This window comes from Paenibacillus sp. FSL R7-269 (genome assembly GCF_000517865.1).
Taxonomy (GTDB): Bacteria; Bacillota; Bacilli; order Paenibacillales; family Paenibacillaceae; genus Paenibacillus_AQ.
Genome location: NZ_ASPS01000033.1, coordinates 1 through 42079 on the forward strand (window position 1 = coordinate 1; position 42079 = coordinate 42079).

The window sequence follows — 42079 nt, forward strand, 5'->3', positions numbered from 1 at the left end:
CGGGCGCCGCGCTGCAAGGCTGCGGGCCGCGAAGTTGCGGCGCGGCAGGCTGCGCCGCGCCAAGTCCCGGAGCGGCGCAGCGGGAAAGAGCCCGCGCCGTAAGAGCCGTAAGAAGCGTGCGGCAGGCTCCGCGCGCAGGCGGGCCAGCGGCGGCGGCAAGAAGCGCCGCGCGGGCCATGCCGGAAGCCGCCGGAGCAAGCGGCGGCGTAAGGCATCCTGAGCAGCCTGCCCGGTTCCTAAGGGCAGGCCATAATCAAAGGGGAGTGAACCCATGAAGATCATGACGATTTTGGGCACACGGCCCGAGATCATCCGCCTTAGCGTCATCATTCCGCTGCTGGACCGGTATGCGGATCGGCATGTACTGGTGCATACGGGACAGAATTTCACGGCCAGCCTCAGCGGGGTATTCTTCGCCGAGCTGGGACTCCGCGCACCGGACTATGTGCTACAGGATAAGCAGGCCGGACTCGGGGGCCAGCTGGCCGCCATGTTCGGCAGCCTGGAGAGCATTCTGCTCCAGGAGCAGCCGGACCGCGTGCTGCTGCTGGGTGATACCAACAGTGCGCTGTGTGCCATTCTGGCCGAGCGGATGGGCATCCCTGTGGTGCATATGGAAGCAGGCAACCGCTGTTACGATCTGAAAGTGCCGGAGGAGAAAAACCGCCGTGTCATAGATGCCGTCTCCACCATAAATATGCCGTATACCCAGCAGAGTAAAAGACATCTGCTCAGCGAAGGGTTCCCCAGCCAGCGTATCGTGCTAACCGGTAATCCCATCCATGAGGTGATCACGCATTACGAAGAGCAGATCGCAGCCAGTGACATCCTGTCCCGGCTGAAGCTTGAAGCCGGCCGGTATCTGCTGGTGACCGCGCACCGGGCCGAGAATGTCGATGATCCGGAGTCGCTGCTCCAGATTATGACCGGGCTGAACCTGGTGGCTGAGCAGTTGGAGCTCCGCCTGATCTGCAGCATCCATCCCCGTACACGCTCCAAGCTTACGGAGCAGTTCCCGCTGACTATGAACCCGCTGGTGGAGTTTCACGAGCCCTTCGGATTTTTTGACTTTGTTCATCTGGAACGTTATGCCCTGTGCGCCATTACCGACAGCGGCACCGTTCAAGAAGAATGTTGCCTGATGGGAGTACCTACGGTGACCATACGCCGGACAACAGAACGTCCGGAGACCGTCGATTGCGGAAGTAATGTAGTGTCCGGGGTAGAACAGAACAGCATTCTGCGCTGCACCGTGCTGATGACGTCGCTTAAGCCCGATTGGGAGGCGCCGGAAGGGTATCTTGCCCAAGGTGTCTCGGTAAAGGTAGTTAAATTTCTGCTTGGAGGGAACCTGCATGTTCAATAATAAACGGATTCTGGTTACAGGCGGTACCGGTTCCTGGGGGCATGAGCTGATCCGGCAGCTGCTGCCGCAGCATCCCAAAGAAATCATCGTATTCTCCCGCAGTGAGTCTGCACAGGTAGCCATGAGCCGTGAATTTGAAGATCAGCGTCTCAGCTTCATCATCGGCGATATCCGTGACAAGGATGCGCTGGTGGCAGCCTGCCGGGGGGTGGATTATGTCTTCCATCTGGCCGCACTTAAGCATGTACCCGTCTGCGAAGACCAGCCGTACGAGGCACTCAAGACGAATGTGGTCGGTACACAGAATGTCATTGAAGCGGCGATTGCCAACAATGTGGAGAAGGCGATCTACATCTCTACCGACAAGGCAGCTAATCCGTCGAACTTCTACGGCATGACCAAGGCCATCGGCGAGAAGCTATTCGTCTATGCCAATCTGATCGGCTCAGGCACCAAGTTTGTTACCGTGCGCGGAGGCAATGTGCTGGGGACGAACGGCAGCGTGGTCCATCTGTTCATGAAGCAGATCAAGGACAAGGGACAGGTAAAGATTACGGATATGAACATGACCCGGTTCTTTTTCACCCTGCGCGATGCCATTACCCTGTTGTTCAAGGCTTCCGATGTCAGTATCGGCGGCGAGATCTTCGTCATGACCATGCCGACCTGCCGGATCGTGGATTTGGCGGATGTGCTGATCGAAGCTTCCGGGCGGACGGATGTCAGTATGATTGAGACCGGCATCCGCCCGGGTGAGAAAATCCATGAGATCCTGATGAGCGATTTCGAGAGCCTGACTACGGTGGTCTACGATGAGCAGTACCTGGTTATTCTGCCTACGCTAGATATGCCGGAGCTGAAGGAGCATTACCGTCATTTCCCCCATGTGTCCTTCAGCAGCTTCAGCTCCGAGAATCATCTGATGGAGCAGGCTGAAATCAAGGCTATCCTGATCCGGGGAGGGTTCCTCCAGTGAAGCTCCTTATTCTCGGCGGAAATGGTATGGCAGGTCATATGCTGGCGGAGTATTTTCGCCGCCAGGGCAAGCACCACATCTTCCATACAACCCGGGATAAGAAGGATCTTGGAGGGTTGTATCTGGACGCCGACGACATCGCCGGTGTAGAAAAGCTGGTTGAAATCGTCTCCCCCCATTGCATTATTAATGCGATGGGGGTACTCAATCAATTCGCCGAACGGGACCGGATCGGCGCGTACCATGTCAACGGATTCCTGCCCCACCGCCTGCGGAGGGCAGCGGACCAGATTCATGCCCGGCTCATCCACATCAGCTCCGACTGCGTGTTCAAAGGAACACGCGGTGGATACACAGAGGATGATGCCGCGGATGGAACCTCGGTCTACGCCCTTACCAAGAGTCTTGGAGAAGTGCGTGATCCCGGACATCTTACGATCCGCACCTCCATTATCGGGCCTGAGATCCGTTCTGGCGGAATCGGCCTCATGGAATGGTTCCTGGCCCAGAAGGGCCGGGTAACCGGATATGAATGCGTGATGTGGAATGGAGTCACTACCCTGGAGCTGGCCAAAGCCGTCGACTCCTTACTGGACTCGGATCTCTCCGGGCTGATTCATCTGGCCCACCCGCAGCCCGTAAGCAAATATCAGCTGCTGCAGATGATGCAGGCGGCATTTCATAAAGAGGATGTTGAGATCATCCCGCAGCAGACACCAGTTCAGGACCGGACGCTGATCAGCACGAGAAGCGATGTTACGATTGAGCTGCCGTCCTATCCCCGGATGCTTAGCGAGCTTGAGGGCTTTATGCGCAGCTCAGAGCTGCCGACATGAGCGGGCGGCGGCGTCTCCTTATTACCGGAGCTTCCGGCTTTACCGGCAGGCATGCCGTGGCCTATTTTGCCGCCGGAGGAGCGGAGGTGACTGCTGTAGTCCGCCGCGAGCCAGAAGCAGGGCTGTTCCCGGAGGGTGTTCAGCAGGTTGTCTGTGACCTGGGGGACCGCAGGGCTGTAGCGGCAATGATTGGAGCGGTGAAGCCGGATCAGGTGCTGCACCTGGCAGGCAAGAATTCGGTCCCGGAGTCCTGGCAGGACCCGCTGCTCTACATGGAAACCAATGTAATGGCTACTCTATATTTGCTTGAGGCGCTGCGTGTCCAGCCGGCCAGCCGTATTCTGGTGGCCGGCTCCCGGCTTAAGTACAGACCGGGTGCGACAGACCCGCCTCACCCCTACAGCCTCAGTAAGACGCTGGAAGAGCTGGTATCGCTGGCCTGGGGAACACTGTTTGCACAGCCGGTGCTGATGGCGGAGCCCTCGAACCTGATTGGGCCTGGTCCGTCCACCGGCTTCTGTTCCCTGCTGGCACAGCATATTGTACGCAGTGAAGCAGCTGCCGTAGCCGGATCGGCTGCTCCTGCTGCCTTTCGGCTCTCCTCGCGCCATGCGCTGCGTGATTTTCTGGATGTACGTGATGCGGTCAGGGCGTATGGCTTCATTCTGGATTCGGGAGAGACCGGCAGGATCTACCGCATCGATTCCGGGACAGAGCGGGAACTGGGAGAGATTGCAGCGAAGCTGCTGGCTCATGCTGCGGCTCCGGTAAGGATGGACTGGGGGCCGCAGGAGGAGCACAGCCGGGGCAATCCTTCCCTGTCATCTGCCGTTCCGGCGAAGCCTCCATTTGAATCTGCTGATACTAAGGGAACGCCTGAAGCATCGGGGGACTATGCTGCTATGTCCGGCTGGAAGCCGGAGATTGCGCTGGACCGTTCACTGGCAGATATAATCCGCTATACAAGAGCCGGTAAGGAAGGAAGGTTGTTATGAAGCCCAGAGTATCCGTAGTTATTCCTTTTTACAATTGCCCTTATATTGAGCAGGCGCTGCAGAGCGCTATGAGCCAATCCTGGCAGCCTTATGAGATTATCGTAGTGGATGACGGTTCTACTCTGCATGCAGAGCGGATTACCCCTTATCTGCCCTACATTCACTATCTGGGCAAGGCCAACGGCGGCACCGCTTCGGCACTTAACCATGGTATTAGGCATGCCACGGGAGATTATGTAGTCTGGCTCAGCTCGGATGATATGTTCTATCGTGACAAGATCAATAATCAGGTTCTGTTCATGGAACAGAACCGTTTGCTGATCTCGTACACCAACTTCAACTACATTAACGCAAACTCGCAGGCGATGGAGCTGAATGCTGCGGCCGTATTCCCGAACCAGCTTGAATATCTGCGCTGCTTCCTGTACGGCAATCCCATCAACGGCTGTACGGTAATGTTCAAGCGGGAGATCTTCGGAGCCATCGGGATGTTCGATGAAGCGCTGCCGTATACCCATGATTATGATCTGTGGTACCGGGCGATTCTGAATGGTTATGCACCGGTGATGCTGAACCAGTCCTTGACGGCTTACCGCCGGCATGAGGGAATGGGCACGCTCAGACACTACGATGTCATTATGGCTGAAGCTGCAGCAACCAGTGCCCGTTATCACGCTCCGTTAAGCGCCCTGATTGCCTCCATGGGCGGCTAGCTGCCGGAGCGGACAGCCGGCACTGCAGCACAGCCCAAGGTAAGGCAATTAACGCTTAGGAGGGAGAGCATATGTACCGGGAAATCGAAGTGAAAGACTTCCTGCCGGTCCTGCTGGAGCAGTTGAAATTCTCCGAGAGTATACTGGATATCGGCAGCGGTACCGGTACGCTGCTGGAGCGGTATGAAGCCGCAGTGGTGCTGGGGCTGGATATCCACAGGCCTTATCTGCTGCACCGCAAATACAAGGCTCCCCATATCATTCCGGTTCATGCCGATGCCGGTCATATCGATAAGCTGTTCCTGCCGGGAACCTTCTCAGCGGTCACTCTGATTGATTCGCTGGAGCATTTCTCGATGAGTGAAGGCAAGGAGCTGCTGCGTAAGGCGGAGCTCATCGCTGCGAACCGTGTCGTCGTATTTACACCGCGGGGCTTCTTCCCGCAGGAGGGGAAGGACCATTTCAATCTGCATGGAGAGTACTACCAGAAGCACTGGAGCGGATGGGAGCCTGAGGACTTTCTGAAGCTGGGCTACGCTGTAACTGTACTGAAGGGCTTTCACCATGCGGAGAATCCTTCATTCCGGGAAGCCTTCGGTGAGAATCACGCGCCGCTGGACGCCCTGCTCGCCTGCAAGACTGTATAAATGACTCAGGGAGGAGGCCGGGGCATGAATCAGAAGACCAAGGTCTCGGTGGTAATTCCGTTCTATAATTGTCCTTACGTACATCTGGCGGTCGAAAGCGTGCTGGCCCAGAGCTACACGGATATTGAGCTGATCGTGGTGGATGACGGTTCAACGCTCCATACAGAGAAGCTAGACGCCTATAGAAGCCGGATTGTGTATGTCCGCAAGACCAATGGAGGGACCGGCTCGGCCCTCAATAAGGGAATCGAGGTGGCAAGCGGAGCTTATTTTGCCTGGTTAAGCGCGGACGATCTGTTTCATCCCGATAAAATCAGACGGCAGATAGAAGCTATCCGCAATTCGGGCACCTCCTTCAATCATACGGCTTACTACTATATTAATGAGCACGGGCAGCGGTTCTCCGATATAGTCCGAATGCCGTCCTTGCGCAGGCCGGCCCTCATACAGACCATGATGTCCGGCTGTCCGGTGAACGGCAGCACGGTGCTGTTAGATATGGAGGTTCTCTCCAGGGTTGGTATGTTTAATGAGAAGCTCCTGTATACACAGGATTATGATATGTGGCTGCGGATTCTGCCTCATTATGAGTGGTCTTATATAGAAGAGCCGCTGCTGGATTACCGCGTCCATAATGAGATGGGCTCGGTCCTGCACAGCGAGGCGCAGAACCGGGAAATTGCCATGGTTCAGTCCATGCACAGGGGGAAATTGACGAAGCTGCTGAGAAAGGAGAGAAGGAATTGAGACTGACCTTTCCGGTTCTGACCTTATCCAGAGGCGGTGCGCAGCGGATGATAGCGGAGCTTGCGAACGCCCTGACTTTAATAGGCCATGAGGTCGTTGTTCTTATGCCCAGCTTAGGTGTTGTGGAATATGAGATGAAATGTCCGATTATCCCTGTGCCCGCCCCGGTCCTTACAGAAGACCATTTCCCTTACGGGGATGTCATTATCTCCAATTATTATACAACCGTTCCGGTTGCCGAACGGGCCAGCCTTCAGGGCAAAGGGCTGCATATCCGGCTGGCCTTATGCTATGAGCCGAATTTCCTGCCGGATAATAATCAGTCGTTCGCCTCCTACGGCATTACCCGCAACCTGCTTGTACTGTCGCGCTGGCAGCAGGAGGTCATACGGATCAATCACGGCATTAAGGGGATGATTGTTCCGGTCGGTGTTGATCCGCATTTCCATAATACGCATTTTCGCGACAATCCGGGCAAGCCGCTGATCGTCTCGGCTATTATGCGGCGTCCAGAAGGCGGATTCTCCGGCCACCGTGAACAGGAATACCTGATTCAGCAGCTCGATATGGTCAAGCGGCTTCATCCTGAGGTGGAGATCTATATCATGACTCCCCCTGCTGAATATGCCACTTCCGGGAGGTTGCAGGCCTTACTTAATACAGGGCGCTATCAGCTGCGGACACCCGGGAATGACGATGAATTGGCTTATCATTACAATGAGACGGATATTTTTGTCAGCGCAAGTACCAATGATGCCGGTTCACTGCCGGGGCTGGAAGCGATGCGCTGCGGTGCTGCTCTGGCTACCGTATATTCAGGAGGAAATCTCGAATACTGTGCACACGGGCAGAACTGCCTGATGTCGTATCGTCATGAGAACCGTCTTGCTGCAGATATTGTAACGCTCATTAACGACGGGGAGCTTCGCCGGCATCTGGCTGCCAGGGGAGAGCAGGATTCCCTGAGTTTCACCTGGGAGAGAAGCGTACAGGTCTTCCAGGCTGAGCTGTTTGAGATGGTGTCCAGACAAGGCACGTAATGCGTCAGGGCAGAATGCCATACACAGAGAAACCTTCAACCCCGGCTGGCGCTGGGGTTGAAGGTTTTTTTGCCGGAAGACTGGGAGATGAGAAGCTTGTAGTAGTTAGAAGATAGAGAAGGAATTCATCATCTCGCGGAAGGAATGCGCATACTGATCGAAGCCGAAATGCGTAACCATATGCTGACGGCCCTGATAGCAGATAGCTTCGCGCAGCGGGATGTTATTCATCAGTTCCAGTCCTTCGTTCACGGCAGCCTCCACATTGCCAAGCGGATAGAATTTGCCCGTAATATTATGGGTGATGAAGGATCTGACCCCGTCGGAATCCGTGCTGAGTACAGGACAGGAGCAGCAGACAGCCTCAGCTACGGCATATCCGAAGCCTTCTGTGACAGAGCTGGACAGCAGGAAGCCTCCTGAAGCGGCAATCGATGAATAGTAGACAGGCATCATCTGGTTAGGCATATTCGTGAACACATTCAGCCGGTCATTCAGACCAAGAGCATGCAGTTCTTCATTGAATGCCGCCTTCTGGTCATCGGAGGCCAAGCCCGGATCATGGAACATCCAGAGATGCAGGTTAGGTTTTGCTTTGCGGATATGGTGGGCAATCTTCAGGTACTCGCTCCAGTTCTTGTTGGGTTCCAGCCGACCTACCCAGGCAATGACAGGATCAACGGGCGCCTCAGCGGGGATATACCGGAATCCTTGTACATCCACAAGGTTCGGAATGACATAGCGCTGGAGCCAGGGGCAGATCTCGATAAACAGCTCCAGTAAATGATCGGTGGGGGGAATCAGCACGGCATTGCAGAAGGATTGCAGATAAGGCACAGAATCTATAATCACATTACGGGCTTCACTTCGTGTTCCCAGACCCTGGGACTCGTAGATCAGGAGGCCTCCATACCCCAGCCGGCGCAGACGTTCCAGCAGCAGATAATCTGAGGTTACAATGATGGCGTCATAATGATGGGCATTCAGTATAGCCCTGATATCTTCATCCTGCGAAGTGATAAATACCGGGAAGCTTACACTATTGTGGGTGCCGGACCCCGGCATGAGATAGAGCACATGGCATTCGATGCCGTTCTTTTGAAGACTCTCACACCGCAGCCTGTTCAGGGTCTCCACCCCGCCGCTAGGTACATAAAACGTAAATAGAATTCTCAAGCTTACCCCTCCTGATCTGGACTGCCTGCGGAGAAACACAGTCTGCTGTTATATAAGATACGCCGGATTTCTCTTACACGTGACTGTGGGGGGCGGCATTGCCAAATCCTTTCTGGATAGCCCGGCAGCGGAGGAGCCATGCTAAGTCTTGTGACGCTGCACTACATTATTCTGTGATGGGAGATGAAGGAATGTTGCGATCGAAATTCGGCTTGTCCGTGTCTGCTGCCTTGCTGGCCGGCGCCTTAAGTATGACCGGCTGCAGTGCCGGCCATTCGGCAGATAATGGCAATATGCAGACGAAAAGTGTAAGGGGGACTGACGGGCGAATCCACGTGAACTCCGCACGGGACGGAATGCGTGACGATGACTTCGGCAGCATGGAGGTAAGCAAGGAATTGGCTGACCGTGTAGCGGCCATGCCGGAAGTTCGTTCGGCTAACGTTATCATGGTCGGCCGAAGCGCTTATGTCGCTGTAATGCTGGAGCATGCTTCGGGCGGTATCCACACCCGGAATACCACCCGCGAGGCGGCTACCGGAAGAGGGACAGCTGCCGGTGTTCCCGGAATGACGGGGACAGGCGGCTCCATGGCGGGCATTCCAGGGAGTCTGACAGGCACCGGAACCGTTGGCGGTACAGGTATGGCGACTCCCGGAGATTATCCGGGGAACGGCAATAACGGGATTATGTCCAGAAGCAATATGGGGGAGGATAAAGACAATCTTCCCGGGGAGATCAAGAATAAAATCGCTGCAGAGGTTAAAAAAGGCAACACATACGTCAGCAATGTGTATGTCTCGGCGAACCCGGATTTCGTGGAACGGGCCGATTATTATGCCCGGGAATTCCGTGCCGGACATCCGCTCAGAGGCTTCGCGAATGAATTCCGTATCATGGCGGAACGGATTTTCCCTGCGCGCAGCGGAAAGTGAGCAGCCTACTGCATAGTGCCTTGAATGAAGATAGTATTCCAGAGGGATATGAGGCTTATTCAAATGACGGGCACAGATGGGCATAGACGGGCACAAGTGAATGAAGACAAACGCAAACAATGCAGCCCTCTTACCCGGAAAGCCGGGTGAGAGGGCTGCATTGCCTGCGTTTATAGGAATACGAAGCTGCGTCTTACTGCCTGTATTTAGGCCTTCAGCTTGCGTCCGCCGATCCATACGCCGCGCAGGTTCAGGTCTTGGTTCAGCTGCAGAATATCGCCGCGCTTCCCTGCCTCAAGCGTTCCGATAGACCGCTGCAGGCCTAGTGACAGCGCCGGATTAAGGCTGGCAGCCTGTGAGGCTTCGAGCAGGCTGAGACCGACCTCCTGAACCAGATAACGGAACCCGCTAATCATGGTCAGTGTGCTGCCGGCCAGAGCTTCAGGATGCTCCTTCAGCGTGGCTATGCCGTCTTTGACGATCACAGGCAGATCACCGATGGCATATTCTCCGTCGCTGAGTCCCGTCGCTGACATGGCATCTGTGATCAGCAGCAGATTATGATTGTTCTTGAGCCGGGTAATGAGGCTGATGGCTGCCGGATGAACATGGATTCCGTCGGCAATGACCTCGGCTCTGATCCGGGGATCGAACAGGACGGCACCGGCCGTTCCCGGCTTGCGGTGATGCAGCGGCGTCATGGCATTGAACATGTGCACCGCCTGGTTCAGTCCCGCATCGGCAGCGGTAATCACCTGCTCGAATGTAGCATCTGTGTGGCCGAGTGCAGCCGTAATGCCATGCTTGCGCAGCCACTGGATAGCTTCCAGAGCAGCTTCGCGCTCGGGAGCCAGGGTGACCTGACGGATCATTCCCGGATACTTGTCCTCCCATTCCTCCAGCCATTCTATATTAGCCGGAACAATGTGCTCAGGATTCTGCGCTCCAGGCCATCTTACGCTAATGAAAGGTCCCTCCAGATGTACACCTGCCAGCCTTGCAAAGGGCATGCCGCCTTCACGCGTGCGATAAGCATCTACCTCTGCCAGCACCTGATCGATGTCTGCCTTGGCAGCTGTCATGGTTGTAGCAAGCATCGAGGTCGTCCCGTGTGAGGCATGGAACCGTGTGATGGTGTCAAGAGCATCTGCATCGCTGTACATGAAGTCATGTCCGGCTCCGCCGTGTACATGCACATCGACGAATCCGGGGATCAGCAGACCTTGCGGCTCACGGGTGACTGTCTGCCAGCCCTCATAAGCTGCGGGCAGCCAAGCGGCTTCTCCTACATATTGAATCAAGCCTTCTGCTACGGCAATTACACCCTGCTCGATGATTCCATCAGGAGTCAACACCTTACCGTACAACAGTTCTCCGCTCATACCGTTTATTTCAGCCATTTGGCAGCACCTTCATCCAGCAGGACGACCACATTCGGATGGCTCTGCAGCAGCGAAGCGGGGCACTGGGTAGTGATAGGGCCCTCCAGCGCATTTTTAACCGCTTCCGCCTTCTCTTCCCCGCGGACAAGCAGTACAATCTGCTTCGCCTTGAGAATACCGCCGATGCCCATCGTTACCGCCTGACGCGGTACATCCTCTACACGGTCGAAGAAGCGGGCATTGGCTTCCAGGGTCTCTTCCAGCAGATCGACCACATGCGTTCCGCTGCTCAGGCTGGCATCCGGCTCGTTGAAGCCGATATGGCCGTTGCTGCCGATGCCGAGGATCTGCAGATCCGCCGGACCGTTATCCTCCAGCAACTTGTCATACGCACGGCATTCGGCCGCAAGGTCTGGAGCATTTCCGTTAGGCACATGAGTGCGGGCCGGGTCGATATCAACGTGATTGAACAGATGCTCATTCATGAAGCTCCGGTAGCTCTGCGGATGATCCACAGGCAGTCCGACATATTCGTCCAGGTTGTAGGATGAGGCTTTGGCGAAGCTGACATTGCCCTTGCGGTGCATTTCTACCAGCTTCTCATATACCCCGACAGGGGAGCTTCCGGTAGCCAGCCCGAGAACGGCTCTGGGATTGCTCTGCAGCAGACTGGCGATCAGGTTAGCTCCTGTGGCTGCGAAATCTTCTTCATGCTGAAATTTCAAAATATTCATTAGATTTGACCTCCCCGTTTATGACGGTAATGTTGGACGTTCCGGTAAGATTGCTCAAGCCTTGGGATGAAATCTCCAAACCGGGTACTGACCATGCCGGTGAACAGAATATCGATAATATGCAGCTGTGCGATCCGTGAAGCCATATCGCCGCGCCGCATGCCCTGCTCAAGAGACGAGGAGAACAGCGGAATGTCAGCGAGTGTAGCCAGAGTACTGCTTCCGTAGGAGGTTAACGACACCGTAGCTGCGCCGCTTGCGGCTGCACAGGTTAAGGCATCCACCGTCTCCGGGGTCTCCCCCGAATAAGAGACTGCGAAGGCCACATCGCCGGAAGAGAGTGAGGAAGCGGAAGTAATCTGCATATGGGAATCGGCAAAAGCGGTGCAGTTCACGCCGATGCGGATCAGCTTCTGATAGAAATCCTGGGCTACGATGGATGAGGTCGCCATCCCGTACAGATCGACCCGCCGCGCCCGGCACAGCAGATCAATGACCTGCTGCAGCCGGCCCAGATCCAGCAGCGAGGTGGTGTCCCGGATCGAGGCCAGGTGGTTGGCCTGCATGGCCTCTACAATGAATTGCAGCGGATTGCCGGCCACGATGTCCTGATAAGAGGAGCTGCCGGTCTCCGGCGAGCCGTCGCTATGCGCCAGCTCAGCTGCCAGCTTGAGCTTGAAATCAGGGTAACCCTTGAAGTGCAGCGCTTTGCAGAACCGCGTAATCGTCGCCGTGCTGATGCCGCATTCCTCCGCCAGCTCCGTGATGCCCATATGGACAATTTCCCCGGGCGAGGCCAGAATGCGCTCAGCCAGCTTGCGTTCCATTTGCGACAGCTTGGAATTGTCATGCTCCAGAGCATGCAGAATGGGAGACAAGCGCTCACCTTCTTTTCTATAGAATCAGATTCATGTAGCTTTCTCTACTTACCCGAATGAAAATGTAGAAATGGACATGCGGAAATGGACAGGTTAAGTTTTGACCTAAGTTGCATTTGAAATTATTTTACATAATATTTGTGTTTATTAAGAAAATTATTTTCATAATCAGGATAAAACAAATTGCGGAAGGTTGCAATAGGCAGTTTGGTTTAAGGCTGGTCTGGGGCAGAATTAAGGAGATGGAGGTGGTGGATTTGTGGTAGGGGGGAGGATGGAAGGATTATTGTAAGAGGAAACAGTTGGATTTTCGTTACTTATTAACTCGTAATTCAGTTTGTTGTGGAAAATAATTGGATTTTGCTGCTTAATTTTGCTCATATTCCACTTTAAGCTCATTGAGTAAAAATTAAATGCTGTTTTTCCATCTATTCATTTCTGCTTCATGCATTGGCGGAGGGGAATATAGCCAACCAAGTGGCAGGAGATACAAAAAGCTGCAATCTGCATGTTTGAAGGCACACGCACTGATTGCAGCTTTTACATAATTAGTATGTTTACTTAGTGATCCCGTTTGCAGCCTTTGTCCTGTTGGCAGTACGTCTGCCGCGCAGCAGCTCCCATAAGATGAAGACGAGTATCAGCAGCTGTGGGATGGTAGTCTCCCAGGTCGGATACATGCCAAGCCAGCCGATGGAAGGCAGACTGTGCCCGTTATGGGCGGGCAGCTTGCCAGCGATCTGTAAGGCATGAAGGCTCTCACCGAGGAAGCGGAACACCAAATAGTAGATCAGTGCTGTAGCGACGCGGAAGAAGGCAACAACCGGCAATCTGGCGCTCAGTGCAATCATGGCATAGCCGAGAATGATCAGGACTATAAGAGCACTGCCAATCCCGAGCAGCAGCTGAGAGGTATCGATGGCCGGGGCCATCCCTGCGTAAAAAATCGTAGTCTCCGCCCCTTCGCGCAAAATGGCCAGCGCAGCGATGAAGAACAGGTACCACAGATTGCCCTTGGCCAGGGCACCCTGCATCTGGCGGTCTACATATTTATTCCAGGCCGCCGTGCTGGATTTGCCGTGCAGCCAACGGCCGACGGTGAGCATCATGATCACGGCCACGAGGCCGGCGATCCCTTCGATCAGCTCGCGTGCGCCGCCAGAGGCGGCTTGAGAGAGGGAATAGGTCAGCAATACGGCGAGGCCGATACTTGCAGCGAGACCTGCCGCCGCACCAGACCATACCCAGCGGCGTGCCGCCGGTACTGCTTCACGGCGCAGATAGGCAAGTAGGGCGGCGAGTACTAGAATCGCCTCCAGCCCCTCGCGCAGCAGAATGAGTGCCGCATCCCATGCGGTATAAGTCTGTTCCCCGGCCAGCGGCGTCAGCTCAGAAAGCATCGTGCCCATTAGCGATAGCGCTTGGTCCAGCTTCGGAGGGCTGGAGAGCAGATAACCGGTGACGGCGGTGCTCTCGTTCTCGATGCTGGCATAGACCTTGGGGGAGGCCAGCTGGACCTGGCCTTCGGCCGAAGGCCAGGCAGTGATGAACTGTTCCATGATATCAGCGGCTGCTGCGCTGTCGCCGGCCTGGGCGGCGGCGGAAGCTTGCTTCAGATAGCGGATCAGCCCTTCAATGGAAGCTGGCTCCGCTGGCGCGCCACCGGTATCGGCGGCTTTACCTTCGCTGTAGCCGGACAGGAGCGTCACCAGCGCTTCCGCTTCCGCCTGCGCGGCCTCTCCGCGGACCGGCTCTGCCTGCAGCGCAATGCGCAGCAGGCTCATCTTCGTCTCCAGCAAGCCGTAGACGGCGGGATTGTCCGCCCGGATGCCGCGTTCCGCCGGCGTCCAGCCGCTCACCACGGCGCGGTAGGCTTCCGCCGCCGCGGCCCAGTCGGCGCTGCGCGCCGCATCCCGCGTGCGCTCCGCCGCGGGCAGCAGCTTCGCCGCCGCTGCGCGTCCGGCGGCGCCCGTGTCACCGCCGCCTTCGCCTGCGGCGGCGGTGACGAACGCGTCCACGCTGCGGGCGAGCGTGGACAAGGCTGCCTTGGCGGGCGCTCCGCCGCCGCCCGCCAAAGCTTCCGCCGCAGCGGCCAGCGCGGCGTCCACCTCAGCAGCCGGACCGGCGAGTGCCGGGTCCGGCGTGCTCCCGTTCGCGCTGCGCCACAGCACCGCGAACGAATCGACATCGGCCGCCGCCGCTTCCCAGCGGCTCTGGCCGGCCTCGACCAGCGCGCTGCCTACAGGCGGCAGCAGCTCATCCAGCGGCGCGCCTGACGCAGAAGCCGGCGCGCCGGGCAGCAGCACAAGCAGGCAGAGGAGCAGCAGCGCTGCCCTGATCTGCCGCCAAGGACCATGTATAACTGTGATCTTCATCGGGATCATTCCTCTCAGGCATTCAGTCATCCCAGCAGCATCTCCCCGATATAGCCGCCTTCGTGTACACCCGGGAAGCAGGCGAAGACAGCACTGCCGGTGTGAACCATATATTCATTCAGCCGGTCATTTTTAGCGAGGCGCTGCTGGATGCTGACGAACTGCTTCATCAGATCCTTTTGGAAGCTGATGAATACCAGACCGGCATCAAGCTGTCCGGTCTTGAGATCCATGCCGCTGGAATAGGAATAGGAGCGGCGCAGCATTTGGACCGAGCCGTCTCCATGGGCGAGAGCGGAATGGGAGTCCGGCGGGATGAGCGGCTTGCCGGCAGCATCCGCTGCTGCCAGATTTAGCTCAGCGAATTCATCTCCGGCTCCAATAGGTGCGCCGCTCTGCCGGTGCCGCCCGAAGGTGGCCTCCTGATCGCTCAGCGAGGAGCGGTCCCAGACCTCAATACGGAACCGTACGCGGCGCACCGCAAGATACGTGCCCCCATTCATCCAGGCCGGGCCATCGGCGTTGCCGCTCCAGACGATATTTCGCATCAGCGTCTCATCGGTGACGTCCGGATTCCCCGTACCGTCCTTGAAGCCGAGCAGATTACGCGGGGTGCCGCCTGACGGATCGGCGCTGCCGCTGCGCTGGAAGCCTTCCTGGGTCCAGCGCAGCACCGCTGTGCCCCGGGCGATGCGGGCCAGATTGCGGATGGCATGGAACGCCACCTGCATATCATCCGCGCAGGCCTGCACACAGAGATCGCCGCCGCACCACTGCGGCTCCAGGCTATCCCCTGGGAATGCCGGGAGCTCAATGAAGGAGGCGGGCCGCTTCCCGGCCAGCCCGAACCGGCTGTCAAACAGGGCCGGGCCTGCCCCGAAGGTAAGTGTGCACTTGGAAGGGGTGAGACCATCCGCCTCGCCGGTATCGGTAGGCGGAAGATTGGGCTTGTCGTTCGCCGTGCCGATCATCGTACCGGAAGTAAGCGCGGCAGCAGCTGTAGTCCAAGCCTGCATAAGTTTCTGTACATCACCGACGCTGGTAGTCGTCACATCAAATGAAGCGAAGCACAGAAAATTCTGCGCAGGGGTAAGAATCCCCGCCTGGTGCTTGCCGTAGAAGGGGATCGTATCCGCCTGTTCTTCATTCTGCCCGAAGGCTGCGGCGGCCGGGACCGCCCGTCCTGCTGCCTGGCGTGCCGCCATAATGCCGCCCACACCGCCTCCGCCCAGCAGCAGCCCGATACCCGAGGCACCGGTCAGCCGCAGCATATCGCGGCGGCTGAATTTGGTATTGAACAGCTTAGTCTCCGCTGCAGGAATTCCGTGATCCGCGTCAGCCGCATTCCGGGCATTCTTATCTTTCTTGTTCATATCGTCACACTCCCAGAATCGTTCCCATGTTGGATAGCGGCTCAGCCAAGGCGTCGAGGTTCTGGCTTAACCTGCGGACCTCCTCCGGTTTGAGCGTTTCGTAAGAGACGTACCCCTCCCCCGATTTGAACGGCGCCAGCTCATTCATTAAGGCGGTGAACCGCTCGCCGATGGTTTGCTCAAGGGCCGGGTCTTTTTTGGCCAGCTCCGGCTTTAGCAGCTCATAGATCTTCTGGGCCCCCTCCACATTCGCCACAAAATCATACAAATCCGTATGGGAATAACGCTCCTCTTCCCCCGTAACTTTGGAGGAGGAGACCTCATTCAGCAGCTCTACCGCCCCGGTAACGAGCAGATTGGCATCGATTCCGGCCGTCTCCACCTTGGCACGCAGCAGCTGCGCATCCTTCAGCAGGCGGTCCGCGACATCCGTCATGCCCTCCGTTGTATGATTCTGCCAGAGTGCCTGTTCAATCTTATGGAAACCGCGCCACTGCGCGGCATCCACATCATTCTCACGGGCATCTATATTCGGGTCCAGATCTCCGAGCGCTTCCGCGATCGGCTCGATCCGCTCATAGTGCATACGCGCCGGAGCATACAGCGCTTTGGCTTCTTCCAGCTTGCCCGCCTTGACGGCATCCGTGAAGCCTTCGGTCTGCTTGACGAACGCATCGCATTGTTCAATGACGTATTTGCGGTATTCGTCGATGGCAGTGGTGAAATCTGCGTTGGTCTCACCTCCGGCCTTCGCTACACTTTCTGTCCCGCTACCTGCCTGGGCTGCGGCATTATTTCCCGAATCATTGCTGTTATTACCATTGTTATTACTGTTGTCCTTGCCCGCACATCCGGCGAACAGGAGGGACGCTGCAAGCAGACCCGCAGGTACTGCATAACCTATTTTCATCCGGTGGATACCCCTTTTCGATTATGAAAATGATAATCGTTATCAATTATGGACTTATCATAATTCCACAGCTAATAGCTGTCAATAAAAATGTGATAATTATCATATCCATGCAGGAACGCACAAAAAAGCCTTCCGACAGGCGGAAGACGCAGATCATATCTGTATTCCTGCACAAAATGCAGCTATGTACTCATAACAACGGCCCAAAATCATAGCTCAACCGCCTGATCTGTGACTACACCGTGGACCGCTCAATAATCCGGTAGTCCAGCTTGCGGTAGACCGGCCCCAGGTGCTCCGAGTGGATCTGCTCATGGATAATGCGGAAGGCGGCGGCCCCCATCTCATACAGGTGGTTATCCATGGTGGTGATCTGAAGCAGCCGTCCGATTGGCTGGTTGTCGAAGCCCATAACTGCGAGGTCATGAGGGATGCTAAGGCCGGCTCTGCGCGCTTCAATAATCAGCCCGGCAGCAACATGGTCTCCCGTAATAATCATGGCTTCCGGCCGCTGTGGCATCTTCAGCAGGGACTGTGCAACGGCTGCGCCGTCTTCCTCCGTTGTACAGTCATAGATCATCCATTCCTCTTCAAAAGCCAGCTTATGCTCAGCAATGAATTCGCGGTAAGCAGCCTGACGGATCACGGCGCTGCTGCCATTACTCCGTCCTTCACAATATCCGATGGAGCGGTAACCTTTGCCGGTCAAGTACTCCAGACCTTCCTTGAAAGCCGCATAATGCTCAATATAGACAGAAGAGTATCGCCGCGCTCCGTTGTCTTGGCAAGTGACAACCGGACCGTAGGCCGTATACTCCTCAATGATGTCCGGCTTCAGCGCAGTAGATACAATCACGACACCGTCAATTTCTTTATGGCGCAGCATCTCCAGCACTTTGATTTCTTCTTCCTCCAGATAATTGCTCTGGCACAGAATCAGCCGGTATTGCGAGAGCAGCGCCTCGCGGGCAATGCCATTCATAATAATAGAGAAATAAAAAGCATGAATATACGGCAGAATCACCGCCACCGCACCGGTACGTCCGGTAATCAGATGAACGGCGTTCATATTGCGGGTATAGTCGAGCTGCTCAATCGTCTGCAGTACAGCGTCTCTTTTGTCCTTACTGACATACGGATGATTATTCAGCACCCGTGAGACGGTCGTTACAGATACTCCGGCCATCCGGGCGATTTCTTTAATATTAGCCACGTTCGTCTGGGCCTCCTGTGTGAGACTGGTATGACCTTATTCTAACATAGAAATGAACCGCTTTTCGGCCGATAAAAAGCTTGCTATGGAATCCATTTCATACATTACACTGGGGGTGCAACAACAGCTCTACCGGAGAAACCGGCGTGACCGCAAGGGCGTGACGGACCGGTACAGCTTGCTGCTGTAACGCGTATTCTATAGCATTTGCCCGCCGGCTGCAGCCCTTAACGCGTAAGGAGCTGCGGCCGGTTTTGCTGCGGCCTGGCTGCGATGTTCCGGGATTGTCCAGACTCTGCGCCTGCCCCCGCCCAATTTAATGCTGCGACAGCACCATTACTTGCCCCTCCACATAGTATGTTTTGACTGTATCCCTTTACCTTGTTATACCAAACAAACCCAGGGCAAGGAGGGGTGACACCATTGAAGGGCAACGAACATCATAGCAAATTCTTGTTGACGCATCGTGAACGCGAAGTATTCGAGCTTCTTGTGCAGGACAAAACTACACGGGATATTGCCGGACTGTTATTCATCAGCGAAAAAACCGTCCGCAACCACATCTCCAACGTAATGCAAAAATTAAACGTAAAAGGCCGTTCGCAAGCGGTTGTCGAGCTGATCAAGCTTGGGGAGCTGAAAATATAGCTGCCATGCTTCAGAGGTGATGCGTTTAAGCCTTCCGTTATCCTTCGGGATGAGGGGAGGTTTTTTGTTTGGAGGAAAAGACCGGCAGGTGATGTCGATTTTCTATTCCTTTTTATTTATGCCTCTGTACATATCAAATGAAATAAGTAACGCTCAACTCGTTCACATTTAATCACATTTAATCACGTTCATTAACGAAATTGTATTCACAGATGGTAAATTACGTTATATAATGTGAGTAACAGTGAATGTGGTGCGCAACTCCTTTACTGAATAATACTTATGAAAGGTAAGTGATTGTATGTTTATGGAGGAACGACATCAAGAAATTCTAAAGATATTGGAAAAGGAAGGAAGAATTAGGGCAAGTGAAATTGAAACGCTATTTAATATCGGCTTTGATACGGCAAGACGTGATTTACGTATTCTTGAAGAAAAAGGACTCCTAAGACGAACACATGGTGGAGCGATTCCTGCCTTGCAAATAGGTTATACTACACCACCCAAATATACACCACGAGACATAACGGAAATAAAAGATAATTATTTAGCTATCGCGAGAAAAGCAGTTAGTTACATCAAGGCTAATGATGTAATTTTTCTGAATGCCGCTTCAGTAGGTTATTTTATGGCACAAAATTTGCCTGAAAACATCCCTTTTACGGCTGTAACTAATTCAATTGTTATTGCAGGTGAACTTAGAAATTATGATAATATCAATACCATTATGGTCGGTGGCGAGATGAGTCAGAAAGGTCAGTTTAGTGACTACTATGCTATCGAATTTGTTAAAAACATTCGTTTTGATATCAGCTTCTTAACAAGCGCTGGTCTTTCTGCTGCTTTTGGGATGTCCATTCAAAAATCCAAAGGTGTCGGTTTTACACAAGCAGTTGTTGAAAGTTCTAAATGTAATATAGCTTTATATCCGTCTGAGAAAATTGGAGTAGAATCCATATTAAAAATTTGTTCTGCAGATAAAATTGATAAGCTAATCACTGATTGGGATGCTGCTGAAGATCAGTTGGTCGAAATTGAAGAGTTGGGTGTAGAAGTAATTGTTGTAGAACAAGGAACGATAGTTGAATAACACATAATGATAAATGAATTCATTAGAACCACTTTTTTATCGATGGCTACCCGGGAGGTGTGAAAGAATGAAATGGCAGCAAGTAGGAGAATTGTTTCCTGACCAATTTGTTTTGCTTTCCATTCTTGACTATCGCGAGGAAGATGATAAGAAAATTATAACGGAAGTAGCTCCTGTTCGTGCAGTATCTGAGAAGAACGCCAACCAGGAATTTTTCAGCGCCGGACCTGGCAATCTTGTCTATCACACTGCCAATGAGGAGTGCGTTATTCATCTGCGCAGAGACCCATTGATGAGAGTGAGGCCCATGGTTTTATCGTAGATATGCAAAAGATGGAGTTGCGTTCGCTTTAATGATATCGCTTCCATGCTTCAAAAGTGAATAAACCAAGTGACTGCCGCCGGGAAAGGGGGCCTCATTTGGTCTTTTTTTCAAGCTGGACAGTCATCGCTGCAAAAATAGCTTTGCATTTGTAAAGATAGTGATTATAATCACAAACTAATTCGAATCACATGATAAATTTATAGGATCAAGGGACGCCAGGAGGATTTATAATGACAAGATACGAACAACAGAGACAACTGCTGAAATCGAATTTTCAAGAATTCAAGCATATCCGAACAGACAAGATTAAGGGCATCGCGCAGCCGCCGATTGTGAAGTCCTATGATGAAGAGGCGCAGATCATTGATTTGCCTGAGGTCAGCCGGGACGTTGTGAGTCAGAACAATATTGTGGATTGCATCGGCCAGAGAAGGAGTACAAGATTCTATTCAGCCGACACGCTAAGTCTGGAGGAGCTATCCTATTTACTATGGGCCACCCAGGGCATTACCGGGATGAGCAAGAACGGACTGACTCTGCGGACGGTACCGTGTAGCGGGGCGACCCATACGTTTGAGACCTATCTGATGATTATGCGGGTAGAAGGAATACAGCAGGGCATTTACCGATACCTTCCTGTGGAGCACAAGCTGTTGTTTATGTTTGAATTAGACCAGCTGGAACAGAAGATTGATGCGATCACGCTGGAGCAGCCCTTTGTCCCCAACTTCGCCAAGAAGGCTGCCGTTCTGTTCGCCTGGAGCACTACGCCGTACCGGTCTGAATGGAAATATGATATCTCCGCGCACAAAAAAATTCTCATTGATGCCGGGCATGTCTGCCAGAATCTGTACCTGGCCAGTGAATCCATCGGGGCCGGAGCTTGTGCCATCGGAATCTATGATCAGCAGCTGATTGATGAGGTGCTCGAACTGGATGGCGAAGAAGAATTTGTAATCTACATGGGCGCGGTCGGGAAGAAGCGGGAATAGCGGCATATTACCGGTTCCGAAGGATATACTCCCAATAATCCAACGCACTCTGATTAATAACATCGTCACTCGCCTGGAAGGAAGCGCCGAACACGGCCAAGTAAGGCAGGGCGGTTGCGCCGACATGGATGGCACTGGCCTGGAACGGGGCGATGATCTCATCTACTGTAAAAGAAACAGACCCGGCCGGCTGGTAGTTTTCCTTTTTATCGCCGATGGTCATAGCTATGCCCAGCTTCTTACCCTTCAGCTTGTTGCCGCTTGAGCCGTAAGCCCAGCCGTGAGTGAACACATCGTCCAGCCATTTTTTCAGCAGCGGGGGGTAGCTATACCAATATAAGGGGAATTGGAAAATAATCAGCTCGTGCCCCTCCAATAAACGCTGCTCCCGCGGAACATCGATGCTCCAGTCCGGGTACTCCTTGTAAAGCTCATGGACCATAACGTCCTCCGGATGCAACAGCAGCTCTTGTCTCCATCTCCGGTTCACTCTTGAAGCCTCTATATCAGGGTGTGCCAGGATTACCAGGGTTGTCATTAGGGATCACCTTTCCGGTGTATAATTTGTGTTGTGCAGCTGCTTCTATTATTTTGTAAGTTCCTGAAAATGTAAATACACACAATGAAGTAACCTAGTTACCTCCAGGTATGCATGGAAATCGGGTGCCGGATGTGGCAGAATAGAGATCATTAGATCAGCGCGTTGTTATGACTGCTGGGGAGGTGCCGGGATGAAGCAATATCATTTAGGGATCGAGGCGACGCTTGAGATTATTGGCGGGAAGTGGAAGTCGCTGATCATATGTATACTGATGTCGGGAACGAAGAGGACGAGTGAACTGCAGCGCAGTATTCCGGGTATCTCGCAAAAGGTTCTGATTCAGCAGCTTCGCGAGCTGGAACGGGACGGGATCATCGGCAGAGTGGTTTATAGCCAAATGCCGCCCAAAGTGGAATATTACATCACCGAGTATGGGATTACTGCTAATGAGATCATTGACCTGATGTGCTCCTGGGGGAGAACCAATATTGCGATCCGGCAACAGCGGGGCGAGGAAGTCATGCTGTTTGATAAGGACCCCGAATAGGAGCACACGGAAATATTGATCTATTGACATTAGTTTGATATCAAACTATAATTCGTTTATGGAAACCAGAGATGCTATTTCACTTATATCCAAGATCCGCGAGAAGGTTAACCGGTTCATCGTACAAGAGCTGGCGAAGCAGGGAGTAAACGGCATTGCCACCTCACACGGGGATATTCTGTATGCGCTGCTGGCGAAGCACAGACTCACCATGGCCGAGATCTCGGCACATATTCATAAGGACAAATCTACAGTTACAGCACTTGTGGATAAGCTGGTCCGGCTGGGACTGGTTATGAAGGAGAGGGATCAGGAGGACACCCGGTACGTATATGTTACTCTAACCGGGAAGGGGAAGGAGCTGGAGCCGGTATTTGAATCGGTCTCTTCTGCCATACTGAAGCAGTTCTACCGCGATATCACGGAAGAAGAGCAGAAGATTTTGCTGACGATTTTAATGAAAATCAATCATAATTTCTAAAAAAATTTGTATGATAGTTTGATATAAAACTATAAATGGAAAGGACATTACAATGAGAGACTACATTGATGAATTACCGCCGCATACAGAGAAATATGTCGGTGAGCATGATGTTTACCTGGAGATTTATAAGGGAGAGGAGGCGCGGGAAGGCCAGGAACAGGAGAATAAGGTACCCCTGCTGTTTGTGCATGGTGCGTATACCGGAAGCTGGATGTGGAGCAAGTACATTCCCCATTTCATTAGCGAAGGCTGGACCTGTTATGTGATGAATCTGAGAAGTCATTACCGGAGCCGGGTGCTGGATATGACGCAGATTGCCTTTGAAAATTATTTGGAGGATATCCATGAAGTAGTGCAGGTGATCCAGGCTGAATGCGGAGTTACTCCTGCCCTGATCGGGTTCAGCATGGGCGGGATTCTTAGCCAGAAGGTGGCGGAGACAGCCGGTCTGGCCGGACTTGTGTTGATTGATTCAAGTCTATGCAGAGAGGTACATGAGGAGGTTCCTTATACGGATATCGTTAAGATAATGCCGGGTAACGTAGTACCCGCTCCGGTTCGCGAAGAGGAGACCAGCCTGGATGAGACGGCAGAAGACATAGCGTTTCAGCGCAAATACCTGACGATGGAGTCCGCCAAGGCATTTCGGACTTTTTCTTATCATTTCGGGGCAGCTGGGGTATCCGTAGACAGCGGGTCCATTACTTGCCCTTGTCTGGTGATCCATGCCGTTAACAGTGATGAAGATGAGCGCCGGGGCAGAGCCAATGCAGCGTATTTCCGCGCAGCCTACGCAGGTCTTTGGGGCACCACCCATACCGGCCTGCTCGTAGGACAGCGCTATCTGGAAGCAGCAGAGACGATCCTGCGGTGGTTAGCAAGATAATGTAGTGCAGCAAATAAAAGGCCGCCTGAACCGGGATGCTCCCGTTCCTTAGCGGCCTTAACCTGATAGGTGAATGGTATTCTATATATACATCTAATTGAAAATTAGTGAAATTTGACGGTCTTGATGCGTGATTCCTGTTCGTAAGTAAGCGGACTTGGGGTTGGCGGTGTGTGCAGATGACGATGTGCGCTATATTCCATCTTCCGGTAATCTTCTTCTCCGGAAGCCATGCCCGGCTGCCACATCCCGGTTACCCAATTCTTCAGTTCCTTAATTCCTGCCAGCATTGCATTCATCCTCCTTGGCGATGAAATACGGTAATGAACCTCTGGTACATCTATTTTGGTTACGCTTTCATTATAGCATACATAATCCAAAAAGCAATGAAATGTCCGCCTGATAAAGACAAATAAATAAGGAATAATGTTGTGATAACTGGGTTTGTATTTGTATAAGAGAATAATGTCCTTGTGTGATGGACTATATGAGGGCAACAAAAAAGCGGCAGCCGGGAGGGCGGTCGCTTCGGGGCAGGATGTTATGCAGAAGCAGCTAAACGTTTCAATTCAGCTTCCTGATCTATAGAACGCCGGGCCAGTATATCGAGCGTGGCGTCGTGTCCTCTTAGACTTCGGTCGATCCGCTCCAGAGAATCCCGGCCAGCAACGACTTCAGCGTTGACTTCGGACACCGCTTGTTGAATCAGTGGAATTAGCTTCGTATCTTCCTTGATGCTTTCGATATCAGCCTTGACGGTAACGATATCATCCTTGATGGTAACGATGTCGGCCTTAATGTTAACAATTTCATCCTTGATGATCACAAGCTCGGCCGTAATTTCAGACTTGAATGTAGCGAATTCTGACTGAAGATTTTTAATATCGGACTTCAATCCAGAAATCTCGGACTTCATTCCGTTAATTTCGGATTTTACGCCTTGCAGCTCGGTAAGAATCTGCTGGAGAATTACATCGCTCATAGGGCACAGCTCCTTAGATAGGGTAGGAATAGGACTGCTGCTTGAAGGGGGGATACCTGGGGAATAGGTACAGGTCATTATAGCATATTTGCGTCATTATTGGGTGCTGCTGTAAAAAGAATTCCATGAACCTATTGGACATTAGAGAACTGATACTTAAATTTATAAATATACAAAATAGGACAATGGGTGTACTATGTATGTGAATAAATTCGCATGAAGCGTAACCGATAAGAGATGGGGGAATTAAGATTCATGAAGACAAGAAACTGGAAACACCTTATGAAGCTGGTCGTGCTGACTGCGGCTGTCAGCGTGACAGCTGCCGGATGCGGTAGCGCAAATCAGGCAGGAAATGCCAAGAATGCAAATACAGGAGCTGCTGCAGCTGCACCTGCTGAGGCTGTTACGATATCGCTGGGACTGCTGCCATCCATCGATGCGATTCCTTTTATTATTGCCCATGAGCAGGGATTTGATCAGAAGCATCATGTGAACCTGGATATCCAGACCTTCAAGAGCGCGAAGGATCGAGATGTGGCTTTTCAGGCGGGTAAGGTAGATGGCCTCAGTGCGGATCTGGTGGCGATCTCGATCTATAATGAAGCAGGACTCGATGTGAAAATCACCAGCACGACCACAGGTGAATTCGACCTGCTGACCGGAAATGATGAAGTGAAAGAGGTAAAGGATCTGAAGGGGAAAACCGTAATCCTGTCCAAGAATACCTCGACCCAATATACCGCCGCCATGATGCTTAAGCAGGCAGGCCTGACAGAAGCCGATATTACCGTAACGGAAGTGCCGCAGATTCCAACGCGTCTGGAGCTGCTTAAGAATAATAAGGCGGATGCGGCAGTTTTGCCGGAGCCTTTTGTAACCATGGGCCGTACTGCCGGTCTGCGCGTTCTCAGCTCCACCCATAGTGCGGGGATCAATCCGTTTGTGCTGGCTTTTCCGCAGAGTGCCATTGATGCCAAGGGTCAGGGAATTCGCGATATGTACGCTGCTTATGATGAAGCAGTCGATTATATGAAGACACATGATCAATCGGAATATATCGACCTGATTATTAAGGAAGTGGGCTATCCCGATACGCTGAAGAATGAGATTAAGGTGCCGGAGTATCTGCCTGCGAACCAGGTGGATGTGAAGGAAGTGGAGGCTGCTTTTGCCTGGGCCCGTGAAAAAGGACTGCTGACCAAAACGCTATCGGCTGAAGATGTGATCTCCGATGTCCAGTTTAAAAAATAGCGGTCTCCGCATTCATCAGCTGCATGTAGCTTATCAGAACGGGCAGCTGGCTCTGGGTGAGATGAGCCTGACCCTGCCGGAGCACGGGATTTATACGGTGATCGGCCCCTCGGGCAGCGGCAAATCCACGCTGCTGCGGGCGATTGCCGGCCTGCTGCCCGGTTATGAGGGAGAGCTGCTCTTCAATGGCAGATCTGTCCATGAGAAGGAGACGCTGATCGGACTCGTGCCGCAGAATTATGGCCTGCTGCCCTGGAAGACGGTCAAGGGCAATATCCGGATTGCAATGCGGATTGCCCGTCCCGGCGGGGCGGGCCAGGATCGACGGGAGCAGGACCGGCAAATTATGCATTGGCTCGAAGCCATGGGGATCGCCCAGCTCGCCGGCCGGTTTCCGCTCTCGCTGAGCGGTGGTCAGCAGCAGCGCGTGGCCATTGCCCGTGCCTTTGCCATTCTGCCGACCCTTCTGCTGCTGGATGAGCCGTTCTCGGCGCTGGATGCCATTACGCGGGAAGGGCTGCAGCAGATTTTTATCGACAACTGGCAGGCGCATCCGGCGACCACACTGTTTGTTACCCACGATGTGGAGGAGGCGATTCTCCTGGGACAGAAGATTATCATCATGCTGCCCGGGCAGCATGAGCCGCCGGAGATTCTTGATAACGCCGCTATATTTGCCATGAAGCATTCCGAGAAGCGGGAGAGCGATGAATACTTCATGCAGTTCAAGAGAATCCGAAAGGTAATGATAGAGAAATGGTAAAACGACGGCATTTTATTCACCTGCTGCGCCTGCTGCTCGTTTTTGCCGGAATGAATGTTGTCTGGTATGTCGCTTATCTGCTCATGAATCACGCGATTCTGCCTAGCCCGTGTGCGGTCTATAAGGCAATGTTTCAGCTGGGGGCCCATGATGTGGCGCTGAATGTCGGCTACAGTCTGCTGCGGATCTTTGAAGGTGTGCTGCTGGCTCTGCTGCTAGGTCTGCTGGCCGGTCTGCTAATGGGCCGTTCTCCCTTCTGGAACCGGGTACTGGACCCGGTCGTCTATCTGACCTATCCGATTCCCAAAATTGCGCTCTTGCCGGTAGTCATGCTCTTCTTCGGCCTTGGAGAAACCTCCAAGGTGCTGATGATTATGCTGATTCTACTGTTCCAGGTCATTATCTCGGTACGTGATGGTGTGAAGGCTATCCCTGAGAGTACTTATGATGTCCTGACGAGTATTGGTGCCAGCACGATGCAGAAATTCTGGAATGTGACGCTTCCCGGCGCTTTATCGGTGATCCTCAGCACAATTCGCATATCGTTGGGTACAGCGATTTCCATACTCTTTTTCACTGAAATCTACGGTACGGAGCATGGCATGGGCTTCTTTATCATGGATGCCTGGCTGCGGCTGGACTACCCTGAGATGTACGCCGGAATTATGCTGTTCAGTCTGGTGGGGTTCGTGCTATTTCTGCTGGTGGATGTGCTGGATTACAGATTCATGAAGTGGCGGAGATAGCTGTTTAAGCGGGATGTGATACACCTAAGTTTCAAAAACTCAAAAAGAAATCGCCCTTTGGTAAGATGGAAAATCATCATCCATCCCAAGGGGCGATTTCTTTTATTTTATGGACCATATTTTCTTTCTAATAAAGATTATTTACCGAGCTGCTTGTCGACTTCCTTGACCGGATTCTCGCCGACATTCTCTTCGGTCTTGACACTGCTCAAGAACCAGCCTGTAGCCGCAATGATGATCAGAACTACATAGAAGGTCAGTTTCCACCAGGTGCTGTGTGCGAAGTCTTCGGACAATACACCCAGAGCAGGGTGGGCCAAGGTGATAACAGCGAGCTTAACCCCTACCCAGCCGACGATGAAGAAGGCAGCAACCTCAAGACCCGGACGGGTGTGAAGCAGCTTAACGAAGAAGGAAGCAGCGAACCGCATAATAACGAGACCAATGAAGCCGCCCGCGAAGATTACAAGGAACTGTCCGCCGTCGAGGCCGCCGATGTTGCGGATACCACTGGCAGGAAGAGCAACGGCCAAGGCTACGGCTGCGAGGATGGAGTCTACGGCAAAGGCAATATCTGCTACTTCGACCTTAAGTACGGTGAACCAGAAGCTGGCTTTCTTCTTATTTACAGCACCAGGGCTTCCGCTTTCAGCGGCGTCTTCCGTGACCGGCTTAGCGAATAACACTTTTCGGAAAATGTGATTCCCCGCGATAAATAACAGATATAGCGCACCGATGGCTTGTACCTGCCAGATGTCCACCAGGTAGGAGATGACGAACAGCGACCCGAACCGGAACACAAACGCTCCGGCCAATCCGTAGAATAACGCCTTCTTACGTTCCTCATCAGGAAGATGTTTAACCATAATCGCTAGTACAAGTGCGTTGTCTGCGGCAAGCAGCCCTTCCAGTGCTACGAGAACGAGCAATACCCATCCGTATTCTAATAATAATCCCCAATCCATTGCTGTTTCCTCCTCATGTGGTTTAGCTGCTTTTTTGAGTAAAAATACCCATGATACAACTATTGTAACCAAAACTATATAAAAAAGACCTTTACCAAACAGATTAGCCTTTGGAATAAAGGTAACCTGGTTGGTAAAGGTCTCGCTAACAAAAATTTATTGCCGATAAAACCGGAGAATATCCTCATATTCTCGTATTGACGATTTTATCTAACAGCTACTCCCCTTTACGGGATTATATGAAATTTTAGGTGATTCGTTTCTGGCTAAAAGTATCATATCCGAGTTGAGAGGCGTTGTCAATGCCTTTTGAGAACAAATATCAATAGAAAATGACAGGCCTGAAAACGGAAACATGATAAGTGTGAGTCATATAAGTTGACATATCATATGGCGAAACTGCAAACAAAAGGAAATAAAGGGCGAAATAAACGTTGGACTAATTGACGATCCCCGGTAATGAAAATATGATGAGACTAATTAAAGCGGCCAAGTAAAGGAAGTGTTAGTTAAAATGACATTAACCATACCAAAGGCCATTTGAACCGTCGCATAGGAAAAAAAGTAGATAGGCTTCGCTTACAAAACTTAAGCAGATGCTTCCGAAGCGAGTTTTACTGCGAAGTGGTTTCAAGGAGCAAATGCTCCGTAAAACTTTTAGGAGGTGGGAAATGATGCAGCCGTCATGTCTATCAAGTGAAGCGGAGGAGGAGATTAGCCGCCACCCTTGCTACAGCGAGGAGGCTCACCGGTTTTATGCCCGGATGCACATCCCGGTTGCTCCCGCCTGTAACATCCAGTGCAATTACTGTAACCGCAAGTTCGACTGTGTGAATGAGAGCAGGCCGGGCGTGGTTAGTGAGGTGCTTACTCCGGAGCAGGCGGAACGCAAGGTACGGGGAGTTGCGGCCCAACTGATGCAGCTCTCGGTAGTGGGTGTAGCCGGACCGGGAGATCCGTTGGCGAACCCGGAGCAGACCTTCGATACCTTCGCCCGGGTCAGGAAGCATGTGCCTGATGTCTCCCTCTGTCTCAGCACTAACGGACTCACGCTGTACCGGCATGTGGATGAGATTATGGAGCTGGGCATCCGCCATGTCACGATCACCATCAATGCTATCGACCCTGATGTCGGCCAGGCGATTTATCCCTGGGTGTTCGATGAAGGGGTCCGGTACGAAGGCAGAGAGGCAGCCGAGCTGCTGATCAGCCGTCAATTACTGGGACTTGAAATGCTGGCGAAGCTGGGGATTCTGGTTAAAGTGAATTCCATTATGATTCCGGGGGTTAACGATCATCATCTGACTGCAGTGTCAGCGCGGGTAAAAGAGCTCGGGGCTACGCTACACAATGTAACACCTCTTATTATCGCACCAGGCAGCCAGTATGAAGCGGATGGCCGCAAGGCGCCCCGTCCCAAAGAATTGCTTAATTTGCAGGAGCAGCTGGGCCGCGGGGGGATGAAGGTTATGCGTCACTGCCGGCAATGCCGGGCCGATGCGATCGGGCTGCTGGGCCAGGACCGCAATCCCGATTTCCCGCTCGAAGCGATGGAGGCTGAACCGGTCATTAATGAAGAAGCCCGGGCGATGTTTCAGAGTGAGCTGGACACCAAGATCCGCGAGCGAGTCTTAGCCAAACAGGCCAGACGCATTCAGGCCGGAGGGCCGAAGACACGGGTCGCGGTTGCCACCAGAGGCGGCGACAAGGTGAATCAGCATTTCGGTCATGCCACTGAGTTCCTGGTCTACGACACCGACGGAACGGATGTACAGCTTCTGGGTGTCCGCAAGATCCAAGCCTATTGCCATGGCAAGGCCGATTGTAACGGTGACAAAGCAGCTACACTGCAAGAAATTATATCGATTCTAAGTGACTGCCGCATTCTTCTCTGCTCCGGCATCGGAGAGGCCCCAAGGGCCAGCCTGAACAAAATCGGTGTCCTGCCTCTTGTCCGCAAAGGCGGCATTCAGGAAGCCATTCTCGAAAGCGTGAAGTACAGCTCTTATTTTGAAAATATAAACATTTCGAAGGGATGATGAACAATGAGACAAATAGCTTTCTACGGTAAAGGCGGTATCGGTAAATCGACAACTTCACAAAACACCCTGGCTCAGCTGGCCACCAAATTCGAACAAAGAGTCATGATCGTAGGCTGTGACCCGAAGGCGGATTCCACTCGTCTGATCCTGAATACCAAAGCCCAGAACTCCGTGCTGGAACTGGCGGCTGAGCTTGGCTCCGTAGAGGACCTGGAGCTTGAAGATGTGCTGCAGACAGGCTTCGGCGACATTATCAACGTAGAGTGCGGCGGACCGGAACCGGGGGTAGGCTGCGCAGGACGCGGGATTATCACTGCGATTAACTTCCTGGAGCAGGAGGGCGCCTATCAGGATCTGGATTTCGTCTCCTATGACGTACTGGGTGACGTGGTATGCGGCGGATTCGCCATGCCGATCCGTGAGGGCAAGGCCCAGGAGATCTATATCGTCTGCTCCGGCGAGATGATGGCGATGTACGCAGCGAACAATATCGCCCGCGGTATCCTGAAATATGCGACCAGCGGCGGTGTGAGACTCGGAGGCCTGATCTGTAACAGCCGGAATACAGACCGTGAGGATGAGCTGATTATGGAGCTGGCCCGCCGTCTGAACACACAGATGATTCACTTTGTTCCCCGCGACAACATCGTTCAGCATGCCGAGCTGCGCAGAATGACCGTAGCCCAATATAACCCTGAACACCAGCAGGCCAAAGAATATGAAATACTGGCCGAGAAAATCCTCAATAACAAAATGCTGACCATCCCTACCCCGATCTCGATGGAAGAGCTGGAAGAGCTGCTGATGGAATTCGGCATCATTGAAGATGAAGAAGCTGCGATCAAGAAGCTGCAGGCTTCCGGGCAATAAGCTCTGAGGCGAAGAGAAAAGGAGGGTCAAATCATGGGACTGAGTATTGAAGAGAATCAGAAGCTGGTTGAGGAGATTCTGGAAGCCTATCCCAAAAAGGCGCGGAAGGACCGCGAGAAGCATTTTCAGGTGGCGGATGAAAAGGCCATTGATTGCAGCACCTGTGCGGTGAAGTCCAATATCAAATCCCGTCCGGGTGTCATGACCCCGCGCGGCTGCGCCTATGCCGGCTCCAAAGGGGTGGTCTGGGGCCCAATCAAGGATATGGTCCATATCAGTCACGGGCCGGTGGGCTGCGGACAGTATAGCTGGGGCTCACGCCGTAATTTTGCGAATGGGACGCTTGGCATCGATAACTTTACGGCGATGCAGATTACCAGTGATTTTCAGGAGACGGATATCGTGTTCGGCGGGGATAAGAAGCTGGCCGTCATTATGCGTGAGATTACCGAGATGTTCCCGCTGGCAAAGGGGATCTCTGTCCAGTCGGAATGTCCGGTCGGCCTGATCGGCGATGATATCGAAGCGGTGTCGAAGAAGATGTCCAAGGAGCTTGCGATGCCGATTGTTCCGGTACGCTGCGAAGGCTTCCGCGGGGTCAGCCAGTCGCTGGGCCATCATATAGCGAACGATGCGATCCGTGACTTCGTGATGGGCCGTGCCGAGCTGGCGGAGACTGGTCCCTACGATGTGAATATCATCGGCGACTATAACATTGGCGGCGACGCCTGGGCCTCCCGCATTCTGCTGGAAGAGATGGGCCTGCGCGTTATTGCCCAGTGGTCCGGTGACGGCTCTCTGAACGAACTGGAGGTAGCCCACAAAGCGAAGCTGAACCTGATCCACTGCCACCGCTCCATGAACTATATGGTGGACCATATGGAGAAGGCCTACGGCATCCCATGGCTGGAATATAATTTCTTCGGGCCTACGAAGACATATGAGAGCCTGCGGGCGATTGCAGCACTTTTCGATGCTACGATTCAGGAGAATTGCGAGCAGATGATCGCCAGATACAAGCCGGTTATGGATGCAGTGATCCGCAAATACAGACCGCGTCTGGAAAATAAGACCGTCATGCTGATGATCGGGGGCCTGCGTTCCCGCCATACCATCGGAGCTTATGAAGATCTGGGGATGGATATCGTAGCCTCCGGTTATGAATTCGCCCACAAGGATGACTATGAGAAGATGCTCCCGATGCTTGCGGAAGGAACCATCGTCATGGATGATCCTACAGCTTACGAGCTGGAAGAAATTACGAAGAAGATGAACATTGATCTGGTAGGCTCAGGCGTGAAGGAGAAATATGTCTATCACAAAATGGGTGTGCCGTTCCGTCAGATGCATTCCTGGGATTATAGCGGCCCGTATCACGGCTTCGACGGCTTTAAGGTGTTTGCGAAGGATATGGATATGACTGTGAACAGCCCGGTATGGGATCTGGTAAGCAGACGAGGAACAATGGAGCCGAAGGAGGCGGGCGTATGAGCAGGGATGAACTGAACATTAAAGATAATACCAGCTTGTTCAAAGAAGAACGTTATGTGCAGCAGCGGGAGAACAAGAAGCAGTTCGAAGCGCCCTGCAGCGAGCAGGAGACCGCCGAAGCACTCGCTTATTCCAAGTCTGCCGAATATATGGAGAAGAATTTCAGCCGCCAGAATGTGGTGATCAATCCGCATAAAGCCTGCCAGCCGCTGGGTTCGGTCATGGCCGCACTCGGGTTCGAGAAGACGCTGCCGTTTGTACACGGGTCGCAGGGCTGCAACGCCTACTTCCGCAGCCATCTCAGCCGCCACTTCAAGGAGCCTACGCCGTCCGTGTCCACATCCATGACAGAGGATGCAGCCGTATTCGGCGGGATGAACAACCTGATTGACGGTCTGGAGAACAGTGTCGCCTTGTACAAACCGGAGATGGTTGCGATTTGTACCACCTGTATGGCTGAGGTCATCGGGGATGACCTGAACTCTTTTATCGGCAATGCCCGGATTAAAGGGGTAATCAGTGAGGAATATCCGGTAGCCTACTGCAACACCCCGAGCTTCGTCGGCTCACATATCACTGGCTACGATGCCATGATCAAGGGTATCCTGAGCTACCTCTACACCCGTTCGGGTATCGAGAGCAAGCCGGGAAGCGGGGCGGAGAGCGGAGAGAAGCTGAATGTGATGCTGGGCTTTGAGCCGTACACCGGCAACTTCGCAGAGCTGCGCAAGATTCTGGGAGCCTTCGATACCAAGTACACCATACTTGGAGACCATAGCGGGAACTACGATTCACCGGCAACCGGAGAGTATGAATACTACTACGGCGGCACGAAGCTGGCGGATGTTCCGCAGGCAGCCAATGCGCTTGCAACCCTGTCCCTGCAAAAGTATACGCTGAAGAAGACCCAGGAATATATCAGCGGTACCTGGAACCAGCAGCTGGCAGCGTTATCCACGCCGCTGGGCATTAAGGGCACAGATACTCTGCTGGCTACGATCAGTGAGCTGACCGGCCTCCCGGTTCCAGCAATGCTCACGGAAGAACGCGGCCGTGTCGTGGATGCACTGATGGACAGTCACCCTTACCTGCATGGCAAGCGGGTAGCGCTGGTAGGCGACCCCGATCTGCTTATTGGCCTGATCGGATTCTGCCTGGAGACCGGGATGGAGCCGGTGCATATTATCTGCTCGAATGGTGATGTGGACTTCAATGAAGTGAAGTTCAAGGATGAGGCCGAAGCGCTGCTGGCAGCAAGTCCGTATGGCACCGAAGCTACTGTGCATGTCGGCAAAGACCTGTGGCATATGCGCTCGCTGCTGCTGAATGACAAGGTGGATCTGGCGATTGGCAGCTCCCATCTGAAATTTGCCGCCAAGGATGCGGAGGTGCCGCTAGTGCGGGTCGGCTTCCCGATCTTCGACCGCCATCACATGCACCGTTATCCGATTATCGGATATCAGGGAACACTCAATCTGCTCAGCCTGATCGTGAACACGATTCTGCAGCAGCTTGATGATCATAACTCCGGCTTTAATTTTGAGCTGGTGCGCTAGAGCCGCTTGTCTTTAGCCATTATAAAAGGACTGGATTGCTAACCTGGCCTTCTCCTCCCCCCCGGAATATGCAGCAGCGGTTGTTGCGGCTGCACTTCATCCGGAAAGGGCGGCGAAGGGCCGGGATTCTTGCCATCATGGGCACCTGCCTCATCAGGAAGTACGCAAGATTCGTATGGAACACAAGCCTCTCAAGCGAAGGAGATGAAGAGCCGATGGACCCTTTACGGCAAGATGAATTTGATTCCCAGGCTTGCGGGAGCATAGCGCCTAAGGCGAAGCCCTGTCCAAGGCCCAAGCCGGGCGAAGCTGCTGGAGGCTGCTCCTTCGACGGAGCCCAGATCACGCTGCTGCCGATTATGGATGCTGCGCATCTGGTTCATGGACCGATTGCCTGCGCCGGAAACAGCTGGGAGAGCAGAGGCACGTTATCCAGCGGCCCCTCCCTGTCCCAATACGGCTTCGCTACGGATCTTACGGATTCTGATATTATTTTTGGCGGCGAGAAGAAATTGAAGGACAGCATTGATTATATTGCCGGGCGCTTTGCGCCTCCGGCAATATTTGTATATTCAACCTGCGTGACCGCGCTAATCGGCGAAGATATGGATGCGGTCTGCAAAGAGGCGGCGGACCGGCTCGGGATTCCTGTGATCCCGGTGAACAGCCCCGGCTTCGTCGGGAGCAAGAATCTCGGGAACCGGCTGGCGGGGGATGCGCTGCTGCAGTATGTCATCGGGACGGGAGAGCCGGAGCCGGAGACGGATCTCGGGGTTAATCTGATCGGGGAGTACAATATTGCCGGTGAGATGTGGGATATTGAGAAGCTGATGAACAGCGCCGGGATCGCCGTAACCTCACGGATTACGGGGGATGCCCGCTATAAGGAGATTACGTGGGCGCACCGGGCGAGAGTGAATATGGTGGTCTGCAGCCGGGCGCTGCTCGGCCTTGCCAAGGAGATGGAGTCAAGATACGGCATCCCGTATTTCGAAGGCTCGTTCTATGGTGCGAAGGAGACGACCTACTCACTGCGCCAGATGGCCTATCTGATGAATGACCGGGAGATGGAGCGGCGTGTGGACCGGCTCACCGAGCGGGAGGAAGCCAGGTTAAGCCAGGAGCTGCGGCCTTACCGCAAGCTGCTGAGGGGGAAGCGGGCTGTGCTCTATACGGGCGGGGTCAAAAGCTGGTCTGTCATCTCGGCCCTGAAGGAGCTGGGCGTTCAGGTCGTCGGGGTAGGCACGAACAAAAGCACGGAGGATGATGTGCGGCGGATTGCCGACCGCGTGGGCGATGATACGGAATACATTCCCGAGGGCGGGGCCAGCCGGATTATCAAGACGGTAAGAGAGCGCAAGGCGGATATTATGATTGCCGGCGGCCGCAATATGTATGTGGCGATGAAAGAGCAGATTCCCTTCATTGATATTAATCAGGAGCGCCACAAAGCGTATGCCGGATATGAAGGGCTGCTGCGGCTGGCCAAAGAGCTGACCTATTCACTTGCGAACCCGATCTGGAAGCTGGCGGCAAGCCCTGCTCCCTGGGATAAGGAGGCGCCACCCTATGACCGTTAACCGGAGAAAAAAGCCCGCATCGGTTAACCCGATGAAGATCGGGCAGTCGCTGGGTGCCGTACTGGCCTTGCAGGGCTGCTATCGGGCCATGCCGCTGATTCACGGCTCCCAGGGCTGCTCCGCTTTTCCGAAGGCGCTCCTGACCCGTCATTTCCGGGAACCGATTGCTGTGCAGACCTCGGCGCTGCAGGAGATGGATGTCATCTTCGATGCCAACCGCAATCTGGAGGAGGCGCTGAATCTGGTGCTGAGCAAGCACCGCCCGGATATTATCGGCATCATTGGGACGGAATTGACGGATGTAGCCGGTGTGGATTATCAGAACATGCTTAAGACGTATAAAAGAGAGCGGAATATGCGCGGAGGTCTCGCCTTCTCCGTGGTGCTGCCTGATTTTCGCGGATCGCTGGAATCGGGCTTCAGCTCTACGGTGGAGTCTATGATTGACGAGATGATCCAGCAGGTAGGACACCGGGGGCAAAGAAGCGTGAATACCCGGCAGATTACGCTGCTGCCGGGCTCGTTCTTAACCCCGGCCGATGTGATGGAGCTGAAGGAGATCATCTCCTCCTTCGGCTTCGAGGTGATTGCGCTGCCGGATATCTCGACCTCCTTGTCCGGCCATCTGCTTACCGGCTTCTCGCCGCTGACGCGCGGCGGGGTTCCGCTGGACTCTATGCTCCAGAGCCTGCAGTCCGGGCTGACGATTGCCGTGGGCGGCAGCATGGAGCGTCCGGCCAGACGGCTGCACAATGCCATAGGCACCCCGTATAAGGTATTCGAGGGGGCGATGGGGCTTAAAGCAACCGATGAACTGCTGCATTTCCTGCATCAGATCAGCGGGGAGCCGGTGCCGCTGCGGTATTGCTGGCAGCGGGAGAATCTGCTCGACAGCATGCTGGACGCGCATTTTCAATTTGCCGGAATGTCGGTTGTTGCCGCACTGGAACCGGATCATCTGCATTCGGTCTCGGGATGGCTGGAGGAGCTGGGCGTAGAGCAGAGGGCGCTGATCACTTCGTTCGAGACCCCGCTCATTGCGGGAATGGAGCGCGAGGTGTGGGTGGGTGATTTGGATGATGCCGAGGTGCTGGGCAAGGGGGCGGATCTCTGGATCAGCAATTCCCACGGGATTGCCGGGGCACAGCGGACGGGTGCCGCTTTCATGCCGGCCGGGTTCCCGGTCTGGAATGAGCTTGGCGCTTACATGTCCGTCTCGGCCGGGTACCGGGGAGCCATGGAATGGAGTAATAAAGCAGGGAATCTGTTAATGCAAAGGGAGGCAGGCAGCCGTGAAAGTAGCGTTCGCCACAGATGATGGAAGCCGTGTGAATGCGCATTTCGGACAGAGTCCGATGTTCGCTGTATATAATGTAACGAAAGCCGGGGCCGAGCTGGTGGAACTGCGCAGACTGTCTGCCGTACCGAACCAGGATGAAGCTGGCAAAATCGAAAGCCGCCTGGATTCTGTAGGCGACTGTACTCTGATCTTCATCATGCAGATCGGCGCATCGGCCGCTGCACGGGTAACTCGCCGGAAGATTATGCCGGTGAAGGTTCCGCTGGGCAGCCCTATCGAGGAGCAACTGAAGCGGCTGGTCGAGATGCTTCAGGGCAAGCCGCCGATGTGGCTGGCCAAGGTACTGCGGGCAGAGGAAGCGGAAGAGAATGAAGGAGGAGAAGCGGATGGAACCCATGGCTAATGAGAGTGCGGCGCTGCAGGGTATGGTGATTCCGGGAGCTGCGGCGGCAAGGCAGCGCAGTCCCAGAGTACGCAAGGAGCTGAACCCGGAGACCGCAGATGCCCTGATCCGACGTCTGTGTCATCTGCTGGATGCCGGAGACTTTTTCGGACGTAACAGCAGCCTTCCTCCGCTGGAGAAGATCGCGAAGCTGTTCCTGGCATCGGCCGGGGATAAGGATCAATCGGAATTCAATTGTGCGGTGTCGCCCAAGGTCCGCCAGCAGGTGCCACTGCTGTTCCAGGCCATGGCAGGCGTTATGGAGGAGAGATGCGGCCTTATGATTCAGAGTACAGCAGAGATTAACGGTGAGGGCTTCGGCCGGGGGCTGCTCTACAGCGGCAGAGTCATTGTGGTGCTTAAGAGCCTGAGGGCCGGCTTTCCCTTCCCGTTCACTTCGGCTGAGAAGACGATTTCGTACGGGGTGGAGTGTATTGAAGAAGGAATGGCTTTTCTGGAGAAATATACGGAGATGACTTCAGTGCACGGCCTGCTTAGCCTGGAGGGCTAGGGAGTATACGAATTCAGTCACAGGGGGAGTCAGGAATGGAGCAGCTTGCCGGAGGTTTGGAGCTGGAACGGTACACCCGGCAGCTGAAGCTGCTCGGAGAAGACGGGCAGAAGGCGCTGAAGGAAGCGACAGTTATGGTGGCCGGAATCGGCGGGCTTGGCGGAACGGCTGCCCTCTATTTGGCGGCGGCTGGCGTGGGCCGGCTTATTCTGGCTCATGAGGGGGTGATTGTGGCCCCGGATCTGAACCGGCAGATTCTGATGGACAGTGAGCATCTGGGCCAGGAGCGGATGAGTACGGCGATTGCCCGGCTGAAGCAGCTGAATCCGCATGTTGAGATTGAAGGCTATAATTCCAGAATTGAATATCCTGCGGCATGGCCTTGGGTAGAAGCAGCCGATATTGTCATCGATGCCCGCTACGACTTCCCGGAGCGTTATGCGCTGAACCGGCTGTGTGTGGATACGAATACACCGATGGTGGAGGCAGCCATGTATGGCTTTGAAATATCGCTCACTACAGTGATTCCCGGACTTACGCCTTGCCTCGAATGCCTGTATCCTGAGTTGCCGCCGCAGTGGGAGCCGCTCGGTTTCCCGGTGCTGGGCGCCACCTCCGGGATTGCCGGTTGTCTGGCAGCGCTGGAGGCCGTAAAATGGATTACAGGGGTAGGGACAACTTACGCGGGCGTAATGCATCGCTTCAGCTCACTCGACTTCGCCTGTTATAGCGTCCGTATTGCCCGTAATCCGAATTGCGCTTGCTGCGGAGAGGGAGGTAAACCGTGAAACGTCTCAAGCTATGTGACACGACACTCAGGGATGGTGAACAGGCGGCTGGAGTTTCATTCACGAGGGCGGAAAAGCTGGAAATCGCAAAGTTGCTGTCGGAGAGCGGAGTAGAGCAGGCAGAGGTAGGCATTCCTGCCATGGGCAAGCGGGAGCAGGAGGATATTGCCGCTGTTGCTGAGCTGGGATTGCCCATGAAGCTAATGACATGGAACCGCTCGGTCCCCGCGGATATTGACAAGGCCAAGGCTACCGGCGTGAACTGGAGCCATATCTCCATTCCAGTGTCGGAGATTCAGCTGCAGGGCAAGCTGGGGCTGACGCCCCGGGAAGGTCTGAACAAGCTGCTGCGTACCGTGGAGTACGGGCTGAGGCAGGGCATGACCGTATCGGCAGGCATGGAGGATTCCTCCAGAGCGGAGTTGAGCTTCCTGATTGAATTGGTGAATACCTTATACAAGGAAGGCATCCGCAGGTTCAGGTATGCAGATACCGTCTCGGCCCATCATCCGGGCCAGATGGCAGAGCGGGTAAGCCGGCTGCTGGGAGAAGTGCCTGTGGATGTGGAGCTGGAGGTGCACTGCCATAATGACTTCGGGCTGGCCTGCGCGAACACACTCAGCGGCATAGCGGCCGGAGCGGTGTGGGCCAGTACGACGGTGGCCGGGATCGGCGAGAGGACCGGCAATGCGGCCATGGAGGAAGTTGCCATGGCCTGGCGCTATTTGTACGGCGGGGAATGTGCGGTCCGGCTGGAGGGGCTCCAGGGCCTCGCGGACAAGGTCATTGCCGCATCCGGCCGCAGTGTCGGTGATGCGAAGCCGGTCGTAGGGCAGCTCGCCTTCACCCATGAATCCGGGATTCATGTGGACGGGCTGATGAAGGAGCAGGAGACGTATCAGTTCTTCGATCCGGCGGTGGTTGGACGGGCGCACCGCTTCGTGCTGGGCAAGCATTCCGGCAGCGGCGGCGTGGCTCATGTGCTGGAGCAGCTGGGACTTGCGGTCAGCGCCGAGACGGCCGGCCGTCTGCTGGAGAGGGTCCGGGCCTACGCTGAGGCCCGCAAGGGCACTGTGCCGGAAGTCATGCTCCTGCAGTGGCTGATGGAAGAGCAGCAGCGCGCGCAGAACGCGGTATAATATATTTTTAAATATGCGGATGCTTAAGCTGGGCTGTCCTCCATGTGGAGTGCGGCGCAGCTTTTTTTGGAATACAACGGCTGATGATATCCTGGTCTGGCAGGGTGCCCGGGAGAATAGACTCCACTTTGACGGAGGATTTTGTTACAATTTGAGCAGGCTGTAAATAGGCAGAGCGTATGTGAGAAGGGAAGGCATCACTTTGAAGAAAACGGTATTTTTCGATATTGACGGTACGATCTATGATGAAGACAAGAATATTCCGGCTTCCACCAGAGAAGCAATAGCGGAGCTGAAGAGACGCGGGCACCATGTAGCGATTGCTACCGGAAGAGCGGATTATATGTTCGAGGGGCTGCGCGAGGAGCTGGGGATTGACTCGTATGTCTCGCTGAACGGGCAGTATGTGGTCTATGAAGGGAAGCCAGTGTACAAGAACCCGATTGCGACCAGCGTGCTGGAGGAGCTGACCTTGTTCGCGGAGAAGCTGGATCACCCTGTTGCGTATACAGATACGGCGGGCATGAGAGTGAATGTGGCCGATCATGAGTACATCAATACGAGCGTCGGTTCGCTGAAGCTGGTATTTCCAACGCATGATGCGGGATATTTTCTGAAGAATGACATTTACCAGGCGATGATCTTCTGTCCGCAGGAGAGTCAGGTGGTCTACGCCGGGCGGTACCCGGAGCTGAATTTCATCCGCTGGCACCCGCTGTGTATGGATGTGCTGCCCGGCAACGGCTCCAAAGCGAACGGGATCGCGGAGATGCTGAAGGTGATCGGGGTGGAGAAGGAAGAGGTCTATGCTTTTGGCGATGGCCTGAATGATGTGGAGATGCTGGGGTATGTCGGGTATGGCATTGCCATGGGCAACGGCGAGACGGCAGCGAAGGCGGCCGCCTCCTTCATTACGAAGTCTGTCCGTGAGGACGGCATCTATGAAGGCTTGAAGATGGTCGGGCTGCTGTAGGCAGGAGAACTCGGTTGCTATGTCTCATTTCATTGAACTCTCGAAGAGGATATTTTTACCTCCAGGGGCGTTGCCCGGAGCAGTAAAGCTTAGACGAGTATTCGGTTGCAGTTTATGCAATCGAATACTTTTTTTGCATTTTGAACGGGTTCCATTGCACTCCATACAGCAGAAGTAGACGAACTGTGATCAAATATGATCACTGGGGCAATCGCAGGCCGGTTTACCCAAAATAAATATATGCCTACGGGATAAATGTCCATGCCCCTCTTGGGTGTATGGAGTAGGATACATAGAGTCTATAGGAGGTGAGGGATATGGGGAGTATGGAACAAAAGAGGAAAAAACGGAGTTGCACAGAGGAACATGCAGGATGCCCTCTGCCAAGAGCGAAACGTCCCGCGAGAAAACGGAAGGACAACAAATGCAACTGCAAGAAGATTATTGTCAAAAAGCAAATTGTCCGCGTTAATATTCCATTAGGTGCTTTGGGAGCAGCAGGAGCAGCAGGAGCCTTGGAGGCGGCTGGAGCAGTAGAAGCCTTGGGAGCAGCGGGGGCAGCGGGAGCCGCCGGAGCGCTGGGAGCGGCCGGAGCAGCGGGAGCCTTGGGAGCAGCGGGAGCGCTGGGAGCGGCCGGAGCAGCGGGAGCACTGGGAGCAGCAGGAGCAGGCGGAGCGGCCGGAGCAGCAGGTGCCCGTGGAGCCGCCGGGGCTGCAGGGCTTCTGGGGGCAGCCGGAGCAGCAGGAGCGCTGGGAGCAGCAGGAGCACAAGGCGCACTGGGAGCAGCGGGCACAGCCGGAGCGTTAGGGGCCGCCGGGGCGCTAGGCGGCATCGGTCCGGCAGGCCCGGCGGGGCCTGCCGGGGC

At 54.1% G+C, this 42079-nt stretch carries 44 protein-coding genes; 32 read left to right on the forward strand and 12 right to left on the reverse strand.

The window, feature by feature from the left end; all coding sequences use genetic code 11:
• From C162_RS36375 to C162_RS16960, 9 genes are all read left to right on the forward strand, one after another.
• A partial coding sequence (locus tag C162_RS36375) for a hypothetical protein (protein WP_200869212.1) occupies window positions 1-275 on the forward strand: 275 nt, incomplete at its 5' end.
• Window positions 272-1366, forward strand: a complete 1095-nt coding sequence (wecB, locus tag C162_RS16925) for a non-hydrolyzing UDP-N-acetylglucosamine 2-epimerase (protein WP_036695697.1) — start codon at window positions 272-274, stop codon at window positions 1364-1366. The genes C162_RS36375 and wecB, both read left to right, overlap by 4 nt.
• Window positions 1356-2342, forward strand: coding sequence for a polysaccharide biosynthesis protein (locus tag C162_RS16930; RefSeq protein ID WP_036695698.1), 987 nt, complete (start codon window positions 1356-1358; stop codon window positions 2340-2342). Before wecB ends, C162_RS16930 begins: the two co-directional genes overlap by 11 nt.
• Window positions 2339-3178, forward strand: a complete 840-nt coding sequence (locus tag C162_RS16935) for a dTDP-4-dehydrorhamnose reductase family protein (protein ID WP_036695699.1) — start codon at window positions 2339-2341, stop codon at window positions 3176-3178. Before C162_RS16930 ends, C162_RS16935 begins: the two co-directional genes overlap by 4 nt.
• On the forward strand, window positions 3175-4173 hold the full coding sequence (locus C162_RS16940) for an NAD-dependent epimerase/dehydratase family protein (protein ID WP_036695700.1): 999 nt from the start codon (window positions 3175-3177) through the stop codon (window positions 4171-4173). Before C162_RS16935 ends, C162_RS16940 begins: the two co-directional genes overlap by 4 nt.
• On the forward strand, window positions 4170-4886 hold the full coding sequence (locus C162_RS16945; RefSeq protein ID WP_036695701.1) for a glycosyltransferase: 717 nt from the start codon (window positions 4170-4172) through the stop codon (window positions 4884-4886). Before C162_RS16940 ends, C162_RS16945 begins: the two co-directional genes overlap by 4 nt.
• 71 nt (window positions 4887-4957) lie before the next feature.
• Window positions 4958-5533 carry a class I SAM-dependent methyltransferase gene (locus C162_RS16950; protein WP_036695702.1) on the forward strand — a complete coding sequence of 192 codons (576 nt, stop codon included), beginning with the start codon at window positions 4958-4960 and terminating at the stop codon, window positions 5531-5533.
• Between the two features lie 24 nt (window positions 5534-5557).
• Complete coding sequence (locus tag C162_RS16955; RefSeq protein WP_036695703.1) at window positions 5558-6280, forward strand: glycosyltransferase family 2 protein; 723 nt, start codon at window positions 5558-5560, stop codon at window positions 6278-6280.
• Window positions 6277-7320: a glycosyltransferase family 4 protein gene (locus tag C162_RS16960; RefSeq protein WP_036695704.1), complete on the forward strand. Its 1044-nt coding sequence runs from the start codon at window positions 6277-6279 to the stop codon at window positions 7318-7320. Before C162_RS16955 ends, C162_RS16960 begins: the two co-directional genes overlap by 4 nt.
• A gap of 105 nt (window positions 7321-7425) precedes the next feature.
• On the opposite strand, the gene C162_RS16965 is transcribed toward C162_RS16960, so the two are convergent.
• On the reverse strand, window positions 7426-8496 hold the full coding sequence (locus C162_RS16965; RefSeq protein ID WP_036695705.1) for a glycosyltransferase family 4 protein: 1071 nt from the start codon (window positions 8494-8496) through the stop codon (window positions 7426-7428).
• A gap of 191 nt (window positions 8497-8687) precedes the next feature.
• On the opposite strand from C162_RS16965, the gene C162_RS34425 reads away from it, so the two are divergent.
• On the forward strand, window positions 8688-9431 hold the full coding sequence (locus C162_RS34425; protein ID WP_051493622.1) for a YhcN/YlaJ family sporulation lipoprotein: 744 nt from the start codon (window positions 8688-8690) through the stop codon (window positions 9429-9431).
• Window positions 9432-9637: 206 nt separating this feature from the next.
• Here the strand turns inward: C162_RS34425 and nagA are convergent, their stop codons facing one another.
• The 7 genes from nagA to C162_RS17005 all read right to left on the reverse strand — a co-directional run bounded on the left by nagA (window position 9638) and on the right by C162_RS17005 (window position 18299).
• On the reverse strand, window positions 9638-10831 hold the full coding sequence (nagA, locus tag C162_RS16975; protein ID WP_036695706.1) for an N-acetylglucosamine-6-phosphate deacetylase: 1194 nt from the start codon (window positions 10829-10831) through the stop codon (window positions 9638-9640).
• Window positions 10819-11547, reverse strand: coding sequence for a glucosamine-6-phosphate deaminase (gene nagB, locus C162_RS16980; RefSeq protein ID WP_036695707.1), 729 nt, complete (start codon window positions 11545-11547; stop codon window positions 10819-10821). The genes nagA and nagB overlap by 13 nt, the downstream gene beginning before the upstream one ends.
• Entirely contained in the window at window positions 11547-12425 is an 879-nt protein-coding gene (locus tag C162_RS16985; protein WP_036695708.1) for a MurR/RpiR family transcriptional regulator, read from the reverse strand. Before C162_RS16985 ends, nagB begins: the two co-directional genes overlap by 1 nt.
• 557 nt (window positions 12426-12982) lie before the next feature.
• Window positions 12983-14830 (reverse strand): FTR1 family iron permease, encoded by a 1848-nt coding sequence (locus C162_RS16990; protein WP_063829033.1) that lies wholly within the window; start codon window positions 14828-14830, stop codon window positions 12983-12985.
• Window positions 14827-16173, reverse strand: a complete 1347-nt coding sequence (gene efeB, locus C162_RS16995; protein ID WP_084648955.1) for an iron uptake transporter deferrochelatase/peroxidase subunit — start codon at window positions 16171-16173, stop codon at window positions 14827-14829. Before efeB ends, C162_RS16990 begins: the two co-directional genes overlap by 4 nt.
• A gap of 4 nt (window positions 16174-16177) precedes the next feature.
• On the reverse strand, window positions 16178-17083 hold the full coding sequence (gene efeO, locus C162_RS17000; protein ID WP_036695709.1) for an iron uptake system protein EfeO: 906 nt from the start codon (window positions 17081-17083) through the stop codon (window positions 16178-16180).
• Between the two features lie 238 nt (window positions 17084-17321).
• Window positions 17322-18299: a LacI family DNA-binding transcriptional regulator gene (locus C162_RS17005; RefSeq protein ID WP_036695710.1), complete on the reverse strand. Its 978-nt coding sequence runs from the start codon at window positions 18297-18299 to the stop codon at window positions 17322-17324.
• 423 nt (window positions 18300-18722) lie between these two features.
• On the opposite strand from C162_RS17005, the gene C162_RS17010 reads away from it, so the two are divergent.
• From C162_RS17010 to C162_RS17025, 4 genes are all read left to right on the forward strand, one after another.
• Window positions 18723-18947, forward strand: a complete 225-nt coding sequence (locus C162_RS17010; RefSeq protein ID WP_019908812.1) for a helix-turn-helix domain-containing protein — start codon at window positions 18723-18725, stop codon at window positions 18945-18947.
• A gap of 301 nt (window positions 18948-19248) precedes the next feature.
• Window positions 19249-20037 (forward strand): DeoR/GlpR family DNA-binding transcription regulator, encoded by a 789-nt coding sequence (locus tag C162_RS17015; protein ID WP_036695712.1) that lies wholly within the window; start codon window positions 19249-19251, stop codon window positions 20035-20037.
• 67 nt (window positions 20038-20104) lie between these two features.
• A complete protein-coding gene (locus tag C162_RS17020) occupies window positions 20105-20359 on the forward strand; it encodes a hypothetical protein (RefSeq protein WP_036695714.1) in 255 nt (84 codons plus the stop codon).
• Window positions 20360-20592: 233 nt separating this feature from the next.
• Complete coding sequence (locus C162_RS17025) at window positions 20593-21354, forward strand: SagB/ThcOx family dehydrogenase (protein WP_036695716.1); 762 nt, start codon at window positions 20593-20595, stop codon at window positions 21352-21354.
• A 7-nt stretch (window positions 21355-21361) separates the two neighbouring features.
• On the opposite strand, the gene C162_RS17030 is transcribed toward C162_RS17025, so the two are convergent.
• On the reverse strand, window positions 21362-21892 hold the full coding sequence (locus C162_RS17030; protein WP_036695719.1) for an NAD(P)H-dependent oxidoreductase: 531 nt from the start codon (window positions 21890-21892) through the stop codon (window positions 21362-21364).
• Window positions 21893-22085: 193 nt separating this feature from the next.
• On the opposite strand from C162_RS17030, the gene C162_RS17035 reads away from it, so the two are divergent.
• From C162_RS17035 to C162_RS17045, 3 genes are read left to right on the forward strand one after another with little or no spacing between them, the layout of a single operon-like run.
• Window positions 22086-22442, forward strand: coding sequence for a winged helix-turn-helix transcriptional regulator (locus C162_RS17035; protein ID WP_036695721.1), 357 nt, complete (start codon window positions 22086-22088; stop codon window positions 22440-22442).
• Between the two features lie 58 nt (window positions 22443-22500).
• Window positions 22501-22923: a MarR family winged helix-turn-helix transcriptional regulator gene (locus C162_RS17040; RefSeq protein ID WP_036695786.1), complete on the forward strand. Its 423-nt coding sequence runs from the start codon at window positions 22501-22503 to the stop codon at window positions 22921-22923.
• A gap of 52 nt (window positions 22924-22975) precedes the next feature.
• The gene (locus tag C162_RS17045) at window positions 22976-23812 is read left to right on the forward strand and encodes an alpha/beta hydrolase (protein ID WP_036695722.1); all 837 of its coding nucleotides are present in this window, start codon (window positions 22976-22978) and stop codon (window positions 23810-23812) included.
• Window positions 23813-23916: 104 nt separating this feature from the next.
• Here C162_RS17045 and C162_RS17050 read toward each other — a convergent pair whose 3' ends face one another.
• Window positions 23917-24102: a hypothetical protein gene (locus tag C162_RS17050; RefSeq protein WP_036695723.1), complete on the reverse strand. Its 186-nt coding sequence runs from the start codon at window positions 24100-24102 to the stop codon at window positions 23917-23919.
• A gap of 251 nt (window positions 24103-24353) precedes the next feature.
• Window positions 24354-24794, reverse strand: a complete 441-nt coding sequence (locus C162_RS17055) for a hypothetical protein (RefSeq protein WP_036695724.1) — start codon at window positions 24792-24794, stop codon at window positions 24354-24356.
• A gap of 255 nt (window positions 24795-25049) precedes the next feature.
• Here C162_RS17055 and C162_RS17060 point away from each other — a divergent pair, with 255 nt between their 5' ends.
• From C162_RS17060 to C162_RS17070, 3 genes are read left to right on the forward strand one after another with little or no spacing between them, the layout of a single operon-like run.
• The gene (locus C162_RS17060) at window positions 25050-26048 is read left to right on the forward strand and encodes an ABC transporter substrate-binding protein (protein ID WP_036695727.1); all 999 of its coding nucleotides are present in this window, start codon (window positions 25050-25052) and stop codon (window positions 26046-26048) included.
• Window positions 26029-26811, forward strand: a complete 783-nt coding sequence (locus C162_RS17065) for an ABC transporter ATP-binding protein (protein ID WP_036695729.1) — start codon at window positions 26029-26031, stop codon at window positions 26809-26811. Before C162_RS17060 ends, C162_RS17065 begins: the two co-directional genes overlap by 20 nt.
• Window positions 26805-27557, forward strand: coding sequence for an ABC transporter permease (locus tag C162_RS17070; protein ID WP_036695734.1), 753 nt, complete (start codon window positions 26805-26807; stop codon window positions 27555-27557). The genes C162_RS17065 and C162_RS17070 overlap by 7 nt, the downstream gene beginning before the upstream one ends.
• A gap of 137 nt (window positions 27558-27694) precedes the next feature.
• Here C162_RS17070 and C162_RS17075 read toward each other — a convergent pair whose 3' ends face one another.
• The gene (locus tag C162_RS17075) at window positions 27695-28522 is read right to left on the reverse strand and encodes a TerC family protein (protein ID WP_036695740.1); all 828 of its coding nucleotides are present in this window, start codon (window positions 28520-28522) and stop codon (window positions 27695-27697) included.
• A gap of 671 nt (window positions 28523-29193) precedes the next feature.
• On the opposite strand from C162_RS17075, the gene nifB reads away from it, so the two are divergent.
• The 12 genes from nifB to C162_RS35990 form a co-directional block, all read left to right on the forward strand.
• A complete protein-coding gene (nifB, locus tag C162_RS17080) occupies window positions 29194-30561 on the forward strand; it encodes a nitrogenase cofactor biosynthesis protein NifB (protein ID WP_036695742.1) in 1368 nt (455 codons plus the stop codon).
• A gap of 6 nt (window positions 30562-30567) precedes the next feature.
• A complete protein-coding gene (nifH, locus tag C162_RS17085) occupies window positions 30568-31434 on the forward strand; it encodes a nitrogenase iron protein (RefSeq protein WP_036695744.1) in 867 nt (288 codons plus the stop codon).
• 33 nt (window positions 31435-31467) lie between these two features.
• Window positions 31468-32925 carry a nitrogenase molybdenum-iron protein alpha chain gene (gene nifD, locus C162_RS17090; protein ID WP_036695747.1) on the forward strand — a complete coding sequence of 486 codons (1458 nt, stop codon included), beginning with the start codon at window positions 31468-31470 and terminating at the stop codon, window positions 32923-32925.
• Window positions 32922-34481: a nitrogenase molybdenum-iron protein subunit beta gene (nifK, locus tag C162_RS17095; RefSeq protein ID WP_036695752.1), complete on the forward strand. Its 1560-nt coding sequence runs from the start codon at window positions 32922-32924 to the stop codon at window positions 34479-34481. Before nifD ends, nifK begins: the two co-directional genes overlap by 4 nt.
• A gap of 215 nt (window positions 34482-34696) precedes the next feature.
• Entirely contained in the window at window positions 34697-36061 is a 1365-nt protein-coding gene (gene nifE / locus C162_RS17100; protein WP_036695754.1) for a nitrogenase iron-molybdenum cofactor biosynthesis protein NifE, read from the forward strand.
• Complete coding sequence (nifN, locus tag C162_RS17105; RefSeq protein ID WP_036695756.1) at window positions 36051-37379, forward strand: nitrogenase iron-molybdenum cofactor biosynthesis protein NifN; 1329 nt, start codon at window positions 36051-36053, stop codon at window positions 37377-37379. Before nifE ends, nifN begins: the two co-directional genes overlap by 11 nt.
• Window positions 37354-37764 carry a nitrogen fixation protein NifX gene (gene nifX, locus C162_RS17110; RefSeq protein WP_036695758.1) on the forward strand — a complete coding sequence of 137 codons (411 nt, stop codon included), beginning with the start codon at window positions 37354-37356 and terminating at the stop codon, window positions 37762-37764. The genes nifN and nifX overlap by 26 nt, the downstream gene beginning before the upstream one ends.
• A complete protein-coding gene (locus C162_RS17115) occupies window positions 37748-38314 on the forward strand; it encodes a DUF269 domain-containing protein (RefSeq protein WP_036695761.1) in 567 nt (188 codons plus the stop codon). Before nifX ends, C162_RS17115 begins: the two co-directional genes overlap by 17 nt.
• 35 nt (window positions 38315-38349) lie before the next feature.
• Window positions 38350-39102, forward strand: a complete 753-nt coding sequence (locus tag C162_RS17120) for a HesA/MoeB/ThiF family protein (RefSeq protein WP_036695772.1) — start codon at window positions 38350-38352, stop codon at window positions 39100-39102.
• Entirely contained in the window at window positions 39099-40241 is a 1143-nt protein-coding gene (locus C162_RS17125) for a homocitrate synthase/isopropylmalate synthase family protein (protein ID WP_036695774.1), read from the forward strand. The genes C162_RS17120 and C162_RS17125 overlap by 4 nt, the downstream gene beginning before the upstream one ends.
• 202 nt (window positions 40242-40443) lie before the next feature.
• Complete coding sequence (locus C162_RS17130) at window positions 40444-41214, forward strand: Cof-type HAD-IIB family hydrolase (RefSeq protein ID WP_036695776.1); 771 nt, start codon at window positions 40444-40446, stop codon at window positions 41212-41214.
• 515 nt (window positions 41215-41729) lie between these two features.
• Window positions 41730-42079 (forward strand): hypothetical protein (locus C162_RS35990; protein ID WP_200869213.1); only part of this gene is annotated, 350 nt, incomplete at its 3' end.

Coding starts and splice junctions, on each gene's coding strand:
- C162_RS17065 (WP_036695729.1), top strand. CDS start 26,029: ATGTCCAGTTTAAAAAATAGCGGTCTCCGCATTCATCAGCTGCATGTA.
- nifK (WP_036695752.1), top strand. CDS start 32,922: ATGAGCAGGGATGAACTGAACATTAAAGATAATACCAGCTTGTTCAAA.
- C162_RS16955 (WP_036695703.1), top strand. CDS start 5,558: ATGAATCAGAAGACCAAGGTCTCGGTGGTAATTCCGTTCTATAATTGT.
- nifH (WP_036695744.1), top strand. CDS start 30,568: ATGAGACAAATAGCTTTCTACGGTAAAGGCGGTATCGGTAAATCGACA.
- C162_RS16930 (WP_036695698.1), top strand. CDS start 1,356: ATGTTCAATAATAAACGGATTCTGGTTACAGGCGGTACCGGTTCCTGG.
- C162_RS16940 (WP_036695700.1), top strand. CDS start 3,175: ATGAGCGGGCGGCGGCGTCTCCTTATTACCGGAGCTTCCGGCTTTACC.
- C162_RS17040 (WP_036695786.1), top strand. CDS start 22,501: ATGGAAACCAGAGATGCTATTTCACTTATATCCAAGATCCGCGAGAAG.
- C162_RS17030 (WP_036695719.1), bottom strand. CDS start 21,892: ATGACAACCCTGGTAATCCTGGCACACCCTGATATAGAGGCTTCAAGA.
- C162_RS17075 (WP_036695740.1), bottom strand. CDS start 28,522: ATGGATTGGGGATTATTATTAGAATACGGATGGGTATTGCTCGTTCTC.
- C162_RS17045 (WP_036695722.1), top strand. CDS start 22,976: ATGAGAGACTACATTGATGAATTACCGCCGCATACAGAGAAATATGTC.
- nifE (WP_036695754.1), top strand. CDS start 34,697: ATGGACCCTTTACGGCAAGATGAATTTGATTCCCAGGCTTGCGGGAGC.
- C162_RS17050 (WP_036695723.1), bottom strand. CDS start 24,102: ATGCTGGCAGGAATTAAGGAACTGAAGAATTGGGTAACCGGGATGTGG.
- nifD (WP_036695747.1), top strand. CDS start 31,468: ATGGGACTGAGTATTGAAGAGAATCAGAAGCTGGTTGAGGAGATTCTG.
- nifN (WP_036695756.1), top strand. CDS start 36,051: ATGACCGTTAACCGGAGAAAAAAGCCCGCATCGGTTAACCCGATGAAG.
- C162_RS17020 (WP_036695714.1), top strand. CDS start 20,105: ATGAAATGGCAGCAAGTAGGAGAATTGTTTCCTGACCAATTTGTTTTG.
- C162_RS17070 (WP_036695734.1), top strand. CDS start 26,805: ATGGTAAAACGACGGCATTTTATTCACCTGCTGCGCCTGCTGCTCGTT.
- C162_RS17055 (WP_036695724.1), bottom strand. CDS start 24,794: ATGAGCGATGTAATTCTCCAGCAGATTCTTACCGAGCTGCAAGGCGTA.
- C162_RS34425 (WP_051493622.1), top strand. CDS start 8,688: ATGTTGCGATCGAAATTCGGCTTGTCCGTGTCTGCTGCCTTGCTGGCC.
- wecB (WP_036695697.1), top strand. CDS start 272: ATGAAGATCATGACGATTTTGGGCACACGGCCCGAGATCATCCGCCTT.
- C162_RS17035 (WP_036695721.1), top strand. CDS start 22,086: ATGAAGCAATATCATTTAGGGATCGAGGCGACGCTTGAGATTATTGGC.
- C162_RS16990 (WP_063829033.1), bottom strand. CDS start 14,830: ATGACTGAATGCCTGAGAGGAATGATCCCGATGAAGATCACAGTTATA.
- C162_RS17015 (WP_036695712.1), top strand. CDS start 19,249: ATGTTTATGGAGGAACGACATCAAGAAATTCTAAAGATATTGGAAAAG.
- C162_RS17025 (WP_036695716.1), top strand. CDS start 20,593: ATGACAAGATACGAACAACAGAGACAACTGCTGAAATCGAATTTTCAA.
- nagB (WP_036695707.1), bottom strand. CDS start 11,547: ATGAATATTTTGAAATTTCAGCATGAAGAAGATTTCGCAGCCACAGGA.
- nagA (WP_036695706.1), bottom strand. CDS start 10,831: ATGGCTGAAATAAACGGTATGAGCGGAGAACTGTTGTACGGTAAGGTG.
- C162_RS17120 (WP_036695772.1), top strand. CDS start 38,350: ATGGAGCAGCTTGCCGGAGGTTTGGAGCTGGAACGGTACACCCGGCAG.
- efeO (WP_036695709.1), bottom strand. CDS start 17,083: ATGAAAATAGGTTATGCAGTACCTGCGGGTCTGCTTGCAGCGTCCCTC.
- nifB (WP_036695742.1), top strand. CDS start 29,194: ATGATGCAGCCGTCATGTCTATCAAGTGAAGCGGAGGAGGAGATTAGC.
- efeB (WP_084648955.1), bottom strand. CDS start 16,173: ATGAACAAGAAAGATAAGAATGCCCGGAATGCGGCTGACGCGGATCAC.
- C162_RS17115 (WP_036695761.1), top strand. CDS start 37,748: ATGGAACCCATGGCTAATGAGAGTGCGGCGCTGCAGGGTATGGTGATT.
- C162_RS16950 (WP_036695702.1), top strand. CDS start 4,958: ATGTACCGGGAAATCGAAGTGAAAGACTTCCTGCCGGTCCTGCTGGAG.
- C162_RS16945 (WP_036695701.1), top strand. CDS start 4,170: ATGAAGCCCAGAGTATCCGTAGTTATTCCTTTTTACAATTGCCCTTAT.
- C162_RS17060 (WP_036695727.1), top strand. CDS start 25,050: ATGAAGACAAGAAACTGGAAACACCTTATGAAGCTGGTCGTGCTGACT.